Below are 57,671 nucleotides of genomic sequence, written 5' to 3' on the forward strand. Positions count from 1 at the left end.
AGCCCGGACAGATGCGCAGCATCGCCTCCGGGAATGTCTGCCACGTTCTGCACGTTTCTCCCGGGGGGCGGCGCAACGCGCCTTGCCCGAGCTACGAGACCGCAGACGGCTGGTAACCTGTAGCCCGGACAGATGCGCAGCATCGCCTCCGGGAATGTCTGCCACGTTCTGCACGTTTCTCCCGGGGGCGGCGCAACGCGCCTTGCCCGGGCTACGAGACCGCAGACGGCTGGTAACCTGTAGCCCGGACAGATGCGCAGCATCGCCTCCGGGGAACGCGCCGCTCCTCTGCTAAATCAGGCCTGCAGATAGACCACCTGGGTTTGCAGATACTCATTCAGGCCGTGACGCCCGTCGGCGCCGCCAATCCCTGATTTACGCCATCCGGCATGGAAACCCTGCATCGCCTCAAAGTTCTCGCGGTTAATATAGGTTTCACCAAACTTCAGCCCCTTAATCGCCTTCATCGCGACGTTCAAATCGCGGGTATAGATTGATGACGTCAGCCCGTAATCGCTGTCGTTGGCCATCGCCAGCGCCTCTTCCAGGGTATCAAACGCCACGACCGGCAGTACCGGACCGAACGTCTCTTCATGAACGATATCCATCTCCTGGCGCACGTCCAGCAGCAGCGTCGGCGGATAGAAATAGCCTTTACCCTCCACCGCTTTCCCACCCAGAGCGATACGGGCGCCCTGAGCCACCGCTTTCGCTACCTTCTGCTCAACCCGCTCCAGCGCTGCGGCATTGATCAACGGCCCCATGGCAATATCGTCGCGCGCTGCCGGATCGCCAAACTGCACCGCTTTCAGCGCTTCGCCCAAACGGTTAACGAAGCGATCGTATAGCCCTTTTTGCACATACACGCGCTCAACGCAGTTACACACCTGCCCGCTATTAATCACGCGAGAATCGACCACCGCTTTTACCGCCAGCTCAAGATCCGCATCATCCATCACGATAGCCGGCGCTTTCCCGCCCAGCTCCAGGCATACTTTGGTGATGTTTTTCGCCGCCGCGGCCATGATCTTCTCCCCTGCGGTGACGCTGCCGGTCATGCTGACCATCGCGACCTTTGGATTGCCGGCTAGCTCCTGACCCACGGTTTCGCCGCGGCCCAGCACCAGATTAAAGACCCCTTTCGGCAGGCCGATATCATGAACGATTTGCGCAAAAGCGATGGCGTTATTCGGCGTAAACTCACTCGGTTTAATTACGATGGTATTGCCGGTAATCAGCGCTGGCGCCAGCTTGCGGGCAATCAGGAAGAACGGGAAATTCCACGGCAGGATGCCTGTGGTCACGCCCAGCGCGCGCTTGAATACCAGAATGTTTTCTCCCGGGCGGTCGCTTTGCACAATTTCGCCCTCATAACGACGCGCCCATTCGGCCATATAATCCAGGTAATCCGCGGTAAAGGAGACCTCTACCGCCGCCAGCTGCTGGATCTTCCCGCCTTCGGCGACAATCAGCGCGGCGATCTCGTCGGCCCGTTCGCGGATACCGGCAGCGATTTTACGCAGCCACCCCGCTCGCTCGATCGCAGGTAAGGCTTCCCAGCCCGGCTGAGCGCGCTCAGCTGCGAGAATCGCACGCTGCGCATCTTCCGCGCTGCCGTCAGGAATACGCGATATGAGCGCTTCCGTGGCCGGATTGATCACCTCAATCCATGCATCACCGCGGCCGGCTTCAAACTGACCGTCAATATACATAGGGTGTTGAACGGGTGCTGTCATGGTCTGCTCCTCAGGATTATTGTTTTTAACAGGTGAAATAGATGTTAAAAATTATCGTCCAAAGGGCAAAGAGACAGGCCGGACGTTTGTTTTTGTGAGATATTTCATAAAAACAGACCAAGCCGGCGCTGAAAAAATCACAATTCAGTAACACTACCTGCCCGTTTGCGATATCGCCAACGCAAACGGGCAATGCGGCGGATACGTCCGGACCATCCCTGCGCTTGCCAAAGACAGCGGCTGACTGACAGCGTTAAGGCTAATAGCTAAGCCAGCTGGCGCGCGCTCAATGTATCGGACAGCAGACGGTCCTTGCGCAGCGTCTGCCACGCTTCAGTAATCTGCGGCGGAATATCCACATGAGCGATAAATCCCTTACCCAACGGGCCATAACCCTGCGGATTGTCCGCCAGCCGAGGCGGCTCGCCGAGGATCAGCGCCAGATAGCGTTCCACCGGCCACAGGCCGCTGCTATCGCCGCTAAAGGTGACGCCGTTATCGCCATTGCACAACACCGGCGAACACCCCGGCGCGCTGTACCACATCGGCGCATGCGCTGCGTCTTGCCAGACGCGGGCAAAGGTCGCCATCGTTCGCCGCTGCATGGTCGGGTCCTGGATCACCACGCCCGTTCGGTGCGTAATACCTCTCTGTTCCAGCATTTGCCGGGTAAAACGCGCATTTTCTCCACAGTTGGTGGAGCGGTCTTCCACGACAATGTATTCGCGAGGAATAGCCCAGAACCGGTGGGCAATATCGGCCAGAATGTGCGCCTCGGCGCGATCGGCTACCGGGATGGTGCAATAGCGCGGATCGTTCAACACCGCGTGGTATAAAAACGAAGTGGAATGCCCGATACCACCGCTGATCAGTAGCGGAACGGCGTGATGCACCGCCAGCTGGCAGGCGAAATCAATGGTTGGGATCACCGCATTGCCCGCCAGCACCACGACATCGATTGATGGCTGCTGCGGCAAATCATGCTGCGCCAGCCAGGCCCCCAGCTGGTTCGCCGCGGCTAGCGTCGCCTCCGGCAGCGATGGAAAATGCTCCGACATGTTCTCTCCTTTGCGCCAATGTCACCCTTCACGGGATTGTGGACACCATGATAAACCGGAGCCGCCTTTAAGGGTTAATAAAGCCTGAGCGGTAACAAGATTGAAATAACAAGAAACGTCCAAAAACAGAACGGTTGCACCTCAATAACTCACCACCATACGCCCGATCTTTAGCGAATACGTTCAAATAAACGGCTAAATAACGGCGCGATTCGCCGGTAAAAATGGCAAAAACGGCTCCCTGACGCGGCGACCAGACTTGCCAAATGCAACATACAAACCTAGCTTCCTTAACAATTAAATAACCTCATCGCTCGCCGGGTTGCACCTGCAAATCAGCAGGTGTCACCGGGTTGTGATGACTCTGGGGGAGTAGCTAAAAGATGACCTTGCACGAGAGCAGCACCACATCAATTCTCAAGAAAAACAAAAAGGTGCTCATTGCCAGCCTCACCGGCAGCGCCATTGAATGGTTCGATTATTTCCTTTACGGTACGGCGGCGGCGCTGGTATTCAACAAGATTTTCTTTCCGATGGTCGATCCGGTCATCGGTTTAATCCTCTCCTGGCTCTCGTTCTCGTTGACCTTTTTCATTCGCCCGATTGGCGGGGTGGTCTTCGCACATATTGGCGACCGAATCGGGCGTAAGAAAACGCTGGTCCTGACGCTCTCCCTGATGGGCGGCGCAACGGTCGCCATCGGTCTGCTTCCCACCTATGAGATGATCGGTTTATGGGCGCCAGCGCTGCTGATAACCTTACGTATCGTTCAGGGAATGGGCATCGGCGGCGAATGGGGCGGTGCGCTCTTGCTGGCCTACGAATACGCACCGGAAAAGCGCAAAGGTTTTTTCGGCAGCATTCCGCAGGCGGGCGTGACCATTGGCATGCTGATGGCCACTTTTATCGTCTCGCTAATGACCCTTTTCAGCGAAGAGCAGTTTCTCTCCTGGGGCTGGCGCATCCCTTTCCTGCTCAGCTCGGTGCTGGTTCTTATTGGTCTGTGGATCCGCAAAGATATTGATGAAACGCCGGAATTTAAACAGGTGAAGCAGTCAGGCCAGGTAGCAAAGGCGCCGCTGCGCGATACGCTCAAGTATCACTGGCGCGAAGTGTTAATTGCTGCGGGCCTCAAAGTAGTGGAAACCGCGCCATTCTATATTTTTTCGACTTTCGTGGTCAGCTATGCCACCACCACGCTGAGCTATCAAAAATCCCAGGCGCTTGAAGCCGTCACCCTCGGTGCGCTGGTTGCTACGGTTATGATCCCGCTGATGGGACTGCTTTCAGACAGAATCGGACGCCAGAAAATGTACACTCTCAGCGTGGTGCTGCTTGGATTGTTTATCGTACCGTGGTTTCTGCTGTTGGATACCCGCAGCACGTGGGGCATTGCGCTCGCCACGGTGATCGCCTTCGGTATTCTGTGGGCACCGGTTACCGCGGTATTGGGGACGCTCTGCTCCGAGATCTTCAGCGCTAACGTTCGCTACACCGGCATCACCCTTGGCTACCAGCTTGGCGCCGCGCTCGCCGGGGGTACCGCTCCGCTGATCGCCACCGGACTGCTGGCAAAATATGACGGTGACTGGATACCGGTCGCATGGTATCTGGCGGGAACGGTGGTGATTTCACTTATCGCGATTTTCTGCGCCAGCCGCTTAAAGCAGGCTCCCGGCGCTGTCGCCACCAGGAGCGAGATGTTATAAAGCCATTCGCTGCCGGCAACCCATTCACCCTGCCGGCAGCAGCCGAAGGATGCTCACTGCAATGCAACAAAGTCAACACACAAATATAGCGTTTTGTTCACTTTTTGAAGGAAGTCAAGATTCTGATAAATAGGGATAAAGGGTCCAAACTACGGCTTTAATGCACAAAGATGCATATTCATCCGTAGTCGACGCTGTTTTGCGTTTTTTTATTCACAAAAACTTCAACCCCACCGATAACGGCAGCATATTCTGCATTTTTGCCAAATACCGTCCCATTAAATTGGTGATAACATTCTCGTTACAGATTTTATAGCTGTATCTTTCCACGGTTAACAAAATAATTATCACTGCAAAACAGGACTCTTATGGAAAAGTTATCTTACGCTTCTGAAAGTAGTACATCTCCATGGACCACCTACCTGCGTCAAATCGATCGCGTCGCCCCCTACCTCGGCGATCTGGCCTACTGGATCGAAACGCTGCGCCATCCGAAACGCGCGCTGATCGTTGATATCCCGGTACAAATGGACGACGGAACCATTCGCCACTTCGAAGGCTACCGCGTCCAGCACAACCTCTCACGCGGTCCGGGTAAAGGCGGCGTGCGTTACCATCCGGATGTGGACCTGAATGAAGTCATGGCCCTCTCAGCCTGGATGACCATTAAGTGTGCGGCAGTCAATATTCCCTACGGCGGCGCCAAAGGCGGTATCCGCGTCGATCCGTTCTCTTTATCAGAAGGTGAACTGGAACGTCTGACCCGTCGCTACACCAGCGAGATCGGCATTATTATCGGGCCGCAAAAAGATATTCCGGCGCCGGACGTCGGCACCAACGGTAAAGTGATGGCCTGGATGATGGACACCTATTCGATGAACCACGGCACCACTATCACCGGCGTGGTCACCGGTAAACCGATTCATCTCGGCGGTTCGCTGGGCCGCGAAAAGGCCACGGGACGCGGCGTCTTCGTCACTGGTCGCGAAGTGGCCCGCCGCAGCGGTATCGAAATCGAAGGCGCGAAGGTCGCGCTGCAAGGGTTTGGTAACGTAGGCAGTGAAGCGGCCCGCCTGTTCGCTGGCGTCGGCGCGCGCATTGTGGCCATTCAGGACCATACCGCCACGCTGTATAACGAAGGCGGTATCGATATGGCCGCGCTGACCGCCTGGCAGGCCGAGAACAAGCAAATTGCCGGCTTCCCGGGCGCCCGCGAAATTGACAAAGAAGCGTTCTGGACGACGCCGATGGATATTCTGATCCCGGCGGCGCTGGAAGGTCAGATTACGCGCGAACGTGCGGAAACCCTCAGCTGCAAACTGGTGCTTGAAGGCGCCAACGGCCCGACCTATCCGGAAGCGGACGACGTGCTGGCCGAACGCGGCATCGTGGTGGTGCCGGACGTCATTTGTAATGCCGGCGGCGTCACCGTGAGCTACTTTGAATGGGTGCAGGATATGGCCAGCTTCTTCTGGAGCGAAGAAGAGATCAACGCCAAAATGGACCGCATTATGACCGATGCGATCGTTCACGTTTACGATAAAGCGGTGGAAAAAGCGTGCTCTTTACGTACTGCCGCCTATATCGTGGCCTGTGAGCGAATTCTGATGGCGCGTAAAGATCGCGGTATTTATCCGGGATAATCCCCCTTCTCAGCCCGGTTAAAGCCGGGCTGAGACCAGAACTCTCCTTCCTCCCTCCCAAAGCTTCTTCCACAATAAACGCACATACCGTTAACCTGTTTTTATCAATCGGACTTGAATTCTCGTTTTTGCCAGACATAAAATCATTAGAGCTCTAACGATATTGCAGACCGATCTATGGATAACCGACAGCTAAATTTCTCCCATCTTTTGTATTTGACCGCCCATCATTGGCGGCTGGCGGTCAACCGTCGCCTCAAAGACCTCGGCATGAGCCAGGCCAGTTGGGTCGCCGTTTCCGCTATCGCGCGCAACGCGCAGCCGCTATCGCAAAGCGAGCTGGCCCAGGAGCTGGGCGTCGAAAGCGCGACCCTCGTCCCGTTGCTTAATCGGCTGGTGGATTTGGGTCTGGTTGAGCGGGTGAAAACCGAACGCGACAAACGTAAACGGCTGCTGATCGCCACCGCTAAAGGCCTTGAGGTGTATCAGCAGGTAAAAACGGTAGCCGATGAACTGCGTGAGGAGATCCTCACCGCTATCACGCCCGACGAACAGCAGCAGACTCAGCGCGTGCTGGAGAAACTGCTGCGCGAGGTAGAGAAAAAATAATGCCTCGCCGTAAAGATAACCCCTATGTGCCCCACGACTGGGCTCCGCACGAAAAACCGGCGATCCTCGGCTCGCCTTCCACCCCGATTCACAGCACGCCCAGGCGCATTGCCTACGGGATCGTTGGACTGCTGGTCTGCCTGACCGGTGCGCTGGGCAACGCGGTGGTCACCGCTAACCTGCAACTGTTGCAGGGAACCTTTGCCGCCTGGTCCACCGAGATAGCCTGGCTTCCGGCGGTCTACGTGATGACGAACGTCTCTATCAACCTGCTGCTGGTAAAATTCCGTCAGCAGTATGGCCTGCGCGCCTTCACCGAAGGCTTTCTCGTCCTCTATGTGCTGGTGACCTTCTTTCACCTGTTCGTCAACGACCTTAGCTCCGCGCTGATGGTACGCGCCGCCCATGGGATGGTCGCTGCGGCGCTGAGCTCGTTAGGCATTTACTATCAGGTGCAGGCCTGGCCCGCCCGCCATCGGCTAAAAGCGTTGACTATCGGTATTACCGGCTCATCGCTGGCGATCCCGCTGGCGCGCCTGTTTTCCACCGAACTGCTGCAAATTGACGAGTGGCGCGGACTGTACTTCTTTGAACTGGGGCTGGCGCTGGTATCGCTGGCCTGCGTGATCGCCCTGAAGCTTCCCCCAAGCGATCGTAAAAAAGTTTTTGAGAAGAAAGACTTTATCACCTTCTTCCTGCTGGCGCCGGGAATGGCGCTGGTTACCGCGGTGCTGTCGCTGGGGCGTCTGGACTGGTGGTTTGAAGCGCCGTGGATCGGCTGGGCGCTGGCGGGAGCGGTGGTGCTCATCGTCTCCGCAATTGCCTTTGAACATAACCGCAGCAACCCGTTACTCAATATTAAATGGCTCTCCAGCGGCAGCATTCTGCGCCTCGGGCTGATTATGCTGCTGATCCGCATCGTGCTGGCGGAGCAAAATACCGGGGTCATCGGCTGGCTGCAGTACGTCGGCCTGCAGAATGAACAGATGACCAATCTGGCGTGGTCGATTTTCGCCGGCATCATCTGCGGCATCGTCGCCAGCTGTCTGACGCTCAACCCGCAGCGTCTCTACTGGCCCACCGCTACGGCGCTGGCGCTGATCATGATTGCCTCGCTGCTCGACAGCCAGTCGACCATCCTGACCCGCCCGGAACAGCTAATGTTCAGCCAGTTCCTGCTGGGCTTCGGCAGCGCCTTTTTCCTTGCTCCGGCAATGCTGGCAGGGATTGGCGGCGTGATTGCCGACCAGCGCAATCTGGTAAGCTTCTCGGTACTGTTCGGCATGAGTCAGAATATCGGCGGTCTGCTGGGGTCGGCCATTCTCGGCACCTTTCAGACATGGCGGGAGAAGTTTCACTCCAGCCAGCTCGCCGACCAGTTGACCACCCTCAATCCGCTGATTACTGAACGTTTGCAGCAGTACAGCCAAATGTATCAAAGCCAGATTGGCGACAGCACCCTGCTCAACGTTCAGGCCACCACGCTGCTACAAAACGCCGCCACGCTGCAGGCCAATATTCTCGCTTACAATGATACCTATCTGCTGACGGCAGCGATTTCAGCCGCCACGCTGGTGTGGGTTTTCTGGCGCTTAATGAGATTACGAATTACCGCCCGCGTTGCGTTGAAGCGCGCGACGGGAAGCAAATAAAATTTTTACTCTGGAGTCATTATGAGTCAGCAGGATGCGGCCAAACAACAGGCCAACACCCGTAATAATATTCGCGTGGTATCTATTTTTACCGCCGCGGCAATTGGTATTGTCGGCGTTCTGGTTATTCTTTACGCCTGGCAGCTGCCGCCGTTTACCCGGCAAAGCCAGTTTACCGATAACGCCTACGTTCGCGGGCAAACCACGTTTATCAGCCCGCAGGTCAACGGCTATATTACCGAGGTCAAGGTTCAGGATTTTAATCAGGTGAAAGCCGGCGATGTGCTGTTTCAGATCGACGATCGCATCTATAAACAGCGCGTACATCAGGCGGAAGCCACGCTGGCGATGAAAGAGGCGGCGCTCAAGAACAATCTGCAGCAGCGCAAAAGCGCCGAGGCGGTCATCGTACGTAACGAAGCGGCGCTGCAAAACGCCCGCGCGCAAAGTCTGAAAACCCAGGCGGATTTAAAACGCGTTCAGGAGCTGACCGCCGACGGTTCGCTCTCGATCCGCGAACGCGATTCCGCCCGCGCCAGCGCGGCGCAGGGGACTGCGGATATCGAGCAGGCCAAAGCGACGCTGGAAATGTCGCGCCAGGATCTGCAATCGACAATTGTTAATCGGGATTCGCTGCTGGCCGACGTCGCCAGTGCGAGGGCCGCGCTGGAACTGGCGCAGATCGACCTCCAGAATACCCGCATTATCGCCCCCGCCGATGGTCAGCTGGGGCAAATATCAGTGCGCCTTGGCGCCTACGTGACCGCCGGGACGCATTTGACCTCGCTGGTACCGCCGCAGCACTGGCTGATCGCTAACCTCAAAGAGACGCAGCTGGCGGAGGTCCGCGTCGGGCAGCCGGTAACCTTTACCGTTGATGCGCTGAACAGCGAGAAATTCACCGGTACGGTGCAGAGCATCTCCCCGGCCACCGGGGTTGAGTTCAGCGCCATTTCGCCGGACAACGCCACCGGCAACTTCGTCAAAATTGCCCAGCGCATTCCGGTACGCATCGCCGTGGATGAGGGGCAGAAAAACAGCCAGCGCCTGCGGCCGGGGATGTCGGTGCAGGTCACCATCGACACCCGCGGGGAGGAGACACGATGATTCGTCCGCTCACCCTCGCCGTTATTCTTGCGCTGGTTGGCTGCCAGTCAGCTGATATCCCACAGGCCGCGCCGACGCTGCATATTCCCGCCGCCTGGCGCGCGGATATCGGCCCCACCAGCCCGGTCGAGGGCGTGTGGTGGCGCAATTTTCACGACAGTACGCTTAATCAATACGTCGACCAGGCGCTACGCTACAACAGCGACGTGCTGATTGCCCGCGAACGGGTCAACGAGTACCAGGCGCGGGTCTACGCCGCCGACAGCAGCCTCTTTCCTTCACTAGACGCCGGACTGACCGGTACACGCGCGCGGTCGCAGTCGGCCGCCACCGGTCTGCCGATCCACAGTACGGTGTATAAAGGCGCGCTAACCGCCAGCTACGATGTTGATATCTGGGGCGCTAACCGCAGCGCCGCCAGCGCGGCGGAGGCCAGTCTGGCGGCGCAAAAAGCCGCCGCCGCGGCGGCGAACCTGACCGTCGCCTCTTCGGTGGCGACAGGCTACGTCACTCTGCTCTCACTGGATGAACAGCTGCGGGTAACGCAACAAACGCTCAAAGCGCGGGAAGATGCCTTTAATCTGGCGAAACGTCAGTTCGAGACCGGCTATACATCGCGCCTCGAACTGATGCAGGCGGATTCCGAACTGCGCTCGACGCGGGCGCAAATTCCGTCGCTGCAACACCAAATCGCCCAGCAGGAAAACGCGCTCAGCCTGCTGCTCGGCGCTAATCCTGGGGCCGTTAAGCGCAACGCCTTTGCCCAGCTGACGCCGCTGTCGCTACCGTCCCAGTTGCCGTCAACCCTGCTCAATCGCCGCCCGGATATCGTTCAGGCTCAGCGTCAGCTGGTGGCCGCCGACGCCACGCTGGCGTCATCGCAGGCGCAGCTGCTGCCGTCCATCAACCTTACCGCCACCGGCAGCATGCAGGATCGCACTCTGCCCGACCTGCTGGATAATCCGCTACGCTTATGGAGCCTTGGCGGCAGCATCCTGGCGCCGCTGCTCAACCGCCAGGCGCTGAATGCCCAGGTAGACGTGTCGATGGCCCAGCGCAATCAGGCGTTGTATAGCTACGAAAAAACGGTGCGCGGCGCGTTTAAGGAGGTCAATGACAGCCTTGATGCTATTGGCCGCTACGGGGAGCAGCTGACGGAGCTGCAGGCCCAGGAGGACGTAGCCCGGGAGACGCTGCGCATTGCCCAAAACCGTTATCGCAACGGCTACTCATCCTATCTTGACGTCCTGGACGCCCAGCGTACGCTGTTTTCCACCCAGCTCAGCGTGGTGCAGGTGAAAAACAATCTGCTTCTGGCGCAAGTCGATTTGTACCGGTCGCTGGGAGGCGGCTGGTCTGATTCATCAGGGATGTAATACGGGAAATCTGACATGCAACAACAGTGGTCGGCAGTAGATAATTATCTGGTGGAAGCGTTAATCCCCAACGATCCCTTGCTCAACCAGGTTCTGGAAAATAACCAGCGCGCCGGGCTTCCGGCCATCGATGTTGCCGCCAATCAGGGGCAGTTTCTGGCCCTGCTGGTGCGCATGACGGGCGCCAGACGCATCCTCGAGATTGGCACGCTCGGCGGCTACAGCACCATCTGGATGGCCCGGGAATTGCCTGCGGATGGCGAATTAGTCACCCTGGAGGCCGATGCGCACCATGCCGCCGTGGCGCGCGAGAACCTGCGCATGGCGGGCGTGGATAAGCTCGTTGAGGTGCGGGAAGGCCCGGCGCTGGCCACGCTGGAGAAGCTGGGCGACCATCCGCCGTTTGATCTGATCTTTATCGATGCGGATAAGCCGAATAACCCAAACTATCTGCGCTGGGCTTTGCGCTACTCTCGCCCGGGGACGCTGATCATTGGCGATAACGTGGTGCGCGACGGCGAAGTGACCGATCCGCATAGCGCAGATGACCGCGTTCAGGGCGTCAGGGAGTTTATTGCGATGATGGGCAGCGACCCGCGCCTGACGGTAACGGCCCTGCAAACCGTGGGCAGCAAAGGTTGGGACGGGTTCACCCTCGCGTGGGTGAACGCCTGACGCCAACAGATTTCCCCGGCAGCCTGCGTCACCGGGGAATGCAGCGGCTCAGGCCGTAATCTGCTCCATTGCCTGCAGCACCCGCTTGTCGGAAATCGGATAAGGCGTGCCGAGCTGCTGGGCGAACAGGCTGACGCGCAGCTCTTCAATCATCCAGCGAATCTCCTGCACGTCCTCATCCTGGCGACGATTGGGCGGTAGCTTATTCAGCCACTGCTGCCACGCCTGCTGCACGCTCTCCACCTTCAGCATCTGCACGCGGTCGCGGTGCGGGTCGATCGCCATTTTCTCCAGCCGTTTTTCAATCGCCTGCAGATAGCGCAGCGTATCGCCCAGGCGGCGGAAGCCGTTGCCGGTGACGAAGCCGCGATACACCAGCCCACTCATCTGCGATTTAATATCCGACAGCCCCAGCGCCATGGCCATATCGACGCGACCTTTCAGGCGTTTATTGATGTTGAACACCGCGGTCAGGATCTGCTCAACCTGTTTGGCGATTTCCACCACCGTCTCGTTGAGCTCAGCGCGCACTTTTTCATGTAGCGCGGCAAAGCCCTCCTCGCTCCACACCGGACCACCCGCTTCATCGATCAGCTTATCGACGCCGCAGGAGATACAGTCATCGATCAGATCCAGCACCTTGCCGTAGGGGTTGAAATAGAGCCCCAGCTTGGCTTTATTCGGCAGCTTCTCATGCAGATATTTAATCGGCGATGGGATATTCAACAGCAGCAGGCGGCGCAGGCCGCGCCACATCTCCTGCTGCTGCTCGAGCGGATTATCAAACAGCTTGATGGCCACGCTGTCGCGTTCGTCCACCAGCGCCGGCCAGGCCTTAACTTTATAGTTGCCGCGCTTCTGCTCGTAGCTCTCCGGCAGGCGGCCAAAGCTCCAGATATGTAGCCCGCTCTGCTCTATACCGTCATCGGCGACTGCGGACAGCGTCTCCTGTACCTTGCCTTTCAGGGCATCTTTCAGATCCTGCAGCGAGCGCCCTTCCTGTAGCTTCTTGTTTTTGTCGTCCACCACCCGGAAAGTGATTTTCAGGTGATCGGGCACCTGATCCCACTGCCAGGCCTCGCGGTCAATAGTCACGCCGGTCATCCGCCGCAGTTCGCGCTCAAGGGAATCCAGCAGCGGCAGCTCCAGCGGCGTCGCGCGGCCGAGAAACGCTTCCGCGTAGTTTGGCGCCGGGACAAAATTGCGGCGCACCGGCTTCGGCAGCGATTTAATCAGGGCGATAATCAGCTCCCGGCGCAGACCGGGGATCTGCCACTCAAACCCGGCCTCTTCCACCTGGTTGAGCAGCGGCAGCGGAATATGCACCGTCACGCCGTCGGCATCTGCGCCCGGCTCGAACTGATAGGTCAGACGCAGCTTCAGATTGCCCTGGTGCCAGAAGTTCGGATAGTCCAGCTTACTGACCTGCTCCGCGCCTTCTTTAATCAGCATACTTTTTTCAAAGTTAAGCAGATCCGGCGTCTCGCGACTGGCCTGCTTCCACCATTTATCGAAGTGGCGAGCGGAGATGACGTCATGGCTGATGCGCTGGTCGTAGAACTCAAACAGCGTTTCGTCGTCAACAAGAATGTCGCGGCGGCGCGACTTATGCTCCAGCTCTTCAATCTCGTTGCGCAGCTTCAGGTTGTCACGGAAGAAGGCGTGGCGGGTCTGCCAGTCGCCCTCCACCAGCGCATGGCGGATAAACAGTTCGCGGCACAGCGCCGGGTCAATCTGGCTGTAGTTGACCTTACGGGCCGCGACGATAGGCAGACCGTAAACGGTGACCTTCTCCGTCGCCATCACCGCGCCCTGCGCGCGCTCCCAGTGCGGTTCGCTGTAAGAACGTTTGAGCAAGTGCTGAGCGACCGGCTCGACCCATTCCGGCTCTATGCGTGCGGCGATACGCCCCCACAGGCGGCTGGTTTCCACTAGCTCGGCGACCATCGTCCATTTCGGCGGCTTTTTAAACAGCCCGGAGCCGGGGAAGATAGAGAAGCGAGCGTTGCGCGCGCCGGTGTATTCCTGCTTATCGGTATCTTTCATACCAATGTGCGACAGCAAACCGGTCAGCAGCGCGGTGTGAATTTCGCGATACTCTGCCGGTTCGCTATTCACCGGCAGGCCGAGCTCTTTAACGACCTGACGCAGCTGAGTGTAGATATCCTGCCACTCGCGCACGCGCAGGTAGTTGAGAAAATCGACCCGGCACTGGCGGCGGAACTGGTTCGAGGAGAGCGCTTTTTGCTGCTCGCCCAGGTAGTTCCACAGGTTGACGAACGCCATGAAGTCGGACTCTTTATCGTGGAAGCGGCGATGCTTCTCATCGGAAGCCTGCTGCTTATCCATTGGCCGCTCGCGCGGGTCCTGAATAGAGAGCGCCGAGGTGATAATCATCGCCTCGCGCACGCAGCCGTGTTTTTGCGCCTCCAGCACCATTCGCGCCAGACGCGGGTCCACCGGCAGCTGGCTGAGCTGGCGCCCCATCGGCGTCAGCTTATAGGCGGTCTGCTGTTCGTCAGTGGTAATCGCCCCCAGCTCTTCCAGCAGACGCACGCCGTCCTGAATATTGCGTTTATCCGGCGCTTCAACGAACGGGAAAGCGGCAATATCGCCGAGTCCGAGCGCGGTCATTTGCAGGATAACCGACGCCAGGTTGGTGCGCAGAATCTCCGGATCGGTAAATTCCGGGCGCGACAGGAAGTCGTCTTCTGAATAAAGACGAATGCAGATCCCGTCAGATACGCGGCCGCAGCGGCCTTTACGCTGGTTGGCCGACGCCTGAGAAACCGGCTCAATCGGCAGACGCTGCACTTTGGTCCGGAAGCTGTAGCGGCTGATGCGCGCGGTACCGGGGTCAATAACGTACTTAATGCCCGGTACGGTCAGCGAGGTTTCCGCGACGTTGGTCGCCAGCACAATTCGCCGCCCGCTATGGGCCTGGAACACGCGGTTCTGCTCGCTATTGGAGAGCCGCGCATACAGCGGCAGCACCTCGGTGTGGCGCAGATTCAGCTTGTTAAGCGCATCGGCGGTATCGCGAATTTCCCGCTCGCCGCTCATAAAAATGAGGATATCGCCAGCGCTTTCACGTCCCAGCTCGTCAACGGCGTCAAAGATCGCCTGCAGTTGATCGCGTTCGGTGTCATCGGCGTCCTCAACGATGGGCCGATAGCGCACCTCAACCGGGAAGGTTCGTCCGGACACTTCGATAATCGGCGCGTTGTTAAAGTGGCGCGAGAAGCGTTCCGGGTCGATGGTCGCTGAGGTAATGATGATTTTCAGATCCGGGCGACGCGGCAGCAGTTCCCGCAAATAGCCGAGCAGGAAGTCGATATTCAGGCTGCGTTCGTGCGCTTCATCGATGATGATGGTGTCGTACTGCATCAGTAGCCGATCCTGCTGGATTTCCGCCAGCAGAATACCGTCGGTCATCAGCTTAACCATCGTATTGTCGCTGACGTGATCGCTGAAGCGAACTTTGTAACCGATGCAGCCGCCTGGTTCCGTTTGCAGCTCCTCGGCAATACGGTTGGCAACGGTACGCGCGGCCAGACGACGCGGCTGGGTATGGCCGATTAAGCCTTTAACGCCGCGTCCCAGCTCCATGCAAATTTTCGGCAACTGGGTGGTTTTCCCCGACCCGGTTTCCCCCGCCACAATCACCACCTGGTGATCGCGCACGGCTTCGAGGATCGCTTGTTTTTTCTGGCTAACCGGCAGGTTATCCGGATAGGAAATCGCTGGCCGCGCGGCTTCGCGCAGCAGGACTCTCCCTGCCGCCTGTTCAATTTCTTGCGCCATCTCCTGCAGAATGGCCTGTTGGGCATCAGGATTTTTAACCTTCTTCACGCCGTGCAGGCGACGGGCAAAGCGCGACTTATCGCGCAGCATCAGGCCATCCAGCTGCGTAAAGAGCTGTGAGAAGGTGAATTTTTGTTGTTCTGTCATAGCGTTATCGGGCAGTGCACTGCCGGGAAAAATCTCTTATGAAATATTGCGCTAGAGTACCACATCCGCGCATTTCGTGCCTTGTTCAAAAAAACTGAATACAGAGTTCGATTTATTGCGCTTTCTCTGTGACATGATTGTGAATACAGTGTCATCAAGCACCAGGGCACAGGCCCGTCAATCACATTAAAAAAGGAAACACCCATGAGCAAAGTATTAGTTCTCAAATCCAGTATTCTGGCAGGGTACTCGCAATCTGGTCAGCTGTCCGACTATTTTGTTGAACAATGGCGTGAAAAACACGCGCAAGACGTTATTACCGTGCGCGACTTGGCTGCAAATCCGATCCCGGTACTGGACGGCGAGCTGGTTGGCGCCCTGCGTCCGAGCGATGCGCCGCTGACGCCGCGTCAGCAGGAAGCGCTGGCGCTGTCCGACGAACTGATCGCTGAACTGCAGGCGAACGATGTGATTGTTATTGCGGCGCCGATGTACAACTTCAACATTCCGACTCAGCTGAAAAACTACTTCGACCTGGTGGCTCGCGCTGGCGTCACCTTCCGCTATACCGAGAAAGGGCCAGAAGGTCTGGTAAAAGGAAAACGTGCGGTGGTCGTCACCAGCCGCGGCGGTATCCATAAAGATACCCCGACCGATCTGGTGACCCCGTATCTCTCTACTTTCCTCGGTTTTATCGGCATCACCGACGTGAACTTCGTCTTTGCTGAAGGCATCGCTTACGGTCCGGAAGTCGCCGCGAAAGCGCAGTCTGATGCGAAAGCCGCTATCGACAGCGTCGTTGCCGCATAAGATTTGCCTCCTCCTGCTTCCCGGCGGGAGGAGAGTTTCACTTTTTCTCGTAGCGCAAATACCCCACCACGCCCCCGCCGCCATCTTTCGGATGATTCACGCCATCGTTGACCTCCACGCAGGGAAAATCGAAGGGCGACACGCCTGCAATGCAGGCCACATTCACCCCGTACTGCTGCGGATTTGAACGCCGCTGATGAAAAGTGTAAATCCCGCATACCGAGCAGAAAAAGTGCACGGCTTCACCGGTGTTAAAGCGATACTCCGTGAGCTTCTCCCGCCCGCGTAAGATATTGATTCCTGAAAGCGGCGCGGAGACCGTAACCGCTCCCCGCATCCGGCAAAATGAACAGTTGCAGCGTCGAGCGGTGTTGAAGCCATCGCTGAGTTCAACGGTAAACGCCACCGCGCCGCAGTGGCATTGAGCGGATAATTTTTCTGCCATATTTTCCCCTCAGGACGATGACTTTGGCCGTAAATTCTCGTCAAAGACGAGACGCTTTCTGTCCGGCTCTGCTTCTTTGAGCGGTTCCACCTGATGCAGCGTCTGCTTGCAGCGCTCCACCAGCATCTGATACTCCCGCGTTCCCTGCTTTTTCCAGGCCAGCTCCTGTTCGCTTAACGCGCGGATGGCTTTGGCCGGACTGCCGACAATCAGATGGTTGGCGGGCATTTCGGCGTTGGCTTTCACAAAGGCTGAGGCGCCGACAATGCTATTCTCCCCAATCCTGGCACCGTCAATAATCACCGCGCTCATGCCCACCAGCGCGTTGCGGCCGATGGTACAGCCGTGCAGAATCGCGCCGTGGCCGATATGTCCCTCCTCCTCCACGACCGTATCCTGGCCGGGAAAACCGTGCATCACGCAATTGTCCTGGATGTTAGCGCCATCTTTCACCACGATACGGCCAAAATCGCCGCGCAGGCTGGCGTTAGGCCCGACGTAGACCCCTTTGCCGAGGATCACGTCGCCAATCAGCACGGCGGTGGGATGAACATAGCTTTCGTCCGGTACAACCGGCGTCATACCGTCAATCTGATAAATGGGCATGGTGCCTCCTTATACGCCCGACAGTCCGCCGAAACGCTGGAAATAGAGCGGCCCCGGCGCGGGAAGTTCCCCCACCGAGCTTTCGCCCTTCTCGCCGACGAAGGCCAGCGCGCCGGGCGCAACGCGTTGATAAATATTGATGCACAGCTGGCGCGCGGTTTGCCCGGCCCAGTGTGCAGGGAGCAGTTCTTCGGGCAGCAGCGGATCCTTAAGCACCACCCGGCGGTAGAAGTGAATCAGCAGTAGTTGAATGTGAAAGCAGCGTTCGGGCGTCAGTTCTGCGGGCTCGCAGTCGCGAAGCAGCGGCAGCAGAGGACGAAACAAATTGATAAACGTCTCATACATCGCGTTCTGTTCGGTGAGATGCCAGCACTCTTCAACGCGGGCGCGCAGCGCCGCCCGGGAGAGCGCCAGCGGGGAGTGGGCTTCGAAGCAGATGACATTTTCCGCCACGCCCGCGTCGTGCAGCAGAGATTGCACATCCGCCAGCTTTTGCGACGGTGAAGCCAGCAGGCTCGGCGCCAGCGCGCCAAATCCCTGCCATAGCAGCTGTTTTTTGACCTCCGCCAGCGTGCTCTTCTCAAGCCCTTCCGACAGTAGCAGTAGCCAGGTGCCGTCCCATTCCGGGGCGCTGGCGCGATAGATTTTATGTTCGGCGCGGCGAGTCAAGCGCAGACCTTTGTCGCTGAGACGGTAGAAGCTTCGGCGGCCAATGCGCACCACGTCAAGCCACTCTTCTTTATTCAGGCGGAACAGCGCAGTACGCACGAATCGTTCGCCGAAGCCCAGTCCTTCCAGCAGCGCCGCTACGCTGCCGAGCCAGACCTCCCCACCGCGTTGGAGCAAGGCGTCGCCGTATAAAGAAGCAATAAGCGAGGTTCCACTGATGGGCATCGTTTCCGTGGCCTGTTGAATAAAGGTATCGAGTTTACTCATCTGATTCATTCTGTTGTTATTTTTGTCCTTTTTGAATCATAGCACAGGAAATCCCGGAGGCGGTGCTGGCGCACCTGTCCGGGCTACCGGCCCGCAGACGGCGATAAACACGTAGCCCGGCTAAGCACAGCGCAAGCCGGGAAGAGGACGAGCTGATACATCAATCCCGGCACACTCCCCGGGTCGCGGCGTAAACGCCTTACCCGGGCTACCCCTGTCCGGGCCAGGGAGTTGTGTCGTCGTGTAGCCCGGACAGGCGCAATGCGCCGCCTCCGGGAGAAAACGTTATCCGTTAGCGGCAACCTTGCGCAGGTCGAATACGCGACAGGCCTTGCCCTCGGAACGCGGGATGCTACCGCAGTTGACGATGCTGATATCGGTCGAGATCCCCACCATCGACTTGATCCGATGACGCAACTGATGGCAAATCTGACAGCGCTGCTCGTGGTTCAGCGCCAGACCGCTCTCTTTTAGCTCCACGCGCACCGAAAGTGAATCAAGATGGCCCCGGCGATTAACTTCCAGCTGATAGTGCGGCGCCAGATGTTCGAACTTGAGGATCTCCTCTTCCAGCTGCGACGGGAAGACGTTTACGCCGCGAATAATCAGCATATCGTCGCTGCGTCCGCTAATGCGATCCATCCGGCGCATGGTACGGGCGGTGCCCGGCAGCAGACGCGTCAGGTCGCGGGTGCGATAGCGGATCACCGGCAGCGCTTCTTTGGTCAGGGTAGTGAACAGCAGCTCGCCGTGTTCGCCGTCCGTCAGCGGCGTACCGTTGTCCGGATTCACCACTTCAGGGTAGAAATGGTCTTCCCAGATCGTCGGACCGTCGGCGGTCTCCAGACACTCCATCGCCACCCCCGGCCCCATCACCTCCGACAGACCGTAGATATCCAGCGCCGAAATACCCAGTCGGCGCTCGATTTCCGCCCGCATCGCATGGGTCCACGGCTCCGCGCCGAACACGCCCACCCGCAGGGAGCAGCCGCTGGCGTCGCCGCCCATCTGGCGTTCCAGCTCTTCAATCAGGTTCAGACAATAGGACGGAGTGACCATGATCATATCCGGCTGAAAATCGCGGATTAGCTGAGCTTGTTTTTCGGTCTGCCCGCCGGACATGGGAATGACCGTCGCGCCTAAACGCTCCGCGCCGTAGTGAGCGCCGAGACCGCCGGTAAACAGCCCGTAGCCATAGGCAACATGAATTTTGTCTTTCGCCGTCCCGCCCGCCGCGCGCAGGGAGCGTGCGACAATATTGGCCCAGTTATCAATATCGTTTTGCGTATAGCCCACCACCGTCGGCTTGCCGGTGGTGCCCGAAGACGCATGGATGCGCACCACCTGCTCCATCGGCACCGCAAAAGTATCAAACGGATAGTTGTCGCGCAGATCCTGTTTGGTGGTACAGGGAAACTTACTCAGATCGCTCAGTTCGTGAAAATCGTCAGGATGAACGCCCGCCGCATCAAATTTACGGCGATACATCGGCACGTTCTCATACGCATGCTTAAGGGTCCACTTCAGACGCTGGGTTTGCAGGGCCTGCAGCTCGTCGCGCGATGCGGTTTCAATCGGGTCTAATTGAGTTATCGTTGTCATTTTGTAGGGTACTCGCAGGTAGATTCGCTCACACTCGCTCAAGGATCATGGCAATGCCCTGACCCACGCCAATACACATCGTACACAGCGCATAGCGCGCGCTGCGGCGCTGTAGCTCCAGACTGGCGCTTAATGCCAGCCGGGCGCCGCTCATTCCCAACGGATGGCCTAAGGCGATGGCGCCGCCGTTGGGGTTAACATGGGGGGCATCGTCCGCCAGCCCCAGCTGTCTGAGCACGCCCAATGCCTGAGCGGCAAAGGCTTCATTCAGCTCAATCAAGTCCATGTCGTTAATGTTCAGCCCGGCGCGTTCCAGCACTTTACGTACCGCCGGAACCGGCCCCAGCCCCATAAATTTCGGCTCGACGCCCGCCGTCGCCATGGCCACAATGCGCGCCCGGGGCGTCAGCCCCTGGATGATGGCCTGCTGCGAGCTTGCGATAATCAACGCCGCGGCGCCGTCGTTGACGCCGGAGGCATTTCCCGCAGTCACTACGCCGCCCTGGCGGAACGGCGTTTTTAGCCGCGAAAGCTGTTCAATGGTGGTGTCCGCTCGCGGATGCTCGTCGTCACGCACGACGTTTACCGCCCCTTTCCGGCCGATAATGTCGACCGGCACGATCTCCTGGGCCAGAATACCGTCGCGCTGAGCCTGAGCCGTCCGCTGCTGGCTGCGGAAAGCGAAAGCGTCCTGATCGGCGCGGCTGATATTTAACAATTCAGCTACATTCTCCGCCGTTTCCGGCATGCTGTCAGTGCCAAATCGCCGCTGCATGAGCGGGTTCACAAAACGCCAGCCGATGGTGGTATCAAACAGCTCGGCCTGGCGCTGATACGGGGCGCTGGCCTTCCCCATCACGAACGGCGCTCGCGACATGGACTCAACGCCGCCGGCGATCATCAGATCCGCCTCTCCGGCTTTGATGGCGCGGGCCGCGAAGCCGATGGCGTCCAGACCGGAGCCGCACAGGCGGTTAATGGTGGTACCGGGTACGCTGTAGGGATAGCCCGCCAATAGCGTCGCCATATGGGCCACGTTGCGGTTGTCTTCACCGGCCTGGTTGGCGCAGCCGAGAATCACATCATCAATCGATGCCGGGTCGAACTTAGGGTTACGGCTCAGTAGCTCGCGCAGCGGGATGGCGGCCAGGTCATCGGCGCGCACGCTGGCCAGCGCCCCGCCGTAGCGGCCAATCGGCGTGCGGATCCCGTCACAAATATAAGCGTCGCGCATCAGACTTCTCCTGTGATTGTGCCGCCGATGCGGTGCGATTTACCGCGAAACAAGGCAACAACTTTTTGCTGTTGATTGACAATTTCAATGTCATAGACCCCGGTCAGCTTGCCCTGATGCTTGACTCTCGCCGTCGCGGTCAGCAGCTCACCGACAAAGGCCGGGCGCAGAAAATCGATGCTCGCCGCCGACGCGACCGCCGCCAGCCCCTGGCTGTTGCAGGCGTATGCGAAGGCGGTATCGGCGAGCGAAAACAGCTGCCCGCCGTGGCAGGTATGATGGCCGTTGAGCATGTTCGCGGTAACCGCCATGGACATCTGCGCGTAGCCGTCATCCATCTCGATAATCTTGATCCCCAGCGCTTGCGCGCAGTTATCGTTCTCATACATCGCGCGGGCGTTACGCCAGGCTTCATTGCTCATGATGTTTCTCCATCAGCGCCTTCTGACGCAGCAGGGAACAGGGCCGATAGCGCTCCTCGCCGTAGTGCTGTTGTAGGTTCTCCAACAGCCGCAGTATCCGGCCCCAGCCAAGTGATGCCCCCCACGCCAGCGGACCGCGCGGGTAGTTAACGCCCAGGCGCATGGCGGTATCGATATCCTCGGCGCCGGCAACGCCTTTTTGCATCGCATCCAGCGCTTCGTTAACCAGCATCGCCACCGTGCGCCACACCAGCAGCCCGGGATAGTCGGCGATCTGCAGCACCTTTTTGCCCTGCTGCTGAAAATAGAAAATGGCTTTGTCGGTCGCCGCCTGTGAGGTCGTTTCCGCGCTGGCCAGCACCACCGTTTCGCCCGCGCTATGGTCGTAGACCACCACCGGACGGCCGTGCTGGATGCTTAATGCCAGGGCGGTTTCACCGGTCGTTTCCAGCAGCAGCACCTCGTCCAGCTCGGTGACAACGTCACTTTTAATGCGCTTTGCTGCGCGTTCTACTGATACGGCGGCCAGCGCCAGCTCAGGCTGCGCTTCGCCAGGCCAGCAGTAGACCCCCTGCCCGCTCTTTTTGCCCAGCCGTCCGGCCAGAACCAGCTCCTGCTGCAGCAGCGATGGCAGATAGCGGCGGTCCTGCCAGAAGGCGTTAAACACCGAACAGGTCACCGCAAAGTTAACGTCCTGGCCTATCAGGTCGGTCAACGCCAGCGGCCCCATGGGAAAACCGCCGCCGTCGCGCAGAGCGGCGTCAATCACCTCCGGCGCGGCAACCTGCTCCTCCAGCGCTCGCCACGCTTCGGCATAAAAAGGACGCGCCACGCGGTTGACGATAAAACCGGGCGTCGAACGGCAGCGAACCGGCTGTTTTCCCCAGGCGCAGACCCGCTGGCAGAGCTGTTCAACGACTTCCGCCGAGGTCGCCAGGCCGCTGACCACTTCGACCAGCTTCATCACCGGGGCCGGGTTAAAGAAGTGCAGCCCGGCAACCCGCTCCGGGTGCGCGACTCCAGCGGCGATGGCGGTGATCGATATCGACGACGTGTTGCTGACTAGCAGCGTTGACGGGGAGCAGATTTCAGCCAGCTGTTTGAACAGCGCTTTTTTCACGTCCAGGCGCTCGGAGGCAGCTTCAATAACCAGCTCCGCGCGGGCTAAATCGCTCAGATCCTCAGCCGGAGACAGACGCGTCAGCAGCGCCTCAGTCTGGCCAGCCGCCAGCTTGCCGCGGCTGACGCGGGAGGCCAGACGTTGACCAATACCGTCGATGGCGCGAACCACCGCCTCAGGATCGATGTCGAAAATCAGTACCGGATGCCCGGCGGCGGCGGCCACCTCGGCAATGCCGGCGCCCATGGTGCCGCTGCCTATTACCGCAACGGTAGGTAACGTTTTGCTCATCGGCTATTTCCCGCTGAATTGAGGTGGACGCTTCGCGAGGAAGGCGCTGACGCCTTCGCGATAGTCGGCGCTGCGTCCGGCCAGGCGCTGATAATCGCGCTCAAGATCGAGCTGCTGATCCAGAGTCTGGGTTTCCGCAAGCTGAAGCGCCTTCTTAATCAGACCGAGGCCATAAGTTGGCTGGGCGGCCAGATGACGGGCCAGCGCCAGGCCGGTCTCTTTCAGCTCGGCATCGTCCACCACCTGCCAGATCATCCCCCACTGTGCGGCCTGCTCTGCGCTCAGGCTATCGCCCAGCAGCGCCAGCCCCATCGCCCTCGCCCGTCCCGCCACGCGCGGCAGAAACCAGCTGCCGCCGCAGTCCGGCACCAGACCAAGCTTGCTGAACGCCATCACGAATTTCGCCGAACGCGCCGCCAGCACGATATCGCAGCCCAGCGCCAGCGTAGCTCCCGCACCCGCCGCGACCCCGTTCACCGCACAAATTACCGGCTTCGGCAGCGCCGCCAGACGGCGCACCAGCGGGTTATAGAAACGCTCAACCGAGAGCCCGAGATCCGGCGCCGGCCCGCTGGGGTCGACGTTACGGTCATTTAAATCCTGCCCGGCGCAAAAACCGCGCCCCGCACCGGTCACCAGCAGGCAGCGTATGCTGTCGTCGCGTTCGGCCTGTTTCAGGCACGCCGCCAGCTGCTGGTGCATCAGGTCGTTAAAACTGTTCAGTCGGTCCGGGCGATTAAGGGTAATCGTCATCACGCCCTGTTCTGTTTCGCTGAGAATGAAAGCTTCCACGATTAGCGTCCTTTAAATTCCGCAGTACGTTTATGGAGAAAGGCGTCGATGCCTTCGCGACGGTCTTCAGTCGCGCTCAGCAAAGTAAATAACTGGCGTTCCTGCTGAATCCCGGCCTGCAGGCTGACCTCCTGCGACAACCGTAAGGCCTGTTTAGCCGCGCGCAGCGCCAGCGGCGAGTGGCGGGCCACGGTTGCTGCCAAAGCGAGTGCATATTCATCGGTGAGCGCTGGCGGATAAACCTCGCTTACCAGCCCCGCCCGCAGCGCCTGCCTGGCATCGATGCTTTCGCCGCTCAATATCATCCGGCTGGCCAGCGCTTTACCGACGCTGCGGATCAGGCGCTGGGTCCCGCCCGCGCCCGGCATAATACCGAGGGTGATTTCCGGCAGGCCAAAACGGGCGTTATCGCCGGCGACTATCAGGTCGCAGAGCAGCGCCAGTTCGCATCCGGCGCCGAGGGCATAGCCGTTTACCGAGGCGATCAGCGGTTTGGTGAAGGCGTCGATACGCGCCCACAGCCGCGGTCGAATATCATCGAGGGTGGCAGGCAGATCTTTTTCCGCCATTTCGTTCAGGTCAGCCCCTGCGGCAAAAAAGCGTTGATTACCGCTAATGACGCAGACGCCGACCGTCGGGTCCAGCGCCGCCGCGTCGAGCACGTCGGCAATTTGCGTCAGCAGCGCGTTATTCAGCGCGTTGCGCGCCTGCGGGCGATTAAGCGTCAGCTGGAGGACGCGCGCGTGGCGAGCAATTAACAGTTCGCTCATGCCATCCCCCGCGCGTCGAAATCGACGATCACATCGCCGCTGGTGGGCAGCGACTGGCAGCTCAGCACGTAACCTGCCGCCACTTCGTCGGCTTCGAGGCCGTAGTTAGCAGCCATCGCTACCTCGCCGCGCAGGACTTTGCATTTACAGGTGGCGCAGACTCCGCCTTTGCAGGCAAACGGCAGATCCGCCCCCTGGCGTAGCGCGGCGTCAAGGATGCTGTCATCCTCTGCGCTGAGGGCGATGGTTCTGTCGCGGCCGTCCTGACGGATTGTGACCGTGCGCCCCTCCGCCTGGACGCCGGTGGCCCGCTTGACGCTGCTGCCCGGGGTATTAAAGCGCTCCAGATGAATCGCTTTCTCCGGTATGCCCAGTTCGCGCAGGGTCATCTCCGCTTCATCCATCATCGCCGCTGGCCCGCAGACAAAGGCGCGCTCAAAGCGGCTGAAATCCAGCAGACGGGCGGCCAGCGCGCGTAGCTTGTCGCCATTGATGCGCCCCTGCAGCAGATCGCTGTCCATCGCCTCCTGGCTGAACAGATGCACCACCTGCAGGCGTTGCGGATAGCGGTCTTTCAGGTCGGCCAGCGCCTGGCGGAACATCATGCTGTGGCTGCTGCGGTTGCCGTAAATCAGGGTGAAACGGCTGTCGAGTTCGGTGGCGAGGGTGGCGTCGATAATCGCCATCATCGGCGTAATACCTGAGCCAGCGGCAATCGCCAGGTATTCCGCGCTGCGCCCGGCCTGCGGCTGGTAGCCAAAGTGGCCCTGCGGCACCATCACCTCCAACGCCATCCCTTGTTGAATGTCGTTCTGGGCATAGCGTGAGAAGCGTCCGCCGTCGATGGCCTTGACCGCCACGCTGATTTCCCCCGGCGTGCGGCTGCGGCAAATGGAGTAGCAGCGACGCAGCTCTTCCCCGCCAAGGCGGGCTTTTAATGTCAGATGCTGGCCCGGACGGAAGGCGTATGCGTTTCGCAGCGCGTCGGGAATGGCAAAGGTGATGGTCACCGCATCGCGGGTTTCCGGCTCCACTTTCGCCACGGTAAGCGAATGAAATGTCGTCATCGCAACCTCAAATACATTTAAAGTAATCAAAGGGTTCCCGGCAGCTGTCGCAGCGATACAGCGCTTTGCAGGCCGTGGAACCGAATTCGCTAATCAGCGAGGTATGGCGGCTGGCGCAGCGCGGGCAGACCACCTCCTCCGGCATATGGGCATGGCAGGCATGACCCTGCGGCGGACTGATGCCGTACTGGCGCAGACGTTCACGCGCCTCCGGCCCCATCCAGTCAGTAGTCCACGGCGGGTCCAGCTGCAGCACGATATGCACCGGCGCGTAGCCGTTTTCCGTCATTGCCGCGCGGATTTCTCCCAACAGATGTTCGGTCGCCGGGCAGCCCGAGTAGGTTGGCGTAAAGCCAATCACCCAGCCATCGCCGCGGCGATCCACGCTGCGCACCATGCCGAGGTCGGTAATCGTCAACACCGGAACTTCCGGGTCGGGAATGGCGCTTAATACCTCCCAGACGGCGTGGATCTCCGGGGGAGCGATATCAACCAGACGTTGCATAACCACCTCCTGCTACCACTGCTGGCCGGGATACGCGCGCTGTAAATACTGCATCTCCGCCAGCAGCGGCCCGAGATGCTCGCTGTGCAGCCCCTGTTTACCGCCGCTGCGGAAGGCCGCTTCTTGCGGGATCTGTAAACCGGAGTCGATCAGCGCCGTATGTACCGCACTCTGCCATTCGCCCTGCAGTTCGCGTGGGTCGACGGCGATGCCCTGCGCGCTCAGCTCAATCTCCAGCTCATCGGCCTGGAACAGCTCGCCGGTAAAGCGCCACAGATTATCGACTGCGCTTTGCATTCTCTGCGCCGAAAGCGCCGTGCCGTTGCCCAGGCGCTCCAGCCAGCCACGGCTAAAGCGCTGGTGGTAGCGCACTTCTTTTAACGCTTTGGCGGCGATGGCGGCGAGCTGCGTATCGCGACTGCCGACCAGGCGGCTGAACAGCGCTACGTGCCAGACATCGATAAAAAACTGGCGAGCAAGGGTGTCGGCAAAGTTGCCGTTGGGCTGCTCCGCCAGCAGCAAATTGCGAAACTGACGCTCGTCGCGGCCAAAGGCCAGGGTGTCTTCATCGCCGCTGCCAGCCAGTTCAGCGGCATAGCTGAGGAAATTGCGCGCCTGCCCCAGCAGGTCGAGACCGATATTGGCCAGCGCCAGATCGATCTCCAGCTCCGGCGCATGTCCGCACCACTCGCCCAGACGCTGGGCCAGCACCAGGCCGTTATCGCCGAGGCGCAGAGCATAAGCTGCAACGGGATTATCGTTTTTCATCGTCGCCTCACATATGTTCCATGCCGTCGGGCACGGTGTAGAAGGTGGGATGGCGATAGACTTTGCTCTCCGCCGGATCGAAAAATTCACCGCGCTCTTCAGGCTGCGAGGCAACGATTTCGCTGGCCTTCACCACCCAAATCGAACAGCCTTCGCTGCGGCGGGTATAGGCATCGCGGGCGTTTTCCAGCGCCATCTGGTCATCGGCGGCGTGCAGACTGCCGACGTGGCGGTGTGACAGTCCCTGTTTGCTGCGAACGAACACTTCATATAAAGGCCAATAGTTATTGCTCATCTTTCTTCTCCTTATGCGGCGTCGCGAGCCTGCTGTTTTTGCGCATGCGCCAGCGCGGCTTCCCGCACCCATGCGCCCTCTTCCCACGCCTTGCGTTTAGCGGCCAGACGTTCGTGGTTGCAGATCCCGCGTCCGGCAATGACCTCGTTAAATTCCTGCCAGTCGATGGCGCCAAAGCGGTAGTGGCCGGTGGCTTCATCCCGCTGTAAATCCGGGTCGGGTACGGTCATGCCGAGGATTTCCACCTGCGGAATGGTGTTATCGACAAAGCGCTGGCGCAGCTCATCGTTGGAGTGACGCTTGATTTTCCACGCCATGCTGCGGGCGCTGTTTGGCGAGTTATCGTCGTTCGGACCGAACATCATCAGCGCCGGCCACCAGAAACGGTTGATGGCGTCCTGCAGCATCTGCCGCTGCGCGTCGCTACCCTGCGCCAGCGCCATGCAGGCTTCGAATCCCTGGCGCTGATGAAAGCTCTCCTCTTTGCAGATCTTGACCATCGCCCGGGCATAGGGTCCGTAGGAGGTACGGCACAGCGCCACCTGATTGACGATGGCCGCGCCGTCCACCAGCCAGCCGATTACGCCGATGTCCGCCCAGCTCAGGGTCGGGTAGTTGAAGATGGAGGAGTACTTCATCTTGCCGTCGAGCATCTTCTGATACAGATCTTCGCGGGCGCAGCCGAGGGTTTCCGCGGCGCTGTAGAGATACAGACCGTGCCCGGCTTCATCCTGCACTTTCGCCAGCAGAATCGCTTTGCGGCGCAGGGTTGGCGCGCGAGTTATCCAGTTGCCCTCCGGCAGCATGCCGACGATTTCCGAATGCGCGTGCTGACCAATCTGGCGGATCAGCGTTTTGCGGTAGGCTTCCGGCATCCAGTCCTGCGGTTCGATGGCCGTCTCCTGCGCGATGCGCTGGTCAAAGCGTTGTTCTTCTGTCACGTCATCACCTTTTATGATTCCAATAAATTCGACTATAAATAATTTTCGAATCACTTTGTTTTATAAAAGTTACATTCAGGTTAAATAAAACCACAAATTTTGTTTGTTCTTTTTGTGATAGCTACCGCAAAAGCATTTGTAAACCCCATAAATAACAATAGATTAAGTGCTAAACGCAGATCGCCACCGATCACAATGTTAATAAATTATTAAATACAGGCTTGCTTTTTATGATTCACCAAAGAACTATTTATAGATATTTCACGTAACACATCTGGAGATGAAACATGCAGCAGTTAGCCAGCTACTTGTCCGGCACGTGGCAGACCGGCCGGGGCCACGCGCGCACTATCCATCACGCCATCAGCGGCGAAGCGCTATGGGAAGTCACCAGCGAGGGTCTGGATATGGCGCAGGCGCGACGCTTCGCGATTGAGCGCGGCGGCAAAGCGCTGGAGGCGATGACCTTTATTGAGCGCAGCGCAATGCTGAAGGCGGTCGCCAGATATTTGCTGGAGCAGAAGGCGGCGTTGTATACAATCTCTGCCGAAACCGGCGCTACCCGTGCCGACAGCTGGGTGGATATCGAAGGGGGCATTGGCACCCTTTTCACCTACGCCAGCCTTGGCAGCCGCGAGCTGCCGGACGATACCCTGTGGCCGGAAGATGAGCTGATTCCGCTATCAAAACAGGGAGGCTTCGCCGCCCGCCACGTGCTGACCTCGAAGTCCGGCGTGGCAGTGCATATCAACGCTTTTAACTTTCCCTGCTGGGGCATGCTGGAAAAGCTGGCGCCCACCTGGCTTGCCGGGATGCCCGCCATCATCAAACCGGCTACCGCTACCGCGCAGCTGACTCAGGCGATGGTTAAAATGATTGTCGATAGCGGACTGGTGCCGGTGGGCGCAATCAGCCTGATCTGCGGTGGCGCGGGCGATCTGCTCGACCATCTCGATAGCCAGGATGTTGTCACCTTTACCGGCTCGGCCCATACCGGACAGCAGCTGCGGGTGCATCCCAACCTGGTCGCGAAGTCCATTCCCTTCACCATGGAAGCGGATTCGCTAAACTGTTGCGTACTCGGTGACGACGTCACGCCGGAGCAGCCGGAGTTCGCGCTGTTCATTCGCGAAGTGGTACGAGAAATGACGGCGAAGGCCGGGCAAAAGTGCACCGCCATCCGCCGTATTATCGTGCCGCAGGCACAGGTTAAAGCGGTGAGCGACGCGCTGGTTGCGCGCCTGCAAAAAGTGGCGTTCGGTGACCCGGCGCAGGAAGGCGTTAAGATGGGCGCGTTGGTCAACCACGAACAGCGTCAGGACGTACAGGATAATGTAAACCGTCTGATCGAAGCGGGATGTGAAGTGTTGCTGGGTGGTCGCGCGGATCTCAACGCCGCGGGCGCATTCTTCCCGCCGACGCTGCTGTTCTGCCCGCAGCCGGATGAGACCCCGGCGGTACACGCCATTGAAGCGTTCGGCCCCGTGGCTACTCTGATGCCCTATCAGAGCGTCGAGCATGCGATGGCCCTGGCGCGGGCCGGTGAAGGTAGCCTGGCAGGCACGCTGGTCACCGCCAGCGGAAAACTGGCGCGCGCGTTTATTCTCGGCGCCGCCCGCGCCCACGGGCGTATTCAGGTACTGAACGAAGAGTCTTCCGCAGAGTCCACCGGCCACGGCTCCCCGCTGCCGCAGCTGGTACACGGCGGTCCGGGGCGCGCCGGCGGCGGTGAAGAGCTGGGCGGCCTGCGGGCGGTGAAGCACTATATGCAGCGCACCGCGATTCAGGGTAGCCCGACGATGCTCGCCGCCATCGGCCAGCAGTGGGTGCGCGGCGCGCAGGTGGTGGAAGACCGCATTCACCCGTTCCGCAAATATTTCGAGGAGATCCAGCCGGGCGACAGCCTGTTGACTCCGCGCCGCACGCTGTCCGAGGCGGATATCGTCAACTTCGCCTGCCTGAGCGGCGATCACTTTTACGCCCATATGGATAAGATTGCCGCGGCGGAGTCGATTTTCGGCGAACGCGTGGTGCACGGCTACTTCCTGATTTCCGCCGCTGCCGGGCTGTTTGTTGACGCCGGGGTCAGCCCGGTGATCGCCAACTACGGGATGGAGAATCTGCGCTTCATCGAGCCGGTGAAGCCGGGGGATACCATCCAGGTACGCCTGACCTGCAAACGCAAAACGGTGAAACGTCAGCGCAGCGCGGAGGAGAAAGCGACCGGCGTCGTCGAGTGGGCGGTAGAGATTTTTAACCAGCACCAGCAGGCGGTCGCGCTCTACTCCATCCTGACCCTGGTGGCCCGCCAGCTGGGGGATTTTGCGGAGTAAATATTAGAAATTCGCCCATCTTTATCGCCATCTTCATGCCTCTGCGGAGGCATTTTTTGTAACTGGCAAAACTGACAAACAACCTGGCAAAAGCAGGCAAACGCCCCGGCGCTGACCGCTGTTAGGTTAACGATAGACAAGCCGACATTCGCAGCGGCACTGCACAACACAACAATAAGGTGAGGTCTCAATGGCGATTCTTTCTCCCCGCAAAACGGCTCTGGCGCTGGCTGTCGCCCTGTTTTGCGCCTGGCAAGGCCCGGCGTTCTCCCACGGCGGCGAAGCCCATATGGTCCCGATGGATAAAACCCTGCAGGATTTCGGCGCAGACGTTCAGTGGGATGACTACGCGCAGATGTATACCCTGATCAAAGACGGCGCTTACGTGAAGGTTAAACCGGGGGCGAAAACGGCCATCGTCAACGGCAAAACCCTCGATTTGCAGGTGCCGGTGGTGATCAAAGAGGGTAAAGCGTGGGTTTCTGACGCCTTCATCAACGATGTCTTCCAGTCCGGTCTCGATCAGACCTTTCAGGTGGAAAAACGCCCGCATCCGCTGAATTCGCTGTCAGCGGCGGAAATCAGCGCAGCGGTCGCTATCGTTAAAGCCGCGGCGGATTTCAAACCTAATACTCGCTTTAGCGAAGTCTCCCTGCGCGAGCCCGATAAAGCCGCCGTCTGGGCCTTTGCTCTTCAGGGCACACAGGTCGACGCCCCTCGCGCTGCCGACGTGATTATGCTCGATGGCAAGCACATCATTGAAGCCGTAGTCGATCTCCGGAATAAGAAGGTCCTCTCATGGACGCCGATTAAAGAGGCCCACGGCATGGTACTGCTGGACGATTTCGCCAGCGTGCAGAACATCATCAATGCCAGCAGCGAATTTGCCGAAGTGTTGAAAAAACGCGGCATCGATGACCCAAGCAAGGTGGTCACCACGCCGTTAACCGTCGGCTATTTCGACGGCAAAGATGGCCTCAAGCAGGATGCGCGGCTGCTGAAAGTGGTGAGCTATCTTGACGTTGGCGACGGTAACTACTGGGCGCATCCGATTGAAAATCTGGTCGCGGTAGTCGACCTCGAACAGAAGAAGATTATTAAAATTGAAGAAGGTCCGACGATCCCGGTACCGATGGCAGCCCGCCCCTATGACGGGCGCGACCGCGTGGCACCGAAGGTTAAACCCCTCGATATCATCGAGCCGGAAGGCAAAAACTACACCATTACCGGCGATGTGATCCACTGGCAAAACTGGGATTTCCACCTGCGCATGAACTCCCGCGTTGGGCCGATTCTCTCCACCGTGACATATAACGATAACGGCAAGAAACGTCAGGTGATGTACGAAGGATCGCTCGGTGGAATGATCGTGCCCTACGGCGACCCGGACGTGGGCTGGTACTTTAAGGCCTATCTCGATTCCGGCGACTACGGCATGGGCACCCTGACCTCACCTATCGTCCGCGGTAAAGACGCGCCGTCCAACGCGGTCCTGCTGGATGAAACCATCGCCGACTATACCGGCACACCCACTACCATTCCGCGCGCGATCGCTATTTTCGAACGCTACGCCGGGCCGGAGTATAAACATCAGGAGATGGGCAAGCCGAACGTCAGTACCGAGCGCCGCGAACTGGTGGTGCGCTGGATCAGTACCGTCGGCAACTACGACTATATCTTTGACTGGGTATTCCACGAAAACGGCACTATCGGCATTGACGCCGGAGCGACCGGCATCGAAGCGGTTAAAGGCGTGAAAGCGAAGACCATGCATGACCCGAGCGCCAAAGAGGACACCCGCTACGGCACGCTGATTGACCATAATATTGTCGGCACCACCCACCAGCATATTTATAACTTCCGCCTCGATCTTGACGTTGACGGAGAGAACAACACGCTGGTGGCCATGGACCCGGAAGTGAAGCCGAATACCGCCGGCGGCCCGCGCAGCAGCACCATGCAGATCAATCAGTACACGATTGATAGCGAGCAGAAAGCGGCGCAGAAATTTGACCCGGGCACCATCCGTCTGCTAAGCAATACCACCAGGGAAAACCGGATGGGTAATCCGGTGTCATATCAGATTATCCCTTACGCGGGCGGCACGCATCCGGTCGCTACCGGGGCAAAATTTGCCCCTGATGAGTGGATTTACCATCGCCTGAGCTTTATGGATAAACAGTTGTGGGTCACCCGCTATCATCCGACCGAACGCTTCCCGGAAGGTAAGTACCCTAACCGTTCAATTCACGACACCGGCCTCGGCCAGTACGCGAAAGATGATGAATCCCTGGACAACCACGATGATGTCGTGTGGATCACCACCGGTACCACCCACGTTGCCCGCGCTGAGGAGTGGCCGATTATGCCGACCGAGTGGGCGCATGCGCTGCTGAAACCGTGGAACTTCTTTGACGAGACGCCGACGCTTGGCGAGAAGAAGGAGTAAGGTGGCTTAGACGCTAAACGGCGATAAAACCAGGGTCTGGGGCTATCGCCGTTCTCAGCTTATTCAGAAGAATGCCCTGCCGCTCCGCTCTCCTGAGCTCATTAAGGGACGGCACCATAATCAGCCCGGCAGCTTTAATGCGGGAGTGAATTAGCCCGGGCGGCTAAGGGCCGGGGCGAACGGTGGCAGCCGTAAACGATATTGAGCGAGTTCGCCGCAAACGCCGTATTTCATCGCCAGGCTTTATCAATGCTCAAACCGTTAAATGGGTTAAGTGAAGTCCCTAAGGTTCATTTACGAACTTATCGGCTTCAGGAGAATAGCGCTGACAAACGCATGCCAGCTTATGCCCGTCAGGATCGCGCAGATAAGCAACATAAAAGTCGGGTCCGTATGCGGGGCGTGTACCTGGCTCGCCTTCACTCTCCCCTCCCGCAAGGAGACCTGCTGCATGGAATCGTCTGACAATGTCAGCATTGTCTGCATGAAATGCGAACATTGTCCCGTTTCCCGCCGTTGCGGGATGGCGGTCAAAAGGAGGACAGATGCAGAAGTTGAATACTTCATCCGGATTATTTTCATCTCCCCACATTGCCCAGCTTTCTGTCCAGGCAGGCAATCGCGAGTAGCCAAGAACCTTAAAAATAGCGTCATAAAAGTCCACGGAGCGCTGAAAGTTATTTGTACCTATAGTGATATAAGCCAGCATCTTATTGCATCCTCTTTGCCCTTTTCCCGAACATATAGTACAGCACATTAAGAATACATTTTACCCGCACAACCATAACGCGGGAGTTCATGGATGCTGGTGGGCGGCCTGGTGCCAGAAGCCGAAGTTTATACTCTGAAAGCTAAACGCTGTGGAGAGACATTAAGAGAGTAAGAAGGTCGATTCTATTAATGAAAAAAGCCTGCATTCAATAAGTTAAGTGATTGTGATTCAAAAGATCATAAGAGGCGCATCAAGTCGTCACAACTCCACGCGTCTCTTAAGGGAATGACACTATTCGGACTCACCAAAACCAGCAGCAAAGGCAGATTTTAATTCATCCATAAAGGCCAGTTCATCCTGTCCATCACAAATGAGATCAATCATCGTATTTCCTTTTACACCGGCACCCAGAATGCTCATCATTCCTTTAATGGGGATTTCTTTGTCATTATTAACCAGTATCAATGAAGACTGGTATTTTTTGACGATCCGGGCCAGGCTTGCGGCGGGTCGGGCATGTAATCCGGTACTGTTCATGACGCGTACTTTTTGTCTAATCATGTCCGATCCTTAACACGCTTTGCGAAATGCAGGATGAAGTTTATTCATCATCTGAATTTTAGAATACACATCATCTTCAACCGCCTGTTTTGCATTTGCCATTACGCGAGCAAGATTAGCCTCGTTATTATTGTTCACCCAGGCTTTTCCGACTGTAGTAATAAATGCTTTGCGCAAATCACTCGCAATATTAACCTTTGCCACTTTATAATTAACAAAGCTACGAAGAATCTCTTCATCAATACCAGAGCCGCCGTGGATAACCAGGGGGACCGGGCAAACGGAAGCAATGCGTTGCAGTAGCGGGATATCGATGCGTGGGATATCTTCCAGTCCGTGGACATTGCCGATTGACACTGCCAGCATGTCACACCCTGTTTCTTCAACGAAGCGCTGGACTTTCTCGGGTTCGGTTTTGCAGTCAGCCTCGCTAACGTGATCGTCTTCTTTACCCAGAATAGCGCCAAGTTCCGCTTCAACGGGTACGCCAAATGATTTACAGAAATCAACCGCCTCTCTTGTAAAAGCAATATTTTCTTCAAACGGTAAAGCCGCGCCATCAATCATTACTGAGGTAAACCCGGCTCTTACCGCCTGCTTAACATCTGCCAGGGTTTTACCATGGTCCAGATGCAGGCTCACCGGGACATCCATTTTGTCAGCATACCGTTTAACAATTTCGTAAATGTAATCGTAACCGGAAAGCTGCGCATTAGTTGGCGCAATCTGAATAAAATTAGGTAACCCCGAGCGTTCTATTGCATTAAGAATAGAAATTGTCGTCTCCAGGTTTGTTGTATTAAATGCACCAGCCAGCACATGCTTTTCCTGAATGCAATTGAGCAGGATCCTACCATTAACTAAAGGCATATTAACTCCAGATATATATATTGAAAGTGTAAAGAAATTATCGAACTACTGAGCTATTACCCTCCTCACCAATAAATACTCCTTCCTGCATTAATTTAAATCGGTAAAAGGCTAGCCATTGCTGCTGATATTTTTGCAACTTCTCCGACCGTATTACGTCAGGAATATAGCGCCCGGCCACAGGAACAGAGGGAGGGTCAATCTCCGGGCAGGCTATCAATAATGCCCCAACGGATACGGCTTCATCAAAAGCAATGGCCTCAATGGGGCATTGAAGGATGTCAGCCTTCAACTGGAGCCAGTACGGGTTTCTCACCGCAGGGCCTATTACTTTTACACTCCTGCCAGCCTGGATGTTAAAGCACTCATAACAGAGAGAAAACTCCATCGTCAGACCGATAAAGACACTCTCAAGCAGAGTCGCTGGCGAAAGTGAATCCGTCAGACCAAAAATCAGACCGCGCGTGTGCCGATTTTTATTTGGCGAACCAGACCCCCGCAAATGAGGAATGAACACGGGAATGTCTTCGGCAGACCAGGAAGGCTGGACATAGCGCTCGCGTGCTTTTTCCAGACCTGTTTGAATTTCCTCATCCGTCAAACGAAACGTTTTTCTCACCCATTCAAGCGCATAACCGCCAACAGGAAGTGATGCAAAAAGCGTGAAAAATTCAGCATCGGAATAACAGCCGTTTGCCAGTTTATCCCTCCGTGACTGGTCACTGAGTGTTGGCTGAGTATCCAGCAGCAAAATACCCTCTGTCGTCCCGGTTGAATTCAACACCTCACCGGGTTGCATCTGGAATGCCCGGGCTCCGACCATATGATCGTGTCCCGCAATCGTGATTTTGACTTCATGAGAGAACCCAAGCTCTTGTCTGAGCGTGGCGGTCATCCAACCCGCGACTTCACCCGGCTTTATCAATGGTGCCAGCGCATCAAATGGTATACCGAGGATCCCGGCAGCTTTACGAGACCAGGTCTGTCGACTGACATCCAGGCACAACGTTCTGCTAGCCATTGAGACTTCCGTCTTTTTCTCACCCGTCATTCTCCACAGCAGTACTTCAGGTGCATGTAACCAGCAAATATCTCTTCGTTCATGTAATGAGTAGTTATCAAGCAACCATTTCATTTTGAAGGCTGAATAATTGCTGTGAGGCGGAAGTCCTGTAATAGCGTACAGCTCTTCAGCCTCTGATTTGCTTAACGAAGACAGATAAGATTCACCACGACGATCGTACCAGGCCAGCATCGGGGTAAGAATGTCACCGTGCTCATCAACGAAAACACCAGACTCACCGAAACTCGCAATACTGATATCTTTCACCGGTAAAGGTGCAGAAGCTACCAGTTCAGCCATTACCTGCCGCAGGGCCTGCCACAGCGCTTCGATATCGAAATCTACCCCGCCTTTCTCCGACGCCCTGGTAGGTGTAGGAAATTTGCGGACATCCAAAACTGACGCGTCATGACAGGAATAACAGCTGACTTTGCAGTTAGTTGTGCCAATATCGATGACAAGCGCGGCGCGGTAATCAGGCATAGACAGTTCCTTTTGTCAGACGAAAGATAGCGTAAATAATCAGAGCAATTACCGGGACCAGCCCAATAGCAATCATATTTCCGTTAAATATCTCAAGCAGCCAGTAACGGAAAGGGTTGCCACCATCCAGGAAGCTTGATACCTGACCACTTGAGCCTTCGGCCATTTTGAAATTAACGTCTTTAGCCATACCGGTAATAAATGGCGCAATTTTAGTCGCAATCCACAGGTCGGCGATGATCACCGGAATCGCGGTAATCACTGCCCGGAAAATATTACCTCGACAAGCCAGGACAATCATTGAAGCCATGACAGCCAGATTTGCCAGATCGCCAAGCGGCAAGACTTTATTGCCGGGAAGGAGAAATGCAATAAAGACAGAGATGGGGGTCAGGATCAGGGCCGTGGAGATAATAGCTGGATTACCGACTGCTACTGCGATATCCAGACCGATAAAGAGATCATCGCGACCGGGGTATTTTGCATTCAGATATTTCTTGATAGCCTCTGACAGCGGTAATAAACCTTCCATCAAGATACGGACCATGCGCGGGAGAATAAACATAACGCCACCAATGCTGATACCCAGCAGCAGGATATGTTTAAAATCGTAACCGGCAATAATACCCAGCAAGATACCCAGAATTGTCCCCACCATCATCGGTTCACCAAAGATTCCGAGCCTTTTCTGCACACTTTCCGGATCGATATGAATACGGTTAAGACCAGGGATTTTGTCGATAATTTTGTCAAACAATAGCCCAATCGGGAAGAAGACGACAGATGACAGAGTGGGAAGCGAAATGCCTTCCAGACCAAAGTACTTAGCGACTAATGGCGCTGACCAGTCCGCAACTTTGAGCACGACTATCGCAGCAATAGCAGCGGCAGAGAGCCCTAACACAAAACTCCCCGTGCTGTAGTAAACCAGCGTTCCGGCAAGAGCAAAGTGCCAGTAGTTCCACATGTCAACATCGACAGTGCGTGTCTTGTTCAGAGCCAACATGGCGACGTTAATGAGCATAGTCAGCGGGATAACAAAGGGAGCGATCGGCGAACCCCATGTAATCGCAGCCAGCGGTGGCCAGCCTAAATCGACCACTGGAAGACTGATACCGGTACGCTCAACCATTGCCTGCGCAGCCGGACCCACATTGCTGGTGAGAATGTCAAAGATGGCATAAATCCCGACAAAACCAATCCCGACAATTAACGATGAACGAAGTGCTTTTGCTGGTTTTACCTTAAAGAACAATGCCAGGAAGAACAGCACCAGCGGTAATAAAACCGTAGGGCCAAACCCCAGGACATATTGCACAACGGTATAGAGGGTGTGTGCTATATCATTCATATCCGACCTCTTGATTCAGATGTAACCAGACCTCGCGTTAGCGCCTGGATAATTTATCTTGTTTTATATTTATGAAATCAGGCCTGGCCTTTAAGAATTGAAATTATTTTTTCCAGTACTTTATCCTCACCTATTCCGGTAATAATTGGCAGACCACTAACAACCGGGATATCCAGTTCATAAGGCACTTTTGTTGTTGATACCACTAAAGCTGCACCATCAGTATTATTTGGGAGTGAGGCGACATTAGTTTGTGAGTAATTAACATCAAGCCCATTCTCTTTACAATATTCCATTACCTTTTCTGCCACGGCTGTGGAAGTAGCAACACCCGTTGCACAAACAAACAGTATCATTTGACTCATAACTCACCTCTTTCAGATAATCGTATGTAAATTGATTGATAAATTTCATCATCATTCATGACCAGCAACTGCTGCATAAAATCCCCATCCTGGATGACATCCATAATCCAGCCCAGGATATTGAGCTGCTTGTTGCTTTCACCTAATGCAAGCATGAATACTACCCTGACTGGAACAGGTTCTGGCTCTCCGCCCATATCTTCGAAATTGACGCATTCTGCTAATATCCCAATACTGATCGCATTCTGACGAACATGTTGGTGATCGGTATGGGGAATAGCGACACCCACAGGTTCAACAGCCAGACCTGTTGGAAAACTTTTTTCCCGCTCAATAACGTGATCGGCAAAATCAGACACGACCATACCATCGTTAATGAGTGGACTGGCGAGAGTCCTGATAATGTCCTGTTGGCTGACCTCCTTTGGAAGGTGTCGCACGTAATGACGACGAAAATTAATATCCTGCATAATTCCCTCTTTACTAGTTAGCATCCCGGCGCTGCAATATGGTGCCAAGATAATATTTATTGCCTTTTAGCCAGACGTTTCCAAACTCAACGGGCAATCCTCTGGAGAAAAACACTAACTGTTCTAAATGTAAAACAGGCGCATCTTCACCAATATCCAGAAAATGTCCTCGTTCATTACCAATGAGTCTGGCAGCGTAACGACTTTCAGAGAAACTTATTTTCTTTTGAGATAATCGCTCAATCGTTGGAAATAAATTTTCCCTGGTAAAATCCACATCCACAATACCGGGACAAAGCTCAATGTTGATACGATTTTCAATCAACATCACTTTTTCATCACCAATAGAGCGAAGGCGTTCAAGAAACAGAATATCCTGCCCCGGGTGAATTCCGAGCTTTTCAGCCACGAAACGATTGGCTGGTTCCAGCCGGGAAGTAATAACGCTGGTGGTGAAGTTTATTTTCTGGCTTGCCAGGGCTTCCGCAAAAGAGAGCAAACCTTCACCCAGCGGATAAGCAACATTTTCCTTTTTCACAAAGGTGCCTTTACCCTGAACTTGCACAAGGACACCTTCTCTTACCAGTTGGTCCACCGCTTTCTTAACGGTACCGCGACTCACCTCAAGCATATCCATGATTTGAAACTCTGAAGGTATGCGGTCATCCTCAACAAGTTCCCCGCTATAGATACTTTCTCTTATCCACTCCACAACCTGCTGATAAAGCGGAATTTGTGAACTTTTTATTAATGTTTTCATGGTGCGCACCTGAACATTTAGAGTTGTCCATGGACAATCATGTACAACTTCGAGTTTATGATAGGGATTTTTTAGATGGGAGGTATGGCAGAGAGTCACAATTTTGGAGCTCTAATCAGGATCATTTTTATGTGATGAACATCACATAAAGTCCATTATCTGGCCATTGAAGTCGATAATGCGTTAGCGATCGCTGGGTAAATTTAAGTCCAGGGTGGTGAAAGCTGCTGCGGACCAGGAGTGGAGGTTAACGATGTTCAATGCATCAATTCTGAGACTGAACATCCTGGTCAGCTACACTTATTGCTGTTTATCATCCAGAGCAGAAACATTCTACTCTATTAAAGGGATAGGTTTGGTCTTTAGCATTTTCATCAATAACACACATGGCCCTTTAATGATGCAAGTGATACTTGTTCGACACGCGGAAACCGAGTGGAATGTGAGAGAGATTCTACAAGGACAGAGCGATAGCGCATTGACCTCCCGGGGGAAACGCCAGACATCAGCCTTACTTGCGGCGTTTGCAGCGTGTGATTACCGGGTAGAATGTGTCTACGCTTCTCCGCTTGGTCGTGCCTGGCAAATGGGACAGAGCCTGGCTGAAAGCTTTTGTTGCTCACTGATAGCTGAGCCTGCCCTGAAAGAACAAGCACTGGGTCAATTTGAAGGCATGGCAACAGCGCAGCTCCTGAAGCACAGCCCGGATGCTGCAGAAGCGTTATTCAAACTTGATGCCGAGTATTGTCCGCCCGGAGGCGAGTCTCTCTCATATGCCTCTCAGCGTATGATGCATTTTTTATACGCTCTGGGAAAAAAACGCCATCATCAAACGATATGTATTGTGTCGCACGGGCATGTCATTCAGGGCGTTCTTTCGATTCTGAAAAGTGGAACTGTCGATGATTTCCCGAGGTATGCACAACCCAACGCGAGTTACTCAGTTTTCGACCTGATTGATGGACGTTGTGCTGCCCTTAGATGGGGAATTGCAACGCATTTACGGCTACGGGATTAGTTGTTACCTTTCAATCATCCACAGCTATCCTACCAGCGCCATCATGGTTTAAGCACAAGGTCAGCTGAGTGCCAAGAGCGGACGTTGCTCCAGTACGGAGCAGGGCCAGATATCTTCAGACCTTCAAATCAGAACAGTATCGTATTTCACATAGTTTAATTAAATACCTAAGCGATATCGCTGTTCATCCGATAGTGGATTTTTTATAGCCTCTTGATACGCGGCCTTACATTTGAGCCAAAATTCATGATGGGATGTACGTAACTCAGCTCCAACAAGTGCATCAAATCTAACCCAAAAAAGATACCTCACAGCACCCAAACTTAACAAGGTCTGGAAACATGTTGGATTGTGTGTTTTTGAGTCAAACAGGACAATAAGTCCTCCATGTCTAGCAAAACCATGTTCTCCGCATGTATCTCGATAAGTCAGGTAGATTGGATCTACATCAATGTGTAGAAAGATAATGTTCCTACTCGTTTTTCCTATAGCAAATTCGCAAGCCTCTAATGGGCGAGGGCCGCCTGCTTCTGCAATTTGGCAGCATAAAATTTTGGAAAAGTATCTAAACACATTGAGGTAGGCTTCTGAGTCCAAATTATACTGTGGCATATTAAACACCTCAGAAGGGTCCCTACCTTCTGATAACAGCGATGAAACTAAAGTGTGAAATCGATCAAATTCCTGATCTGCAGGCTGTGTACGAGAGCCATTGCATAAAGAGCACATTCGTGCCGAAAAATGGAAAGCCTTAGACTTAGGACCTTGTGCTGTACGAAGAATGCCGCCATCATCAAAATCTCCAATGACCATTGCATTACTTCCAAAAATTTTTCTCAACGCCGAAGCTTTTATTTTGTGCTCTCCGGTGAGAGAACCACTAGACCCGCATAAGCAACAGCCTTCTGTCTGATATGATTTGAAGAATATTTCCATTAAGACCACCAAATGTGTATGACATTCCTTAGAGGTAGAGGCTTAGTCAGCAACACGATAAGTATCCCAGAAAGTCGCGCTATTGACATTTGAATCCCCTTTTAATCTATGAGTTAACGTCCGCTCCTCGCTAATAGCGGACATTCTGCCCTCTTTTCCAGCAGATCTACCTCAGCAGGCGACGCCGCTCAGGCAACGTCAACCATCATCTGGCTGAAAATACCGTCTCTCAGGCAAGTAAGATTGCCTCCTTCCCCATCCATTCTGTTGACTTATTCTGTAAAAAGATTACTTTTCAGGACATGAAGAAAATACTCATTATTGTCCCCGATGGCGGCATGCTGTTTGAGTCCGCCGGTATTGCCGACATTCTGATGCAGGCTAACCGCCTGCATCCGGAAGGCGCCAGTGAGATCTGTTACCAGGTACGGCTGGCGACGACTCAACCGCATCAGGTGATCCATGGTCAGTCCGGTTTAAATTTGCTGGCCGATCATCGCCTGCATGAGATAGACCCTCGCGAGCCCCTCGATACGATCATCATTACCGGTAGAGGTCAAAACCCGCAGGAAGGGATTGCGGTGGTTGACTGGCTGCGCCTTGCCGCTCCCCATGCCCGCCGCATTGCCTCCATTTGCGGCGGTGCGATGCTGCTGGCGCAAACCGGGCTGCTGGACGGCAGACGGGCCACTACCCACTGGAAGCTGTTGGAAACCATGCAGGCGGAATTCCCGCTGGTCCGCGTCGAGGGCGGTCCGCTCTATATTCAGGACGAACATATCTGGACCTCTGGCGGGGTCAGTTCCGGCTTTGATCTTACGCTGGCGCTGGTTGAAGAAGATTACGGCTTCAGCCTGGCGCGCGATATCGCGCAGGACTTCGTCATGTATCTGCGTCGCCCCGGAGGCCAGCTGCAGTTTAGCCGCTACAACCTTCAGCAGACTACCACCCTGGGCCCGATTAACGATCTGCTGGCATGGTTGCTCGAAAACCTCACCGCCGACCTCAGCGTGGATAAGCTGGCGGAAAAAGTCGCCATGAGTCCGCGAAATTTCACCCGCGTGTTTACCCGGGAAACCGGCGCTTCGCCGGCGCGTTACGTCGCGGAAGCTCGTCTGGCCGCTGCCCGGCAGCGTCTGGAGCAGACCAGCGACACGCTGGAGCGTATCGCCGAACAAACGGGATTTGGCAGTAGCATTAATCTGCGACGGCTGTTTGAAAAACAGCTTCATCTCACGCCCGGCGAATATCGCCAACGGTTTCACAGCCGCAGAATGGCGTAAAGTGATCCTTTTTTGTCATTTACGCCATCAAACGCCCGGCCTACATTGACTCCAGAGCCAATCAATAAGGAGTGGATTATGGTTAAGGTCGGTATTAACGGTTTTGGTCGTATCGGACGCAACGTACTGCGTGCTGCACTGGGCAATCCGGATATTGAGATTGTGGCAATTAACGATCTGACAGACAGTAAGACGCTGGCGCATCTACTGAAATACGACTCGCTGCTCGGTAAACTCGACGCCGACGTCACCGCCAGCGAGGGGCAGCTTGTGGTTGATGGTAAACCCATTACCGTGTTCAGCGAACGCGATCCGGCAAATATCCCGTGGCGTCAGCGTGAAGTCGATATCGTGATTGAAGCCACAGGCTTCTTCACCGAGCGCGACAAGGCGGCGGTGCATATCCACAGCGGTGGCGCGAAGCGCGTGATTATCTCCGCCCCTGGTAAAAACGATGATTTAACCATCGTGATGGGCGTTAACGATGGCCTCTACTCCCCGGATAAGCACTACGTGGTCAGTAACGGTAGCTGCACCACCAACGGTCTGGCGCCTGCCGCCCAGGTTCTGCACCAGCATTTTGGGATCAAGCATGGCCTGATGAACACGACCCACGCTTATACCAACAGCCAGGCGCTGCACGACCAGCCGGAAAAAGATCTGCGTGGCGCCCGCGCCGCTACGCTGTCGATCGTACCGTACTCCAGCGGTGCCGCGAAGGCGCTGGGCAAAGTTATTCCTGCGCTGGAGGGCCGCCTGACGGGATATTCGCTGCGCGTCCCCGTTCCGGTGGTATCCATTGTCGACCTGACCGTCACGCTTGAGCGAGATGTGACAAGCGAAGAGGTGAATAATGCCTTTCGCGAAGCCGCCGCGACGGGGCCACTGAAAGGTATCCTCGGCTATAGCGATGAACCGCTGGTCTCCAGCGACTACCGGGGCGACCCGCGCTCGTCGATTATCGACGGTCTGTCAACGCTGGTGATTGGCGGCAATATGGTCAAAATTCTGGCGTGGTACGACAACGAATGGGGATTCTCTAATCGCCTCGTCGACCTGGCGCTGATGATGGCAAGTCGTGAACGCTAATTCACTGCGGGTGTGATTGATAGTGAACATCATGGAGAGATTCAGGTGACGCGCAGCAGGCTCCGCTGAGCGCCTGATAAAAAGCATAAATGCCCTCAAAGGGCATTTATGCTTTAGCGGTAATGTGCGCAAGGCCAGTATATTCTTAACAACTATTCCTGCGGAGCCGGAAAATCGTTAGTGCACAAATAACGCGATCAAAATAATGATCGGGATAGGCACGCCCAGAAAGAAAAGCAATATTGAACGCATAGGTTCCTCCTGAATAATGAGTGTTAGAAATTATAAGTCACGCTGACGGCCGCCATAGGTTGCACACAGGCTGGCAACGAATGCGCCGATTAACAGAGAAATAAATGACCACAGGGTAACGTAGCTCGTGGCTTTTCTGGCAGCATCTGCGGCCTGCTGTGCTTTATTTTTTGCCTCTTTCAAATTGGCCTGCGCTTTATCATAAACAGCCTGAACCCGCTGCTCGGCCTCTTGCTGACTGATGCCGGTATTCTGCGAAACTAACTGCGCTACATAAGTCAGATCTTCCTGGGGAAGCGCGCCAGTATAAATGCTGTTAGCAAAAATACCCGTAACCTCTGCTAATTGCGCTGGAGATTCGGCCTTTGGCGGTACGGGCTGATTCATTGCCATCGCGTCATTGCCTGATGTATTAGCCGGAAGTCCGCCGTTATCTGCCGGAGCGGAAGCGGTCGACCGGAACAGCGAGCGGGTAAAATATTCCATCGATGACTTCGACAGCACGGAAGATTCGTCTCCCGCGTTACTCATCGCGGTTGCCGTCGCGCCCCCGGCAACGGAACCAATCACTTTTGCGCTGCCGCCGATGAGAGAGCTGATAGTGGTGGTCAAAAGCACAGCCGATACCAGCAATGCAACGGCCCAGGTCAGAAAACCATGCGCTGTATCGCGAAAATAGATTTCATTGGTATGAGTATCAACCCATTTGGTACGCAAACGCCCGGCCAGATATCCCCCCATTCCTGACGCCACAATTTGGGTAAACGTCAGCCAGGCAATGGCGACAATACCCACGGTACCTGCTGCAAGACCGTGATTTTCCCACGGAGAAATGGACGTCAGGCCTAAGCCTGCGCCAAGCATAAGCAGCATCAGCGCCAGCGAAGCCGCTGCGGCTGCGCCTGCAAATATTGCTCCCCATGATACCGCGCTCGCGCTATTTACCCCGCCGACAGGCAAAGGTCTGGCTGTTTCCTGATTACTAATATTGGTAGATTCGTAGATATGCGTCATTTACGTTGTCCTTTGAAATAACTTTTTAACCCCGAACTCGTTATGCACAAACGTCCAGGGCAGAAGTTTACCTGCCAGACTTATGGCAATATCGAACTGAGTAATTATCGTCAGCAGCTATCATTCACCGCTGCAATTTCGGGCGATAGACAAAAGCCAATCATCTAAATTAATACGAATGAACAGTGTATGAATTTAATCAACAATTTGATTTTAGTAGAGGATTCCATTTTAACCATTTTTTCTCGCCAAAAATATTAGCAGGCAAGCGTAACCACCTGTAAATAATGAGAATATTAATGCAGATGCATTATTGGTGGAAATATCCTTGATGGGTAAATAGTGCCCAGCCTCGCTAGAATAATCTTATTTTTGCTACAGTCATTGACTGAATACTGATGTGTATTAGAAGTGGCGTAGATTTAAAGTTTGCAATATCGAATATTTTATACGTCAGCGTTCAAACCGTATAAATTACCTGACTGCTGCGCTGTTTGCTGGCCAGGGGACGACCGGGGACTAATCGTTTTTCGCTTATTACCTGCGGCATCTTTGCTCTCATGTTAAACCTTGCCCCCTCCCCTAACCTGATCATCCTGCCCTTCACCGATACATTTTTACGCGCTCTGGCATAACTTTGCGGTAAAGCACAGGTACACCGGAAACTCTTTTTTACGCGCCAGGTCAATCGTTGATGACTTCAAAAAAAATACCGTATTTGGTATATTGTTGTTTATTGATTACTCACCTCTGCGGTGCCAAAAAGAACAAGATTCACCGCAACCCAGGACAAGAAAATGTTAGATTACCGCTTCCCGACAGCTTTGCAGATGGTCCTCAGCGTAGCGATGGCGGAGCAATCGGGCGAACGCTCAACGAGTGCGATTCTGGCCTACGGTCTGAAAGCCAATCCGAGCTTTATCCGCAAATTGATGGTTCCGCTCACGCGTGACGGTATCATCGTCTCAACGCTTGGCCGCAACGGCTCTATCCATCTTGGTCGCCCGGCGGAAGAGATTACCCTGCGCGATATCTACGTATCCGTCATCGAAGATAAAAAGCTGTGGGCGTCACGTCCCGACATCCCTGCCCGCTGCGTGGTGAGCGCCAACGCGTGCTGGTACTTCAAATCTGTCGCCGATGAAGCAGAGCAGGCTTCGTTAGAGGTTTTAGCTCGCCATACCGTGGCCAGTGCGCTGGAAGAAGTCAAAAAAGCCGACACCAGCGGCTGCGATCCGGTTCCTGAAATCTGTACCCAGCACAACAAATCGCACTAATCCGTTGCTTATGGCAAAAAACCGCCTTCACAGGGAAAGCGGTTTTTCTTCACTGCGGCAGCCTGTCCTACGCAGGCATCACGTCCTTCACCGCTTTACCGCGCGTCACGAATAGACGCAGCGTCACGTAAAACACCGGCGTCAGAAACAGACCAAACAGCGTAACCCCCAGCATACCGGAAAACACCGTGATCCCGGTGACGCCGCGCACTTCCGCGCCTGCGCCGTGGCCGAGTATCAGCGGAATCGTCCCGGCAATAAAGGCGATGGAGGTCATCACGATCGGGCGCAAACGCAGGCGACATGCTTCCAGCGCCGCTTCCATAATCCCTTTTCCCTGGAGCTCCAGCTCGCGGGCAAACTCGACGATCAGAATCGCATTTTTACAGGCCAGCCCCATCAGCACCACCAGCCCCACCTGTACGAATACGTTATTATCGCCGCCGGTCAGCCAGACGCCAAACAGCGCCGAGAGTAAGGTCATCGGTACGATAAGGATCACCGCCAGCGGTAGCGTCCAGCTTTCGTACAGCGCCGCCAGCACGAGGAAAGCCAGCAGCACCGCCACCGGGAAGACGATCAGCGCCGTATTGCCTTGAGTCGCCTGCTGGAAGCTCAGATCCGTCCATTCGATATTCATGCCGTTCGGCAGTATCTGCTGCGACATCGCCTCCAGCTGCGCCATCGCCTGCGAGGATGAGAGTACGCGCGGATCGGCATCGCCAATCAGATCCGCCGCCGGATAGCCATTGTAGCGAATCACCGGGTCCGGCCCATAGGTGGTACGGATATTCACCATACTGCCGATCGGTACCATTTCGCCCTGATTATTCCGGGTACGCAAATTGGCAATATCTTCCACGCTTTCGCGGAACGGCCCGTCGGCTTGCGCCATCACCCGCCAGGTCCGCCCGAACTGGTTAAAATCATTGACGTAAGACGATCCCAGATAGGTTTGTAGCGTACCGAACAGATCGGTCAGCGACACGCCCTGGGCTTTGGCCTTATCGCGATCGACCTGCACATCCAGCTGCGGAACGTTAGCCTGGTAGGTTGAGATGGGGAAATGCATCCCCGGCGTCTGCATAATGGTACCGGACATCGCGTTCACCGCGTTTTGCAGCGCGCCATAGCCAAGACCGGCGCGGTCCTGAATATAGAGCGAATAGCCGGACCCCTGGCCCAGTCCTAAAATCGGCGGCGGTAAAATAGAGAAGCCAAAGCCCTGCTGGATTTGCGCAATTTTTGCGTTGATCTCAGCGTTAATTTCCGCCGCCGTATGTTGACGCTGGTCGAACGGCTTCAGGCCAAAAAAGACCGTCCCGGTATTCGGCGTATTAGTGAACTGCAGCGCGTTAAGACCGGGAAACGCCACCGCATAATCCACGCCTTCGGTATTCATTCCGATTTCGCTCATTTTGCGGATCACCGCATCGGTGCGCGCCAGCGAAGAGCCTTCCGGCATTTTCACGCCGCCAATCAAATAGAGCTTATCCTGGGTGGGAATAAACCCGCCAGGGACGGCTTTAAACATGACGCCGGCGGCGCAAAGCAACAGCAGATAGACCACAAAAACCGCCCCGCGGCGCCCGAGCGTTTTCCCCACCAGCCCTTGATAGCCGTTCGAGCTACGGTGGAAAAAGCGGTTAAACGGACGGAAAATCCAGCCGCACAGACGATCGATAAGCCGGGTCGGGAAGTCTTTCGGCGCACCGTGCGGCTTAAGCAGTAGAGCGGCCAGCGCCGGAGAGAGGGTCAGCGAGTTGATGGCGGAGATCACCGTGGAAATCGCAATCGTCACCGCAAACTGTTTGTAGAACTGACCGGTGACCCCGGAGAGGAACGCCATCGGCACGAACACCGCGCACAGAACCAGCGCAATGGCGATAATCGGCCCGGAAACTTCACGCATCGCCTGATGCGCTGCGGCAAGCGGAGCCAATCCTTCTTCGATATTTCGCTCAACGTTTTCCACCACCACGATGGCGTCATCCACCACGATCCCAATAGCCAGCACCAGACCGAACAAACTTAGGGTATTTAGCGAAAAGCCTAACAGATAGAGGATGCTGAACGTCCCCACCACCGAGACCGGCACCGCGATCAGCGGAATAATCGACGCACGCCAGGTTTGCAGGAACAGGATCACCACCAGCACGACCAGCACCACCGCTTCCAGCAGCGTTTGCACGACCGCGCGAATGGAATCGCGAACGAAAACCGTCGGATCGTAAGGGGCCGCCCATTGCATATCCTGCGGAAAACGCTTCGCCAGCTCGTCCATTTTAGCGCGCACCGCGTTGGACAGATCGATAGCGTTGGCCCCCGGAGACTGGAAGATACCAATCCCAACCGCGTCTTTATTATTCAGCTGGGAGCGCAGCGCATAGCTACCGGAACCCATTTCAATACGCGCCACATCGCGCAGGCGGACCAGCGAGCCGTCCTGCGCCGTTTTCAGGATAATATTGCCAAACTCTTCTTCGGTATGCAGGCGCCCCTGGGCGTTAATGGAGATTAAGAAGTCGCTCTCTTGCGGCAGCGGCTCGGCGCCCAATTGCCCGGCGGAAACCTGGACGTTTTGCTCCTGCATCGCCGTCACCACATCCGAGGCGGTCAACCCGCGCGCCGCTACCTTGTCGGGATCGAGCCAGACGCGCATTGCGTATTCGCCCGATCCAAAAATCTGAATCTGCCCGACGCCGGGCAGTCGCGCCAGCTCATCCTTCACTTTTAGCGTGGCATAGTTGCGCATATACAGGGAATCGTATTTACCGCCGGGCGAAAACAGATGCACCACCAGCGTCAGAGTCGGCGACTGTTTCTGCGTGGTGATGCCTAAACGCCGCACATCTTCCGGCAGACGAGCCTCGGCCTGCGAGACCCGGTTTTGCACCTGAACCTGCGCCTGATCGGGATCGGTACCCGGGCGGAAGGTAACGGTAGTCACCAGTACGCCGTCAGAGCCGGCGACGGATTTCATGTACATCATGTTTTCAACGCCGTTGATCGCCTCTTCCAGCGGCGTCGCCACGGTCTCAGCAATCACTTTCGGGTTGGCGCCGGGATACTCCGCGCGCACCTGCACGCTGGGCGGTACGACGTCAGGATATTCGCTGATCGGCAGCAGTGGAATGGCGATTAATCCGGTGATAAAAATCAGAATCGACAGTACCGCGGCGAAGATCGGCCTGTCGATAAAAAAGCGGGAAAAGTCCATGGGTCGGATTCTCAGATAGGGGATCAGTTAAGGGCGGCGCGGGTGGTCATGGCGACGGTTTTCGCGTTAACCGGCATCCCCGGCATAAACACTTTTTGTAACCCATCGACGATGACTCTATCGCCCGGATTCAGGCCTTTATGCACGATGCGTAAGCCGGCGGCCAGGCGTCCCGGCGTGATGTCGCGACGCTGCGCTTTCCCATCTTTATCAACCACATAAACATATTTGCGATCCTGATCGGTCAGCACCGCTTTATCGTCGATTAGCGTGGCGTTAAATTCGGCGCTGCCCGGCAGGCGGACGCGGGCAAACAGTCCAGGCGTGAACTGACGCTGGGCATTATCCAGCAGCGCACGCATACGGATCGTGCCGGTGCTCGGCGTTAACTGATTATCCAGAAAATCCACTTTGCCCTGATGGGGATATCCCTCTTCGCCAACCAGGCCAATTTCTACCGGTAGCGCCAGATGATTACTGGACGCGCCCTGCCCGCTGCGGGCGAGATGTTGATAGTGAAGGTAAGTGGACTCATCCACGTCAAAGTAGACGTAAACCGTCTTCTGCGATACCAGCGTGGTAAGTACGCTGGCGCTGTCGCCGGCGGTGACCAGGTTCCCGCTGGTGATCAACGCGCGGCTGGCGCGGCCATCGATAGGCGCGGTCACTTTAGTAAAGTCCAGATTAAGCTGCGCGGCGTCAACCGCCGCCTGCGCCGCGCGAATATCAGCCTGCGCCTGGGTGGCCGCCGCACGGCGCTGCTCCCACTCTTCGCGGGAGACCAGGTTGGTATTGATTAATTTATCGGTGCGGCTAGCCTCGCTTCGCGCCAGGCTAGCCTGCGTTTTGGCTCTCGCCAGTGTCGCCTGCGCCTGCTCCAGCGCGGCGCGATAGGTACGGTCATCAATGGTGAACAGCACCTCCCCCTTTTTCACCTCCTGGCCATCGGCGTAGTTCACTTTATCAATGTAGCCGGAAACGCGGGGGCGAAGCTGAACGCTTTCCACCGCTTCAATCCGACCATTAAAGCTGTCCCACTGGCTAATGGATTTCACAATTACGTCAGCGGCGCTTACCACGGGCGCTTGCGGCGCGGCGTTTTGCGCGGCCCCCTCATCGCACCCGACAAGGAGCGCGGAGAGGAGCATCGCGCCCAGCGCAGCCAGATGAACGTTACCCCAGTTTTTTTGCAGGCTCATTATTTTTATTCCGATATGGGTAGCCGCCGGGCAAGACGCAGCGGGAGACGCCGCGCCACTTCCTTTGTCCGGACAGGCTTTAGGCTATTTGTGTCGGTCATCGCCACAAAAATGTAACAGTTGCGAATACACTATTCGCGGCGATTGTAGGAAGGCGCTAAATTTAGTGCAAGAATAATTGTTGCACTTTATGTGCTATTCCCGGCGCAGAGAAAAGGTGCAATGCTGCCAGGGTTTTAAATGCAACAATAAAACTTGCAATTAGTCTAAAAGCGATCCATTTTTAAATGCAACAAACACAAATACTTTTTGCTAAGCTGTGCGAGGGGAACCGGATGAACACTGGCGCATTCATTCACGATTTACTCGACTGGATCGACAACAATCTTGATAGCCGCCTGGATATTGAGACCGTCGCCAGGCGCGCCGGTTATTCGAAATGGCACCTGCAGCGGATATTCAAAGAGCATACCGGTTATCCTCTCGGCGAGTATATTCGCGTGCAAAAGCTGCAAAAATCGGTCGAGCGCTTAGCCCACAGCGATGAACCGATTTTGAACGTGGCGATCGCCCTCGGCTTTGACTCCCAGCAGTCCTTCAACCGCAGCTTCAAGCGTCAGTTCGGCCAGGCGCCCGGCGCATGGCGACGCAGCATCGGCAGCGCGGAGACGCAGCGATGATGCCTATGAAGAAACGGGCGGCTGGGGCTGCCGGATGTCAATCCCGGCTTTATCTCGGTGCGGCCTGCAAAGCGAGGGCCTGTGCGTATTCACTTAGCAAAGGTGCCAGAAGGGATTGAACTAGCGGCGGGGTTTACTGCCAGCGTTGCCATGATACCTTAGAAAATTTTAAATTCGTTAAAGCACCATTTTCATATCAAAACAGAGTAGGTCTGTCCCCGTGACAGAGGATGTATACGCTTTTTCGCCGATTAAAACAAAACCCCGGCTGGCATAAAAAAAACGAGCATTTGGCGTAGATGATAACTCCAGAAATTGCATTCCTGACTTCCTCGCCTCATCCAGAAGTGCAGAGAGGAATCTGGTCCCGATTCCTTTCCCCTGGAGCTCGGGGAGAACGTAGAAGGCTTTCAGTGTGTTGGTGGCCACGTCAAGGAGTGCGGTAGCGATGATCTTTCCTTCATCATCTTGCCCGATGAAAAAAAATTCTTTGGTCATTAATTCACGAAATCCATCCGGCATCAAATCTGACGTCCAGGCGCTGATAACCTCATCACTATAACTGCCCTTACATCCAAACCGAATGGCTTGATTCCTTAGCGCCCAGCACTCCTCTGCGTTTCCAGTGTTTGCAACTTTGATATTCATAAGACCTGAACCCTGCAAATTTTATTATCACAATATATTTACATTATGTGTTAGACAAACGCTTTGCAATCACTGAATACCTGCTGCATTAGCCACCCTAACGCTCTGAGTGACATCAACAGGTAACGAACTAAAAAAGGTATTGTGCAGCGAGGTTTTTCACAGGCATAGCAGCAGAATTCACAAACTGCACGCCTGTAACCCCGGTAGGGCGCCAGCCGCCACCGGGGGAAGACAGGCCGCTAGTAGCGCACGCAGACCGACTTCGTTTCGCACCAGTCGTCCAGCCAGTCGGGACCGAAATCACGGCCGGTGCCGGACTGCTTCATGCCGCCGAACGGCAGGTTAGCGTCGATCAGCGTATGGCTGTTAACCCACACCGTTCCCGCCTGCAGGCGATCGGTATAGCTCAGCGCCTGGCTCAGGTCGCGGGTCCAGACGCTGGCGGTCAGGCCAAAATCGCTGTCGTTGGCCAGGCGCAGCGCCTCTTCGCCGTCGGCCACGCGCACCAGGTTTACCACCGGGCCGAAAACCTCTTCCCGGCTGAGGCGCAGCCCGGCGTCGGGATTAATTACCAGCGTTGGGGCAATATAGTATCCTTGGGTATCCGGCCCTATATTACCGCTAATCAGTTCTGCCTTCTGCTGACGGGCGTCATCAAGATAGGCCGCCACTTTGGCGCAATGCGCCTGCGACACTACCGGGTTAATCTGGCTGCTCTCCAGCATGCCTGGCCCCACCTGTAGCGACTTCACTGCCTGCTCGAAGCCGCTCACCAGCGTATCGAACAGCGGCGCTTCGATATAAATGCGCGAACTGGCGGCACATACCTGCCCCTGATTGAGAAAGCTACCGGTCATGAGTCCCTCAATAACCCATTGCGGATCGGCATCTTTCAGCACGATAGCCGGGTTCTTACCGCCCAGCTCCAGCGTGACCCGGGTCAGACGGTCGGCGGCGACGCGGGCGATTTGTTTGCCTGTCGCCGTTGATCCAGTAAAGCTGACTTTAGCGACGTGTGGGTGAGAGGTCAGCGCCGCACCGCACCCGGTCCCGCTACCGGTCACCACGTTAAAGACGCCGTCCGGCACGCCGGCTTCGGTTGCCAGTTCCGCTACCCGCAGCAGGGTCAGTGGCGTGGTTTCCGACGGCTTAATGACGATAGAACAGCCTGCAGCCAGCGCGGGCATCACTTTCCACATGCCGATCATCAGCGGGAAGTTCCACGGTACGATCCCGGCGACAACCCCCACCGGTTCTTTTTTGGTCCACGCCTGATAGCGCGCACCCGGCGGGAAGGGAATCGACACGTCCAGGGTCCGTCCGCTGATTTTAGTGGTCAGCCCGGCGGTATAGCGCATCCAGTTCAGGGTACAGCCCACTTCGAAGGCCCGGGAAATATTAATCGATTTCCCCTGTTCAAGCGTCTCCAGCTGCGCCAGCTCTTCGCCATGCTGCTCAACCAGATCGGCGAAGCGCAGCAGAATACGTTCGCGATCGGCGGGCGTTCGCCCTGCCCAGCTGCGGGAAACGAAGGCGCGCCAGGCAGACATGACTGCCCGATCGACATCGGCGGCACTGGCGTCCGCGGTGCTGGCGATAGCCTGGCCGGTTGCCGGGTTCCAGACGGTTAAGCGCTTTTCACTCTCTGCCGCCTGCTGTGCGCCGTCGAGATATAAACCATGCTGCCTGTCTAAAAACTGCTGTACGCTGGCGAGTAGCGCGACCTCTGATGTGGACATACCCCTTCCTTATTGTTCGCGGATAGTGGTTTCAGTCTATGCCGGGGGCGCGATTCACGCTTTTTTCTCTGTGACATTCGCTTTTGCCGCTGTGACAGGCGCCGCAATTAAGGGGATTTCGCGGACAAAAAATGTGCAGCAGGTAATAGTTCTTTCATATACTCCGCCTTTTACCCTTGTCTCCGGCATCATAAATGCAACAATGCATAAACATTACCATTACAAGGGATGCGCGATGAGTACGGCAAATCGTGGACAGGATTACCAGCATTGGTTAGCCAAAATCAATCAAGTGTGCGGCCAGTTCGCCGCTCGCCCGCTGGATGATAATTTTCACGGTGAGATAGACGCCAGCTATGCGGGCGACCTGAAAGTCAGCACGGTAACCGCTCGCGGCATCAACCTCTACCGTACCCGGCAGGAGATCCAGCGCGATAACGACGCCTGGTTTTATACCGTCTTCCAGCTCTCAGGTCAGGCGACAATCGAGCAGGACGGTCGCCAGGCGATGCTGGAGAGCGGCGATATCACCCTGATTGATGCTTCTCGCCCCTGTTCAATAATCTGGCAGCAAACCTCGCGTCAGGCTTCGCTGCTGCTGCCAAGGTCGCTGCTGGAACAGCAACTGCGCGGCAGTGAAATCAGCATTGCCACCCGGCTGGCAAAAACCCTGCCGATGGTCCAGCTCAGTCAGCGACTGCTGCATGAGAGCATGAACAGCCCCGAGCTATCGGCCAGCGAAAGCAAAGCGGCGCTGGAGGCGATTGTTTGCCTGCTGCGCCCCATGCTGCACCATCAGGAGGCCCAGCCCACCCGGCGCGATAAACAGTTTCAGAAAATCATGGCGTTAATCGATGAGTCGATTCAGGCGGAACATCTGCGCCCGGAGTGGCTGGCCAGCGAAACCGGTATGTCGGTGCGCAGTCTTTACCGCCTGTTTGCGGAAAAGGGGCTGGTGGTGGCGCAATATATCAAGAATCGTCGGCTCGATCTCTGCGCCCGCGCGCTGGAAAGCGCCCATGATGATGAAAAGCTGGCGGGGATCGGCTACAGCTGGGGTTTCAGCGATCATAGCCATTTCTCCACCGCCTTTAAGCAGCGCTTCGGCGTCTCGCCGGGGGAGTATCGCAAGCGCTGCCGATAGCTATTTTTTCAGCCATTTGCCGTTAAGGCCCTGCACATACTCGCCAGGCTGCGCCCTGGCGACGAGCTTCTGCCCGGCCATTTTCGCCACCTGATCCACCGGCAGGTTGTTGTCGTCCGCCAGTTGCTGATAGCTGTCGCTGCGGGCGGCGTTGATCTGTTTAACCAGCGCCAGGGTTTCTTTATCCTGGCGCAGCGGTTGAAGATAGCCGTTCAGCGTTTCGCCGACTCGCCCCTGCTGCCGCGCTTCGCTTAGGGTTAACGCCAGCGCCTGAGTGCTCAACAACGCCAGCGCCAGCGTCGCGATTAACCATCGTTTTCTCATCATCGCTTCAGAACAGATCGCTACGGGTTTTCAGCAGATTCTCAACGTCTTTATCCACTTTGATATGAATCTCATGTTCAATTTTGACGTTCATATTGATGGTGATCGGCTCTTTCGACGCCGCAATTTCAATACGCGGCGTACAGCCCGCCAGCAGCATGGTTGCCAGAAAAGCGGTGAATAGTTTGATCATTATTGTTGTTCCTTACAGGTATGACTGTCCTGGCAGCGCTGGGCGGGCAGTCTGGCGTTCTGCTCCAGCCACGCCTGCAGATTGTCGCCGAAACGCAAGCTGCGCCACAGGTCAAAAATATTCTCTTCATGGGAGTAGTTTAAGTGCACCGTGTTGCTTTTGCCCTCTACCCGACTGGTGCCGCTGATGGTCGCCTTCAGCGTCAGTACGCCGAGGTTATCGAGATTGATCCGCGTCCACGAGGTGGCCACTTCCATATAGCGCAGCCAGTTAATGGCCGCCCCGGCGGAGACGTTGTCGGCCACCAGCGCGTCAGCGGTGTCTTTATCCAGGCGCATCGTCATCGGCCCCGGATTGCTGAACCAGCCGTCCTTAATGATCCATTTATCGTTATCCAGCCACAGCGGCAGCGCGCCGTTGAACGGGCCGGAAACGGCGAACTGCTTCACTTTAATGGCGCTAATTAATTCGCTGCTGGAGATGTTCTGCAGGCGCAGCAGCGCCGGGTCGTGCTGCGGCATCCGCAGCTGCTGCATGGTTAGCTTGCCGCCGAGAATATCGACGCTGACGTTGCTCAACTGTAAAGGAGCGTCTTCGCTCCAGGGCCAGGCTCCCTGAAGATCTGCCGTCAGATTGCGCGCCGTAAACTGGTTGACGACTTCGCCAATGCGCAGCGAAACCGGATGGCGGGTGCCAAGCTGCCAGATGCCTTCGCTAAAGCGGAACGGCAGCACGAAATCGACGCCGTTGATCTGGTTATCCGGCATCCAGGCGCTGCCGCCTTTGAGCACCCCGTGCCCCCCCGCCTCAAAGCCCTGACCGGCGGCGGCAGAGAACGCGACCTGGGCGTACAGTGAACCTTCGCGCAGGTTCATCTTCCATTCCGGCGGCACCAGCGGCTGGAAAACGGTTAATGACTGTTTCGGCCACCACGCCTGCCCGCGCAGGCGCTCGCCGTCCCAGCGTCCGGTGACGCGGACGGGGCCAATTTTTTGCGCATGCAGGGAACCATTGAACTGGAACCAGGTTGGATCGCGACCCTCAACGTTAAATTTCAGCGTTGACGGCGGCAGTTCGCTGCCGCCGCTGAAGGTGGTTTTTCCGGCATCCAGCGACAGCGCGCCGGTCAGTCGCGGATGCTGCTCATCGCGCAGCCAGTGAATCGGTTTATCCAGGGTGAGGCGCGGCGTGCTCACCAGCATGGAACCATACTGCAGCTTATCGAAACCGGTCGACAGGCTATTGAGCACGATGGCGCTATCAACCCATTCACCCGCGCCTTTAACGTCCCAGCGCGCCTGCATCGGGGTAAAATGGCCATCGCCCCAGTAGCGCCACTGCCAGCGGCCGCGGTCGGGCATAAAATTGTCGGCCTGGCCGTCGAGATGCAGGGTAAAATCCCCCATCTCCTGCTCATGGGCGCGGAGAATGGCCTGCAGGCGGCCATCCACGCCCTGCTGCGTCACGGTGACGCCCGCCAGCGGCCAGCGAATTTCATCGATGTTCAGTGAGTCGATGACCCGCCCGCGCGAACGCAGCAGCGCCCCAGGATGAAAGTTGAGGATCGGCGCGATAAGCGGACCGCTCAGCTGCGCGGGCAGTCTGGCGTAAAAAATCAGATCGCCAAGTTTGGCCTCGCCGGTCAGCTGTAGCGGCATGTCGCTGCTGTCCATACTCAGCTTACCGGGGCCAATATTGAGCACGGCATTACCCTTACCAGCCTGACCCTGGGTAAGCACGTTCAACCGCCCGCTGACCTGCATCTGTTCGGTGCCCTGTTGCCAGTTACCCACCGAAAGCGCAACGCGACCGCTTAACGCATTGCCCGCATACTCGGTGTGCCAGCGGCCATCGCTGATAGCGATACGATCCGGGGTGATTTCCCACGGCAGGTCGAGAATCGGCTCCACTTCACCACGCGGCGTGACCAACAGCTGCCCGCGATTCTCATGCCACTCCAGTTCGGCGTCGACAAGGCCGGGTGTCTGAGGAAATTCAAAAGTGCTAAACAGATGACCATCAACCGGCAAACCGTCCGGCACCAGCGGCATCTGAAACTCGCCCACCAGCTTCACCGGCGCCTGGCCTTCTACCAGACGCGCGGAAAAGTCGCTG

General features: G+C 56.3%; 50 protein-coding genes (1 of these 50 running past the window's edge). 16 read left to right on the forward strand and 34 right to left on the reverse strand.

What is annotated here, in order from left to right; translation table 11 throughout:
* Positions 1–296: 296 nt before the first annotated feature.
* Together aldA and ABLV75_RS14165 are read right to left on the reverse strand one after the other, a co-directional pair.
* Positions 297–1,736, reverse strand: coding sequence for an aldehyde dehydrogenase (aldA, locus tag ABLV75_RS14160; RefSeq protein WP_004101721.1), 1,440 nt, complete (start codon positions 1,734–1,736; stop codon positions 297–299).
* Between the two features lie 266 nt (positions 1,737–2,002).
* Positions 2,003–2,794 (reverse strand): YdcF family protein, encoded by a 792-nt coding sequence (locus tag ABLV75_RS14165; RefSeq protein WP_004101719.1) that lies wholly within the window; start codon positions 2,792–2,794, stop codon positions 2,003–2,005.
* Positions 2,795–3,177: 383 nt separating this feature from the next.
* On the opposite strand from ABLV75_RS14165, the gene ABLV75_RS14170 reads away from it, so the two are divergent.
* The 7 genes from ABLV75_RS14170 (at position 3,178) to ABLV75_RS14200 (ending at position 11,565) form a co-directional block, all read left to right on the forward strand.
* Positions 3,178–4,503, forward strand: a complete 1,326-nt coding sequence (locus tag ABLV75_RS14170) for an MFS transporter (RefSeq protein WP_004101717.1) — start codon at positions 3,178–3,180, stop codon at positions 4,501–4,503.
* A gap of 368 nt (positions 4,504–4,871) precedes the next feature.
* The gene (locus tag ABLV75_RS14175) at positions 4,872–6,146 is read left to right on the forward strand and encodes a Glu/Leu/Phe/Val dehydrogenase (RefSeq protein WP_004101715.1); all 1,275 of its coding nucleotides are present in this window, start codon (positions 4,872–4,874) and stop codon (positions 6,144–6,146) included.
* 177 nt (positions 6,147–6,323) lie between these two features.
* Entirely contained in the window at positions 6,324–6,755 is a 432-nt protein-coding gene (locus ABLV75_RS14180; RefSeq protein ID WP_004101713.1) for a MarR family transcriptional regulator, read from the forward strand.
* Complete coding sequence (locus ABLV75_RS14185) at positions 6,755–8,407, forward strand: MFS transporter (RefSeq protein ID WP_004101711.1); 1,653 nt, start codon at positions 6,755–6,757, stop codon at positions 8,405–8,407. The genes ABLV75_RS14180 and ABLV75_RS14185 overlap by 1 nt, the downstream gene beginning before the upstream one ends.
* Before the next feature lie 21 nt (positions 8,408–8,428).
* Positions 8,429–9,514, forward strand: coding sequence for an HlyD family secretion protein (locus tag ABLV75_RS14190; RefSeq protein WP_004101709.1), 1,086 nt, complete (start codon positions 8,429–8,431; stop codon positions 9,512–9,514).
* Positions 9,511–10,890 carry an efflux transporter outer membrane subunit gene (locus ABLV75_RS14195; protein ID WP_004101707.1) on the forward strand — a complete coding sequence of 460 codons (1,380 nt, stop codon included), beginning with the start codon at positions 9,511–9,513 and terminating at the stop codon, positions 10,888–10,890. Before ABLV75_RS14190 ends, ABLV75_RS14195 begins: the two co-directional genes overlap by 4 nt.
* A 15-nt stretch (positions 10,891–10,905) precedes the next feature.
* Complete coding sequence (locus tag ABLV75_RS14200; protein ID WP_004101705.1) at positions 10,906–11,565, forward strand: O-methyltransferase; 660 nt, start codon at positions 10,906–10,908, stop codon at positions 11,563–11,565.
* A gap of 48 nt (positions 11,566–11,613) precedes the next feature.
* Here ABLV75_RS14200 and hrpA read toward each other — a convergent pair whose 3' ends face one another.
* Positions 11,614–15,516, reverse strand: coding sequence for an ATP-dependent RNA helicase HrpA (hrpA, locus tag ABLV75_RS14205; RefSeq protein ID WP_032734678.1), 3,903 nt, complete (start codon positions 15,514–15,516; stop codon positions 11,614–11,616).
* Between the two features lie 204 nt (positions 15,517–15,720).
* On the opposite strand from hrpA, the gene azoR reads away from it, so the two are divergent.
* On the forward strand, positions 15,721–16,326 hold the full coding sequence (azoR, locus tag ABLV75_RS14210; protein ID WP_004101701.1) for an FMN-dependent NADH-azoreductase: 606 nt from the start codon (positions 15,721–15,723) through the stop codon (positions 16,324–16,326).
* 37 nt (positions 16,327–16,363) lie between these two features.
* On the opposite strand, the gene ABLV75_RS14215 is transcribed toward azoR, so the two are convergent.
* From ABLV75_RS14215 to paaA, 14 genes are all read right to left on the reverse strand, one after another.
* On the reverse strand, positions 16,364–16,771 hold the full coding sequence (locus ABLV75_RS14215; protein ID WP_049593175.1) for a GFA family protein: 408 nt from the start codon (positions 16,769–16,771) through the stop codon (positions 16,364–16,366).
* Between the two features lie 9 nt (positions 16,772–16,780).
* On the reverse strand, positions 16,781–17,377 hold the full coding sequence (gene paaY / locus ABLV75_RS14220; protein WP_004101697.1) for a phenylacetic acid degradation protein PaaY: 597 nt from the start codon (positions 17,375–17,377) through the stop codon (positions 16,781–16,783).
* Positions 17,378–17,386: 9 nt separating this feature from the next.
* Positions 17,387–18,313 carry a phenylacetic acid degradation operon negative regulatory protein PaaX gene (gene paaX, locus ABLV75_RS14225; RefSeq protein WP_024274100.1) on the reverse strand — a complete coding sequence of 309 codons (927 nt, stop codon included), beginning with the start codon at positions 18,311–18,313 and terminating at the stop codon, positions 17,387–17,389.
* Between the two features lie 285 nt (positions 18,314–18,598).
* Positions 18,599–19,915, reverse strand: coding sequence for a phenylacetate--CoA ligase PaaK (gene paaK / locus ABLV75_RS14230; protein ID WP_004101693.1), 1,317 nt, complete (start codon positions 19,913–19,915; stop codon positions 18,599–18,601).
* A 28-nt stretch (positions 19,916–19,943) separates the two neighbouring features.
* Positions 19,944–21,149, reverse strand: coding sequence for a 3-oxoadipyl-CoA thiolase (gene pcaF, locus ABLV75_RS14235; RefSeq protein WP_265815942.1), 1,206 nt, complete (start codon positions 21,147–21,149; stop codon positions 19,944–19,946).
* Entirely contained in the window at positions 21,149–21,571 is a 423-nt protein-coding gene (gene paaI, locus ABLV75_RS14240; RefSeq protein WP_004101689.1) for a hydroxyphenylacetyl-CoA thioesterase PaaI, read from the reverse strand. The genes pcaF and paaI overlap by 1 nt, the downstream gene beginning before the upstream one ends.
* Positions 21,561–22,982 carry a 3-hydroxyacyl-CoA dehydrogenase gene (locus tag ABLV75_RS14245; protein ID WP_348855001.1) on the reverse strand — a complete coding sequence of 474 codons (1,422 nt, stop codon included), beginning with the start codon at positions 22,980–22,982 and terminating at the stop codon, positions 21,561–21,563. Before ABLV75_RS14245 ends, paaI begins: the two co-directional genes overlap by 11 nt.
* Before the next feature lie 3 nt (positions 22,983–22,985).
* Positions 22,986–23,774: a 2-(1,2-epoxy-1,2-dihydrophenyl)acetyl-CoA isomerase PaaG gene (paaG, locus tag ABLV75_RS14250; protein WP_016807880.1), complete on the reverse strand. Its 789-nt coding sequence runs from the start codon at positions 23,772–23,774 to the stop codon at positions 22,986–22,988.
* 2 nt (positions 23,775–23,776) lie between these two features.
* Positions 23,777–24,544, reverse strand: coding sequence for a 2,3-dehydroadipyl-CoA hydratase PaaF (paaF, locus tag ABLV75_RS14255; protein WP_004101684.1), 768 nt, complete (start codon positions 24,542–24,544; stop codon positions 23,777–23,779).
* A complete protein-coding gene (paaE, locus tag ABLV75_RS14260; RefSeq protein ID WP_004101682.1) occupies positions 24,541–25,611 on the reverse strand; it encodes a 1,2-phenylacetyl-CoA epoxidase subunit PaaE in 1,071 nt (356 codons plus the stop codon). Before paaE ends, paaF begins: the two co-directional genes overlap by 4 nt.
* Before the next feature lie 7 nt (positions 25,612–25,618).
* A complete protein-coding gene (gene paaD / locus ABLV75_RS14265) occupies positions 25,619–26,116 on the reverse strand; it encodes a 1,2-phenylacetyl-CoA epoxidase subunit PaaD (RefSeq protein WP_004101681.1) in 498 nt (165 codons plus the stop codon).
* Between the two features lie 12 nt (positions 26,117–26,128).
* Positions 26,129–26,884, reverse strand: coding sequence for a 1,2-phenylacetyl-CoA epoxidase subunit PaaC (paaC, locus tag ABLV75_RS14270; protein ID WP_004101680.1), 756 nt, complete (start codon positions 26,882–26,884; stop codon positions 26,129–26,131).
* A 7-nt stretch (positions 26,885–26,891) separates the two neighbouring features.
* Positions 26,892–27,179, reverse strand: a complete 288-nt coding sequence (gene paaB / locus ABLV75_RS14275; RefSeq protein WP_004101679.1) for a 1,2-phenylacetyl-CoA epoxidase subunit PaaB — start codon at positions 27,177–27,179, stop codon at positions 26,892–26,894.
* Positions 27,180–27,190: 11 nt separating this feature from the next.
* A complete protein-coding gene (gene paaA / locus ABLV75_RS14280; protein ID WP_004101678.1) occupies positions 27,191–28,120 on the reverse strand; it encodes a 1,2-phenylacetyl-CoA epoxidase subunit PaaA in 930 nt (309 codons plus the stop codon).
* 287 nt (positions 28,121–28,407) lie between these two features.
* Between paaA and paaZ the strand changes: the two genes are divergently transcribed.
* Together paaZ and tynA are read left to right on the forward strand one after the other, a co-directional pair.
* Positions 28,408–30,453, forward strand: a complete 2,046-nt coding sequence (gene paaZ, locus ABLV75_RS14285) for a phenylacetic acid degradation bifunctional protein PaaZ (RefSeq protein WP_265815940.1) — start codon at positions 28,408–28,410, stop codon at positions 30,451–30,453.
* A gap of 190 nt (positions 30,454–30,643) precedes the next feature.
* Positions 30,644–32,902: a primary-amine oxidase gene (gene tynA / locus ABLV75_RS14290; RefSeq protein WP_348855003.1), complete on the forward strand. Its 2,259-nt coding sequence runs from the start codon at positions 30,644–30,646 to the stop codon at positions 32,900–32,902.
* A 283-nt stretch (positions 32,903–33,185) separates the two neighbouring features.
* Here the strand turns inward: tynA and ABLV75_RS14295 are convergent, their stop codons facing one another.
* The 8 genes from ABLV75_RS14295 to ABLV75_RS14330 all read right to left on the reverse strand — a co-directional run bounded on the left by ABLV75_RS14295 (position 33,186) and on the right by ABLV75_RS14330 (position 39,537).
* Positions 33,186–33,611, reverse strand: coding sequence for a VOC family protein (locus ABLV75_RS14295; protein ID WP_004101672.1), 426 nt, complete (start codon positions 33,609–33,611; stop codon positions 33,186–33,188).
* A 294-nt stretch (positions 33,612–33,905) separates the two neighbouring features.
* Positions 33,906–34,175: an HPr family phosphocarrier protein gene (locus tag ABLV75_RS14300; protein ID WP_004101670.1), complete on the reverse strand. Its 270-nt coding sequence runs from the start codon at positions 34,173–34,175 to the stop codon at positions 33,906–33,908.
* A gap of 9 nt (positions 34,176–34,184) precedes the next feature.
* Positions 34,185–35,045, reverse strand: a complete 861-nt coding sequence (locus ABLV75_RS14305) for a class II aldolase (protein WP_004101668.1) — start codon at positions 35,043–35,045, stop codon at positions 34,185–34,187.
* Between the two features lie 37 nt (positions 35,046–35,082).
* Entirely contained in the window at positions 35,083–36,591 is a 1,509-nt protein-coding gene (locus ABLV75_RS14310) for an FGGY-family carbohydrate kinase (protein ID WP_004101666.1), read from the reverse strand.
* Positions 36,584–37,942, reverse strand: coding sequence for a PTS galactitol transporter subunit IIC (locus tag ABLV75_RS14315; RefSeq protein ID WP_004101663.1), 1,359 nt, complete (start codon positions 37,940–37,942; stop codon positions 36,584–36,586). The genes ABLV75_RS14310 and ABLV75_RS14315 overlap by 8 nt, the downstream gene beginning before the upstream one ends.
* Before the next feature lie 77 nt (positions 37,943–38,019).
* A complete protein-coding gene (locus ABLV75_RS14320) occupies positions 38,020–38,307 on the reverse strand; it encodes a PTS sugar transporter subunit IIB (RefSeq protein WP_004101661.1) in 288 nt (95 codons plus the stop codon).
* Positions 38,304–38,777, reverse strand: coding sequence for a PTS sugar transporter subunit IIA (locus ABLV75_RS14325; protein WP_004101659.1), 474 nt, complete (start codon positions 38,775–38,777; stop codon positions 38,304–38,306). Before ABLV75_RS14325 ends, ABLV75_RS14320 begins: the two co-directional genes overlap by 4 nt.
* Before the next feature lie 13 nt (positions 38,778–38,790).
* Entirely contained in the window at positions 38,791–39,537 is a 747-nt protein-coding gene (locus ABLV75_RS14330; RefSeq protein ID WP_004101657.1) for a GntR family transcriptional regulator, read from the reverse strand.
* 397 nt (positions 39,538–39,934) lie between these two features.
* Between ABLV75_RS14330 and ABLV75_RS14335 the strand changes: the two genes are divergently transcribed.
* Positions 39,935–40,555 carry a histidine phosphatase family protein gene (locus ABLV75_RS14335; RefSeq protein WP_032704843.1) on the forward strand — a complete coding sequence of 207 codons (621 nt, stop codon included), beginning with the start codon at positions 39,935–39,937 and terminating at the stop codon, positions 40,553–40,555.
* Positions 40,556–40,714: 159 nt separating this feature from the next.
* Here the strand turns inward: ABLV75_RS14335 and ABLV75_RS14340 are convergent, their stop codons facing one another.
* Complete coding sequence (locus tag ABLV75_RS14340; protein ID WP_071787143.1) at positions 40,715–41,491, reverse strand: hypothetical protein; 777 nt, start codon at positions 41,489–41,491, stop codon at positions 40,715–40,717.
* 302 nt (positions 41,492–41,793) lie between these two features.
* Between ABLV75_RS14340 and ABLV75_RS14345 the strand changes: the two genes are divergently transcribed.
* Positions 41,794–42,774 (forward strand): helix-turn-helix domain-containing protein, encoded by a 981-nt coding sequence (locus ABLV75_RS14345; protein WP_004101651.1) that lies wholly within the window; start codon positions 41,794–41,796, stop codon positions 42,772–42,774.
* Positions 42,775–42,852: 78 nt separating this feature from the next.
* A complete protein-coding gene (gene gap, locus ABLV75_RS14350) occupies positions 42,853–43,863 on the forward strand; it encodes a type I glyceraldehyde-3-phosphate dehydrogenase (protein ID WP_004101649.1) in 1,011 nt (336 codons plus the stop codon).
* Positions 43,864–44,145: 282 nt separating this feature from the next.
* Here gap and ABLV75_RS14355 read toward each other — a convergent pair whose 3' ends face one another.
* Positions 44,146–45,129: a hypothetical protein gene (locus ABLV75_RS14355; RefSeq protein ID WP_004101647.1), complete on the reverse strand. Its 984-nt coding sequence runs from the start codon at positions 45,127–45,129 to the stop codon at positions 44,146–44,148.
* A 797-nt stretch (positions 45,130–45,926) separates the two neighbouring features.
* Between ABLV75_RS14355 and ABLV75_RS14360 the strand changes: the two genes are divergently transcribed.
* The gene (locus ABLV75_RS14360; RefSeq protein WP_004101646.1) at positions 45,927–46,406 is read left to right on the forward strand and encodes an Rrf2 family transcriptional regulator; all 480 of its coding nucleotides are present in this window, start codon (positions 45,927–45,929) and stop codon (positions 46,404–46,406) included.
* Between the two features lie 67 nt (positions 46,407–46,473).
* Here ABLV75_RS14360 and oqxB read toward each other — a convergent pair whose 3' ends face one another.
* Together oqxB and ABLV75_RS14370 are read right to left on the reverse strand one after the other, a co-directional pair.
* Positions 46,474–49,626 (reverse strand): multidrug efflux RND transporter permease subunit OqxB, encoded by a 3,153-nt coding sequence (gene oqxB, locus ABLV75_RS14365; protein WP_017145998.1) that lies wholly within the window; start codon positions 49,624–49,626, stop codon positions 46,474–46,476.
* 23 nt (positions 49,627–49,649) lie between these two features.
* The gene (locus ABLV75_RS14370) at positions 49,650–50,825 is read right to left on the reverse strand and encodes an efflux RND transporter periplasmic adaptor subunit (RefSeq protein WP_004101644.1); all 1,176 of its coding nucleotides are present in this window, start codon (positions 50,823–50,825) and stop codon (positions 49,650–49,652) included.
* 335 nt (positions 50,826–51,160) lie between these two features.
* On the opposite strand from ABLV75_RS14370, the gene ABLV75_RS14375 reads away from it, so the two are divergent.
* Positions 51,161–51,505, forward strand: coding sequence for a helix-turn-helix domain-containing protein (locus ABLV75_RS14375; protein ID WP_004101642.1), 345 nt, complete (start codon positions 51,161–51,163; stop codon positions 51,503–51,505).
* A 177-nt stretch (positions 51,506–51,682) separates the two neighbouring features.
* Here ABLV75_RS14375 and ABLV75_RS14380 read toward each other — a convergent pair whose 3' ends face one another.
* The gene (locus tag ABLV75_RS14380) at positions 51,683–52,153 is read right to left on the reverse strand and encodes a GNAT family N-acetyltransferase (RefSeq protein ID WP_004101640.1); all 471 of its coding nucleotides are present in this window, start codon (positions 52,151–52,153) and stop codon (positions 51,683–51,685) included.
* A gap of 242 nt (positions 52,154–52,395) precedes the next feature.
* Positions 52,396–53,895 carry an aldehyde dehydrogenase family protein gene (locus tag ABLV75_RS14385; protein ID WP_004101638.1) on the reverse strand — a complete coding sequence of 500 codons (1,500 nt, stop codon included), beginning with the start codon at positions 53,893–53,895 and terminating at the stop codon, positions 52,396–52,398.
* 235 nt (positions 53,896–54,130) lie between these two features.
* Here ABLV75_RS14385 and feaR point away from each other — a divergent pair, with 235 nt between their 5' ends.
* Positions 54,131–55,039, forward strand: a complete 909-nt coding sequence (gene feaR, locus ABLV75_RS14390; protein ID WP_017146000.1) for a transcriptional regulator FeaR — start codon at positions 54,131–54,133, stop codon at positions 55,037–55,039.
* On the opposite strand, the gene ABLV75_RS14395 is transcribed toward feaR, so the two are convergent.
* The 3 genes in view from ABLV75_RS14395 to ABLV75_RS14405 are tightly spaced (at most 7 nt apart) and all read right to left on the reverse strand, a layout consistent with a single transcriptional unit that may run on beyond the window.
* Positions 55,040–55,363: a YdbL family protein gene (locus tag ABLV75_RS14395; protein WP_004112635.1), complete on the reverse strand. Its 324-nt coding sequence runs from the start codon at positions 55,361–55,363 to the stop codon at positions 55,040–55,042.
* A gap of 7 nt (positions 55,364–55,370) precedes the next feature.
* Positions 55,371–55,556, reverse strand: coding sequence for a YnbE family lipoprotein (locus ABLV75_RS14400; protein WP_004101631.1), 186 nt, complete (start codon positions 55,554–55,556; stop codon positions 55,371–55,373).
* On the reverse strand, positions 55,556–57,671 hold the 3' portion of the coding sequence (locus ABLV75_RS14405; RefSeq protein ID WP_004101629.1) for a YdbH family protein. The gene runs 524 nt beyond the window's last position; 2,116 of the gene's 2,640 nt are visible here — the last part of the coding sequence; its start codon lies beyond the right edge, outside the window; its stop codon occupies positions 55,556–55,558. The genes ABLV75_RS14400 and ABLV75_RS14405 overlap by 1 nt, the downstream gene beginning before the upstream one ends.

The organism is Klebsiella sp. CN_Kp066, from assembly GCF_040065135.1.
GTDB classification, from domain to species: domain Bacteria; phylum Pseudomonadota; class Gammaproteobacteria; order Enterobacterales; family Enterobacteriaceae; genus Klebsiella; species Klebsiella oxytoca.

Bases quoted from the DNA above. Each gene is read 5' to 3' on its own strand.
- aldA (WP_004101721.1), bottom strand. From the start codon at position 1,736: ATGACAGCACCCGTTCAACACCCTATGTATATTGACGGTCAGTTTGAA.
- ABLV75_RS14165 (WP_004101719.1), bottom strand. From the start codon at position 2,794: ATGTCGGAGCATTTTCCATCGCTGCCGGAGGCGACGCTAGCCGCGGCG.
- ABLV75_RS14170 (WP_004101717.1), top strand. From the start codon at position 3,178: ATGACCTTGCACGAGAGCAGCACCACATCAATTCTCAAGAAAAACAAA.
- ABLV75_RS14175 (WP_004101715.1), top strand. From the start codon at position 4,872: ATGGAAAAGTTATCTTACGCTTCTGAAAGTAGTACATCTCCATGGACC.
- ABLV75_RS14180 (WP_004101713.1), top strand. From the start codon at position 6,324: ATGGATAACCGACAGCTAAATTTCTCCCATCTTTTGTATTTGACCGCC.
- ABLV75_RS14185 (WP_004101711.1), top strand. From the start codon at position 6,755: ATGCCTCGCCGTAAAGATAACCCCTATGTGCCCCACGACTGGGCTCCG.
- ABLV75_RS14190 (WP_004101709.1), top strand. From the start codon at position 8,429: ATGAGTCAGCAGGATGCGGCCAAACAACAGGCCAACACCCGTAATAAT.
- ABLV75_RS14195 (WP_004101707.1), top strand. From the start codon at position 9,511: ATGATTCGTCCGCTCACCCTCGCCGTTATTCTTGCGCTGGTTGGCTGC.
- ABLV75_RS14200 (WP_004101705.1), top strand. From the start codon at position 10,906: ATGCAACAACAGTGGTCGGCAGTAGATAATTATCTGGTGGAAGCGTTA.
- hrpA (WP_032734678.1), bottom strand. From the start codon at position 15,516: ATGACAGAACAACAAAAATTCACCTTCTCACAGCTCTTTACGCAGCTG.
- azoR (WP_004101701.1), top strand. From the start codon at position 15,721: ATGAGCAAAGTATTAGTTCTCAAATCCAGTATTCTGGCAGGGTACTCG.
- ABLV75_RS14215 (WP_049593175.1), bottom strand. From the start codon at position 16,771: ATGGCAGAAAAATTATCCGCTCAATGCCACTGCGGCGCGGTGGCGTTT.
- paaY (WP_004101697.1), bottom strand. From the start codon at position 17,377: ATGCCCATTTATCAGATTGACGGTATGACGCCGGTTGTACCGGACGAA.
- paaX (WP_024274100.1), bottom strand. From the start codon at position 18,313: ATGAGTAAACTCGATACCTTTATTCAACAGGCCACGGAAACGATGCCC.
- paaK (WP_004101693.1), bottom strand. From the start codon at position 19,915: ATGACAACGATAACTCAATTAGACCCGATTGAAACCGCATCGCGCGAC.
- pcaF (WP_265815942.1), bottom strand. From the start codon at position 21,149: ATGCGCGACGCTTATATTTGTGACGGGATCCGCACGCCGATTGGCCGC.
- paaI (WP_004101689.1), bottom strand. From the start codon at position 21,571: ATGAGCAATGAAGCCTGGCGTAACGCCCGCGCGATGTATGAGAACGAT.
- ABLV75_RS14245 (WP_348855001.1), bottom strand. From the start codon at position 22,982: ATGAGCAAAACGTTACCTACCGTTGCGGTAATAGGCAGCGGCACCATG.
- paaF (WP_004101684.1), bottom strand. From the start codon at position 24,544: ATGAGCGAACTGTTAATTGCTCGCCACGCGCGCGTCCTCCAGCTGACG.
- paaE (WP_004101682.1), bottom strand. From the start codon at position 25,611: ATGACGACATTTCATTCGCTTACCGTGGCGAAAGTGGAGCCGGAAACC.
- paaD (WP_004101681.1), bottom strand. From the start codon at position 26,116: ATGCAACGTCTGGTTGATATCGCTCCCCCGGAGATCCACGCCGTCTGG.
- paaC (WP_004101680.1), bottom strand. From the start codon at position 26,884: ATGAAAAACGATAATCCCGTTGCAGCTTATGCTCTGCGCCTCGGCGAT.
- paaB (WP_004101679.1), bottom strand. From the start codon at position 27,179: ATGAGCAATAACTATTGGCCTTTATATGAAGTGTTCGTTCGCAGCAAA.
- paaZ (WP_265815940.1), top strand. From the start codon at position 28,408: ATGCAGCAGTTAGCCAGCTACTTGTCCGGCACGTGGCAGACCGGCCGG.
- tynA (WP_348855003.1), top strand. From the start codon at position 30,644: ATGGCGATTCTTTCTCCCCGCAAAACGGCTCTGGCGCTGGCTGTCGCC.
- ABLV75_RS14295 (WP_004101672.1), bottom strand. From the start codon at position 33,611: ATGCTGGCTTATATCACTATAGGTACAAATAACTTTCAGCGCTCCGTG.
- ABLV75_RS14300 (WP_004101670.1), bottom strand. From the start codon at position 34,175: ATGATTAGACAAAAAGTACGCGTCATGAACAGTACCGGATTACATGCC.
- ABLV75_RS14305 (WP_004101668.1), bottom strand. From the start codon at position 35,045: ATGCCTTTAGTTAATGGTAGGATCCTGCTCAATTGCATTCAGGAAAAG.
- ABLV75_RS14310 (WP_004101666.1), bottom strand. From the start codon at position 36,591: ATGCCTGATTACCGCGCCGCGCTTGTCATCGATATTGGCACAACTAAC.
- ABLV75_RS14315 (WP_004101663.1), bottom strand. From the start codon at position 37,942: ATGAATGATATAGCACACACCCTCTATACCGTTGTGCAATATGTCCTG.
- ABLV75_RS14320 (WP_004101661.1), bottom strand. From the start codon at position 38,307: ATGAGTCAAATGATACTGTTTGTTTGTGCAACGGGTGTTGCTACTTCC.
- ABLV75_RS14325 (WP_004101659.1), bottom strand. From the start codon at position 38,777: ATGCAGGATATTAATTTTCGTCGTCATTACGTGCGACACCTTCCAAAG.
- ABLV75_RS14330 (WP_004101657.1), bottom strand. From the start codon at position 39,537: ATGAAAACATTAATAAAAAGTTCACAAATTCCGCTTTATCAGCAGGTT.
- ABLV75_RS14335 (WP_032704843.1), top strand. From the start codon at position 39,935: ATGATGCAAGTGATACTTGTTCGACACGCGGAAACCGAGTGGAATGTG.
- ABLV75_RS14340 (WP_071787143.1), bottom strand. From the start codon at position 41,491: ATGGAAATATTCTTCAAATCATATCAGACAGAAGGCTGTTGCTTATGC.
- ABLV75_RS14345 (WP_004101651.1), top strand. From the start codon at position 41,794: ATGAAGAAAATACTCATTATTGTCCCCGATGGCGGCATGCTGTTTGAG.
- gap (WP_004101649.1), top strand. From the start codon at position 42,853: ATGGTTAAGGTCGGTATTAACGGTTTTGGTCGTATCGGACGCAACGTA.
- ABLV75_RS14355 (WP_004101647.1), bottom strand. From the start codon at position 45,129: ATGACGCATATCTACGAATCTACCAATATTAGTAATCAGGAAACAGCC.
- ABLV75_RS14360 (WP_004101646.1), top strand. From the start codon at position 45,927: ATGTTAGATTACCGCTTCCCGACAGCTTTGCAGATGGTCCTCAGCGTA.
- oqxB (WP_017145998.1), bottom strand. From the start codon at position 49,626: ATGGACTTTTCCCGCTTTTTTATCGACAGGCCGATCTTCGCCGCGGTA.
- ABLV75_RS14370 (WP_004101644.1), bottom strand. From the start codon at position 50,825: ATGAGCCTGCAAAAAAACTGGGGTAACGTTCATCTGGCTGCGCTGGGC.
- ABLV75_RS14375 (WP_004101642.1), top strand. From the start codon at position 51,161: ATGAACACTGGCGCATTCATTCACGATTTACTCGACTGGATCGACAAC.
- ABLV75_RS14380 (WP_004101640.1), bottom strand. From the start codon at position 52,153: ATGAATATCAAAGTTGCAAACACTGGAAACGCAGAGGAGTGCTGGGCG.
- ABLV75_RS14385 (WP_004101638.1), bottom strand. From the start codon at position 53,895: ATGTCCACATCAGAGGTCGCGCTACTCGCCAGCGTACAGCAGTTTTTA.
- feaR (WP_017146000.1), top strand. From the start codon at position 54,131: ATGAGTACGGCAAATCGTGGACAGGATTACCAGCATTGGTTAGCCAAA.
- ABLV75_RS14395 (WP_004112635.1), bottom strand. From the start codon at position 55,363: ATGAGAAAACGATGGTTAATCGCGACGCTGGCGCTGGCGTTGTTGAGC.
- ABLV75_RS14400 (WP_004101631.1), bottom strand. From the start codon at position 55,556: ATGATCAAACTATTCACCGCTTTTCTGGCAACCATGCTGCTGGCGGGC.